The following is a 56,536-nucleotide window of genomic DNA, read 5'->3' on the forward strand; positions in this document are numbered from 1 at the left end:
AACCTTGGGCAGCCGCTCCCGCAGGGCCGTGGCCAGATACATCTGCGAGGACGCCATGCCGTGGCTGATCTGCTCGGCAGCGCCGACCTCGGCGGCGGCGGCATCCCAGTAATCGCAGGACCAGCGCGACCGGTTCACCGCATCGCGGCCGCGGGTGCGCCGCGCGACCAACTCACCGATCGCGGCCAACCGGCGCGCCGAGGCCGCAGCCTCCACCTGAGACCACCCGGCAATGGCCGCCACCAGCAGGTTGTCGTCGGCATCCTCCAACGACTCCGGCCCCGGCAACCCATTATCGAACATGTGTTCGATTGTACCCGAATCGGCCGACATGCGCAGCCGATCTCCGGGCGGCCCGCGCCCGAATTAGAACGTGTTTCAGAAAAGTGCTTCAGCTCGCGACCGATCCTTGTTAGCGTGCCTACGTGATCCTCGACAAATTCCGACTCGATGACTCGGTCGCGGTCGTCACCGGCGCCGGCCGGGGCCTGGGCGCGGCGATCGCGGTCGCCTTCGCCGAAGCCGGCGCCGACGTCGTCATCGCCGCGCGCACCCGAACCCAACTAGAGACCGTCGCCGAACAGATCGAGGGCGCCGGTCGTCGCGCCCATATCGTGGTCGCCGATCTGGCTCACCCCGAGGAGACGGCCAAGCTGGCCGCCGAGGCGGTCGACGCCTTCGGCAGGCTCGACATCGTCGTCAACAACGTCGGCGGCACCATGCCCAACATGCTGCTGACCACCTCGGCCAAAGACCTCAAGGACGCGTTGACCTTCAACGTCGTCACCGCGCACGCCCTGACCAGCGCCGCGGTGCCGCTGATGTTGGAGCACTCCGGCGGCGGCTCGATCATCAACATCACCTCGACGATGGGGCGGCTGGCCGGGCGCGGATTCGCCGCCTACGGCACCGCCAAGGCCGCCCTGGCCCACTACACCCGGCTGGCCGCCATGGATCTGTGCCCCCGTATCCGGGTCAACGGGATCGCCCCCGGGTCGATCCTGACCTCCGCGCTGGATGTGGTGGCGTCCAACGACGAACTGCGCGCACCGATGGAGAAGGTGACCCCGATGCGCCGGCTCGGCGAGCCGGACGACATCGCCGCGGCCGCAGTCTATTTGGCCTCCCCTGCCGGCAGTTACCTCACCGGCAAGGTGCTCGAAGTCGACGGGGGCATCACGTTCCCGAACCTTGATCTGCCCATCCCCGACCTGTAAAGGACACCATGGCCATTCGCGTCGCCCAGATCGGCACCGGCAACGTCGGCGTCCACGCGCTGAAAGCGCTGATCACCAACCCGGAATTCGAGCTGACCGGCGTGTGGGTCTCCTCGGATGCCAAGGCCGGCAAAGACGCCGGAGAACTGGCCGGTCTGGACACGCAGACCGGCATCGCAGCGACCACCGACCTCCAGCAGGTGCTCGATACCAAGCCGCAGTGCGTGGTCTACACCGCGCTGGCCGACAACCGGCTCGGCGAGGCGCTGGAAGACATGCGGCGCATTCTGGACGCCGGTATCAACATCGCCGGCAGCAGCGCGGTGTTCCTGCAGTACCCGTGGCAGGTGCTCCCACCGGAAATGCTGTCGCCGTTGGAGGATGCGGCGCAAAAGGGCAGTTCAACCCTATTTATCAATGGCATCGACCCGGGCTTCGCCAACGATCTGCTGCCGCTGGCATTGGCCGGCACCTGCCAGAGCGTCCAGCAGATCCGCTGCATGGAGATCGTCGACTACGCCACCTATGACAGCGCCGCGGTCATGTTCGACGTCATGGGATTCGGCAAGCCGATGGACGAGATCCCGATGCTGCTGCAGCCCGGCGTGCTGAGCCTGGCCTGGGGTTCGGTGGTGCGCCAGCTCGCGGCCGGATTGGGCATCGAGCTGGACGAGGTGGTGGAGATCTACGAGCGCGAGCCGGCTCCCGAGGACTTCGAGATCTCGGCGGGTCACATCGCCGAAGGCACCGCCGCCGCATTGCATTTCGAGGTGCGCGGCATGCTCGACGGCCAGGTTGCCGTGGTCCTCGAACACGTCACCCGGTTGCGCGACGACCTGTGTCCGGATTGGCCGCAACCGGCCCAGCCCGGCGGGTCCTACCGGGTCGAGGTGACCGGTGAACCGTCGTATGCGCTGGACCTGTGCCTGTCCAGCCCGAACGGCGACCACAATCACGCCGGGCTGGTCGCCACCGCGATGCGGGTGGTCAACGCCATTCCCGCGGTGGTGGCCGCCGAACCGGGCATCCGGACCACCCTGGATCTGCCGCTGGTCACCGGACGGGGGCTCTACGCTCGTCGGTGATGACGCGCACGGGCGAACCGGTACAGAGAAAACCGGGTTGGTATCTGCTCGGGCCTGCATTCGTCGCGGCCATCGCCTACGTCGATCCGGGCAATGTCGCGGCCAACGTCAGCGCCGGCGCGACGTTCGACTACCTGCTGGTCTGGGTGATCGTCGCCGCGAACGTGATGGCCGGCCTGGTGCAGTACCTCTCGGCCAAACTGGGCCTGGTGACCGGGCTGTCACTGCCCGAGGCGGTCGGCATGACAACCCGCCGACCCACCCGGATCGGCTATTGGTTGCAGGCCGAATTGGTCGCGATGGCAACCGATCTCGCCGAAGTGGTGGGCGGCGCCATCGCACTGAAACTGATCTTCGGCCTCCCGTTGATGCTGGGCGGGCTGATCACCGGGGCGGTGTCGATGGCCCTGCTGATCGTCGGTGACCGGCGCGGGCCGCGGGCCTTCGAGCAGGTCTCCACCGGGCTGCTGGCGATCATCGCGATCGGATTCCTGGCCAGCCTGGTGGTCGACCCGCCGCCGGTGACCGACGTCGCCGGCGGCCTGCTGCCACGCTTCGACGGCACCGAGAGCGTGCTGCTGACGACCGCGATCCTGGGCGCCACCGTCATGCCGCACGCGGTCTATCTGCACTCCGGCCTGGCCCGCGACCGGCACGGACGGGCCGAACCCGGCCGAGCGCGGCGACGCCTGCTGCGGGTGACCCGGTGGGATGTCGGCCTGGCGATGCTGGTGGCCGGCGCGGTGAACCTGGCCATGCTGGTGGTGGCGGCCGCGCACCTGTCCGGCCGGGACGGCACCGGTTCGATCGAGGGCGCGCACAACGCGATGCACGACGCGCTGGGGCCGACCATCGCACTGTTCTTCGCGGTGGGCCTGTTGGCCTCCGGCCTGGCCTCGACCTCGGTGGGCGCCTACGCCGGTGCGATGATCATGCAAGGCCTGCTGCGGGTGTCGGTGCCGTTGTTGTGGCGCCGGCTGATCACGCTGATCCCGGCGCTGGCGATCCTGGCGATCGGGACCGATCCCACCCGGGCACTGGTGCTCTCCCAGGTGGTGCTCTCGTTCGGCATCCCGTTCGCGCTGGTGCCGCTGATCCGGCTGACCGGTGATGCTGCGCTGATGGGCGCCGACGCCAACCGCCGGCTGACCTCGGTACTGGGCTGGACCGTCACGGTGGTGATCGGTCTGCTCAACGCGGCGCTGATCTACCTGACCGTGACCGGAACCGGCTGAGCGTCAGGAACTCAGGACGCTCTCGCGCGCCTTGGCCTTCTCCTCGTAGTGCGTGGCCCGCTCGTCGACCATCTTGAGGAACCCGTCGATCTGTTCGCGGGCCTGCTCACCCTCGGGGCCGAAGCCGTCGCGCTCGAAGACCTTCCAGAACCGCAGCACCGGCTGCACCACGTCGTCGTGGTGGATGCGCAGGTCGTAGATGCCGGCCTTGGCAATCAGCAGGGCGTTCTCCTGGAAGCCGGGCATGTTCATGCCGGGCATCGAGAAGCCGAGCACCTCGTCGCGGATGGCGCACATGGCCTCATCCGGCGCGATGTCCAGGGCCGCGTCCATCAGGTTGCGGTAGAACACCATGTGCAGGTTCTCGTCCAGCGCGACGCGGGCCAGCAACTGGTCGGCGATCGGGCAACCCGAGGCCTTGCCGGTGTTGCGGTGCGACACCCGGGTGGCGAGTTCCTGGAACGACACATAGGCCAACGCCTGCAGCGGAGTCTTGTCGCCGGAGTCGTACCCGGCGATGGTGTGCTGCATCCGCATGTTCTCGAGGTTCACCGGGTCGATGCCCCGGGTGACGACGAGGTAGTCGCGCAGCGCGATGCTGTGGCGGCCCTCTTCGGCGGTCCACTGCCCGACCCAGGAGCCCCAGGCGCCGTCCCGGCCGAAGCGGGTGGCGATCTCCCGGTGGTAGGACGGCAGGTTGTCCTCGGTCAGCAGGTTGACCAGCAGCGCGGCCTTGGCGACCGGGTCCAGCGGCGAGTCTTCGGGAACCCAGTCCTCGCCCCCGAGGAAGGCGAAGTCGCGCCCCTTGCTCCACGGCACATAGTCGTGGGGCAGCCATGGCTTGGCGGCCTTGAGGTGACGGTTGAGGTTTTGCTCGACAATCGGCTCCAGCTCGTGCAACAGCGCTGTCTGGGCGTTAGTCATGTTTGCTCCATCACGTTTTCGGCATATGGGCAGTCGCTTGGCCCCCCGACCAAACCTACGGTACCGTAGGTTTCTCCCCACGGTAGGCACGGGGCTCGGCCGCTGTCAACCGCAAGCGCTAGGTCGAGGTGCGGCTCTCGGACTGCCGTTTGAGCCCGTCGGCCTCCATATCGACATAGCGCCGGATACGTCCGCCGGCGAGCAACCGCGCCAGCCAGGCCATCGGACCGGTCAGCGTGAAGGTCAGCACCGCTTGGACGCCGGACTCGGCCGGAGCGATCTCGTGGTAGCCGGTGAACCGGATCCCGGCCGCCGATGCCATCCAGGTGAAGGACCGCTCGTCGGCCAGCTCGGTGACGGTCCAGACCATCGGCCGGCCGGTGGGTTGCCGGACACGCGCGGTGGACCCGACGCGCAGCGGGCCGGAGTCCAGGCGAGTGATCTCGCGCATCGACGGCGTCCAGTCCGGCCAGTGCTCGACGTCGGACAGGACCGCCCATACGTCGGCGGGGCGGGCGGCGATGGGATCGGTGCGGGTGTAGCGCACTGCCGTACTCCTTTCGCTCACCGGCACGCTACCCAGAATCGGTGAGCAATTGGCCGAGATGGCCCAGTGCCCGGGGGTATTCGGGTTCGGCCGGCGTGCCGTAACCCACTACGATCCCGTCGGCTTTCGGCGGCCCGTGCCAGAACGGCGCCAGACCGGTCAGGGCGATCTCTCGCTGCTGCGCGGCGGCCAGGAGGTCGGCCTCCGACCGGCCCTCTGGCAGCAAGAGCACCGCGTGCAGACCGGCTGCGATCCCCTGGAGGGGCACCCTTGGGGCCACGCGGGCGACCACGGCGGCCAGCGCGTCCCGGCGCTGTCGATAGCGTCGCCGCATCCGCCGGATATGACGGTCCAGCGCCCCGGATTCGATCAGTTCGGCCAGTGCCAGCTGGGCCAGGATGTCGGTGCCGCGGTCGGCGCGGCGCTTGGCCTCGACCACGGCGTCGACCAGATCGGCCGGCAGGGCCAACCAGCCCAGCCGCAGGCCGGGAGCCAGACTCTTGCTGGCGCTGCCGGCGTAGACGACCCGCTCGGGGGCAAGCCCCTGCAGCGCACCGACCGGATGGCGGTCGTAGCGGAACTCGCCGTCGTAGTCGTCCTCGATGATGTAGGCCCCGTGCGCGGCGGCAAGCCGGACGAATTCGGCGCGCCGGTCGGCCGACAGCGTGGCGCCCCACGGGGCCTGGTGGGCCGGGGTGAGCAGCACGGCGGCGATCGATGCGGCGGCGAATCCGGCCGGCCGTGCCCCATCGCTGTCGACGTCGAGGGAAACGATGTCGAGTCCGCTTGCGGTGATGGTCGCGCGGTGATCGGGCAGGCCGGGATTCTCGACCGCGATCGACCGCCCGCCGGCTCCGGCGAGCGCGTCGCACACCAGCCGTAATCCCTGGGTGAATCCGCTGCAGACGACGATCCGCTCGGGGGCGGTCAGCACCCCGCGGGCCCGGCCCAGGTAGCCGGCCAGCTCGGTGCGCAGGCGCGGTGCACCCCGCGGGTCGAGCGGTCCGAGCTCGGCATGCGGCGTGACGTGCAGGGCTCGCCGCAGCGCCCGCAGCCACTCGGCACGGGGAAACATGCTCAGGTCGGGGCGCCCGAGCCGGAAATCCGCCACCACCCGAGACGGGGCGGGCAGCGTCCCCGCCCCCGGCGATATCCCCGGGCCCCGCGCGACCTCGGTGACCGCCCCCTGCCGGCTCCGCAGGTAGCCCTCGGCGGCCAGTTGGGTGTACGCCTCGACGACCGTTCCGCGCGCCAGGCCGAGCTGGCCGGCCAGGGCTCGCGACGACGGTAGACGCTCACCCGGCGCCAGCCGGTTGTCCCGGATGGCCTCGCGCAGCGCGTGTTCCAGAGCGATGCGGCGGCCACGCCCGGGCGGAAGCTCCAGGTGCAGGTCCACCCCGGAACTGGTCCATGAATCCGGCACGGAATTGGACCTTACTCGCAGACCACTGGGGCCATAGCGTTGTCCGGGTGACCGCTCCTGCCCCGCTGACCGAACGGCGCCTGAATCGGACGGCGAGTTTGACCGCGCAGATCAACGCCGCCCAGCGAGCCGCGGAGTCCATGCGGCCACCGCAGCGGCGCCTGCTCGACGATCCCTGGTCCCGGCAGTTCGTCGGCCATCCCGCGCTGCGGGTGCTGCTGGCGAATCGGTGGCTTGCCGATGCGGCACTGCGGGCCTTCGACCGGCATTGGGGCGGGTTGCACGCACATATCGTGCTGCGGGCCCGCTTCGCCGACGACGTCTGCGCGGCCGCCCTGCGCGACGGGATCGACCAACTGGTGCTGCTCGGTGCCGGCTACGACCCGACCAGCCTGCGCCACGCGCGCGCCGCGCTGACGATCTTCGAAGTCGACGCGCCGACCACCCAGGCCGGCAAGCGGGCGACGACCGAGCGACTGCTCCCGGCACCGCGCGCCGGCCACATCGTCTGGGTGCCGTGCGATCTGGAACGGGACACGCTGCGAGATCGCCTGATGGCCAAGGGGTTCGACCCGCAACGACGCAGCCTCGTCATCTGGCTCGGGGTCAGCATGTACCTCACCGCCGACGCGATCGACGCGACCCTGGCCGACCTGGCGGCACTGTGCGCGCCGGGCAGCCGGCTCGTCGCCGATTTCGTCGAGCCCGCGGCCGTCACCGGGGACAGTCGGTGGGCCAGTGCACGACGGATCGCCCGAGTCGTCGCCCGGCGCGGCGAGCCCTACCGCAGCGGGTTCACCGCACCCGAGTTGTCCGCGCTGCTCGCCGAGTATGGCTTCCGCAGCCGCGACCAGGCCGGTGTCGCCGAACTGCTGAACCGCTACGACCCGGCTCATGCCAGCGGGCTGGCCGGCGATGACTGGCTGGGCATCGTCTGCGCCGAAAGGACGAACGGATGACCGAGGTCGCCACTTCCTTCGTCGAACGCTTCCAAGAGGTGTGGTCCGCTCCGAGCGTCGAGCACCTGGATGCGCTGACAAACCCCGACGTCTGCTACGTCCAGCCGTTGCTCCCCGACGTGCGGGGCCGGCAAGCCGCCACCGCCTACTGGGGGCGCGTTTTCACATTGATCCCGGATCTGCACATCGAGGTGGTCAACTCGGCGGTGTCGGCTGACGACATGGTCTACATCGAGTTCCGGATCATGGGCACGTTCGGCGGCCGGACCGTGACGTGGCCGGCCGTCGACCGCTACGAACTCGACGAGCTCGGCCGGGTGCGGCGCCGCATTCTGTATTGCGATTCGGCGCAGCTGGTGTCGGCCGTGTTGCGGCCGCGCGGACTGCTCGCGCTGTTGCGGGCCGGGTTTCGGCTGGGCATCGCGGCGGTGCGCTCGGGGTGGACCCGCCGGTGACCGGTGCCATCGGGCGGCGGCCCGTCGACGCCGCCGCGTTCGTCGAGTTCGTGCAGGACACGACCAACGATTACCGGCCCGAGGTGATCTATGAGCTCTATGCCGCTGACGCGCGGCTGGTGATGATCTCCGACGGTGCCCGCGAGGAATCGGTTGGCGTGCAGGCGATTCACACCGCGTGGGCGCGCTCGTGCGCGGTGTTCGAGGCGCGCCGGTTCCGGCTGTCCAAGCGATTGGTCGCCACCACCGAGGACACCATCGTCAACGAGTGGTGGGGCGGCCCGGATGGCCGGCGCGACGGTTGCGGTATCGAAATCTGGCGGTTCGACGCGCACACGAAGGTGCGCGACGTGCATATCTACAGCTTCTTGAACGTGCGCTCCGCCCGGCATCCGCTGCAGATCCTGCAACTGCTCCTGGGCTCACCCGGGATGGTGCTCGCATTCGGGCGTGCCTCGCTGCGCCGGCACACAAGTCGCTGAGCGACAGCGGATACGGTTATGCCCATGACCGATCTGTCAGGCAAAGTCGTATTGGTGACCGGCGCTTCGTCGGGCCTGGGGGCGGCGACGGCCCAGCTGTTCGCCCGGCGCGGAGCATCGGTGTTCGGGGTGGCCCGCGACGCCGAACGGCTGGCAACGGTGTTCGCCGACGTGCCCGGCGGGCAGTACGCCCCCACCGACATCAGCACGGCGGCGGCCTGCACGGCGGCGGTTGCGCAGTGCGTCGAGCAGTTCGGCCGACTCGATGTCCTGGTCAACGTCGCCGGCGCCCACCAGATGCGCCACACCCTGGCCGTCACCGACGACGAGTGGGCTCACGACCTGGCGGTCAACCTCAACGGGCCGTTCTTCCTGTGCCGCGCGGCGCTGCCGCACCTGCTGGAAACCGCCGGCAACATCGTCAACGTCGCCTCGATCGCCGGGGTGGAAGGCCAGGCGTACTCGGCCGGCTATTGCGCGGCCAAGCACGGCCTGGTCGGGCTCACCCGCGCAATGGCCGTCGAGTTCACCGCGGAGAAGCTGCGGGTCAACGCAGTGTGTCCGGGCGGGATGCTGACACCGCAGGTGACGAACTTTCAGCTGCCCGAAGGCGCCGACGTCGACCTGATCATGCGGGTGGCCTCGCCGCGCGGGATGAGCGCGCCCGAGGACGTCGCCCAGGTGATCGCCTTTCTGGCCAGCGACGCCGCGGCCGCGGTGCACGGCGCGGTGTATATGACCGACAACGGGAAGACGGCCGGGTAGCGCAGGGCTATGGAGCCGACACTGGGCCCCACGGCGACACGTCCCACCCTGCCGGAGGGTTACGGGTTGCCGACTTCGACCGAGGGCTTATTGAGCTGGCCGGAAGTCGAACAGCAACTGACTGCGTCGCAGCACTATTGGTTGACGACGGTGCGCCCGGACGGCACCCCGCACTCCGTACCGCGGTGGGGCGTGTGGCTTGACGGCCGGTTCTACTACGACGGTGCGCCAACCACCCGGCACGTTCGCAACCTCCAGGACAACCCGGCTTGCACCCTGACGCTGGAAAGCGGTACGCAGGTGGTGATCGTCGAGGGCGTCTCCACCGCGACGTCGGCAGACCCGGAGGACCTCGGTGCCCGATTGGCGACCGCGTTTGAGAAATACCACCCGCAGTACGCTCCGGGCCCCGATGCCTGGGCGGGACCCGACGGCGGCGGGTTGCGCATGATCGCCCCCCGACGGGCCCTGGCCTGGTTCGCCTTCCCCACCGACTGCACCCGGTTCGTCTTCTCCGCTCCCGCACCCTGACTGCGCCGGGCGCTCAGCGCAGCGGCAGGCCCGTCAGCGCCCGCGCGATGACCAGCCGCTGGATCTCACTGGTGCCCTCGAAGATGGTGAAGATCTTGGCGTCGCGGTGCATCCGCTCGACCGGGTAGTCGCGGGTGTAGCCGTTGCCGCCGAGGATCTGGATCGCCTCGTCGGTGACATAGACCGCGGTCTCGCTGGCGAACAGTTTGGCCATCGAGCCCTCGGCGTTGTCGAAGGCCTTGTTGTTGCGTCCCATCCAGCCGGCCCGCCAGACCATCAACCGTGCCGCGTCGATGCGGCTTTTCATGTCGGCGAGCTTGAACGCGACGGCTTGGAACTCACCGATCTTGCGGCCGAACTGCTCACGCTGGCAGGCGTATTCGAGGGCGTATTCGTAGGCGGCGCGCGCCACCCCGACGGCCATCGCGCCGACGGTCGGGCGGGTGCGTTCAAAGGTCTTCATCGCGGCCTGCCCGCCCGCAGACGCACCGGATTTGACGCGGGCGACGCGGTCCTCGAACTTCTCCCGACCGCCCAGGATCATGTCCTCGGGCAGGCGGACGTTGTCCAGCACGATCTCGGCGGTGTGCGAGGCCCGGATGCCGTGCTTCTTGAACTTCTGGCCCTGGGCCAGGCCGGCGGTACCGGGCGGGATGACGAACGTGGCCTGGCCGCGCGAGCCGAGCTCGGGATAGACCGACGCGACCACGATGTGCACATTGGCGATGCCGCCGTTGGTGGCCCAGGTCTTGGTGCCGTTGAGCACCCATTCGCGGGTGGCCTCGTCGTAGCGGGCGCGGGTCCGGATCGCGCCGACATCCGAGCCGGCGTCGGGTTCGGATGAGCAGAACGCGCCGACCTTGGGGTCGTCGGCGGTGCCGAACATCTCGGGCAGCCATTGGCCCAGCTGTTCGGGAGTTCCGTTGCCGGCCAGGGCGGCTGCCGCCAAACCGGTGCCGAGGATGGACAGCGCGATGCCGGCATCACCCCAGAACAGCTCCTCGAACACCGTCAGCATGCCGATCCCGCTCGGTTCGGCGGCCTGGGTGGCGAACAGCTCGGGTGAGTACAGGCCGACTTTGGCCGCCTCGGCGATGACCGGCCACGGCGTCTCCTCGCGTTCGTCCCATTCGGCGGCGGCCGGGCGGACGACCTCAGCGGCGAACTGATGCACCCAGTCGCGCACCTCGATCACGTCATCACTGAGCTCTATCGAGAACGCCATGGTTTCTCCTGGGAATCGGTGGGCGGCGGCCATTGCTCACAGCCGGTTCGATTGTGGCACCACGTCCCCACCGCGCCGGCGCCGGTGTAGCATTCCGATAGGCGATGAAGCTCGCCTTTGACCGCCGAACCCGGCTAATAGCTTCTACCCCGATTTGTTCGTGGTGGAAGGCGGTGCCGGATGGATTTCGGTGCGTTGCCCCCGGAAATCAATTCCGGGCGAATGTATCTCGGGCCCGGCTCGGCCCCACTGACAGTCGCCGCAGCGGCCTGGGATGCGCTTTCCAGCGAATTGACCACGGCCGCAAGCGGATATGCGTTTATTGTTTCCGATCTGGCCGCGAACTCCTGGCTGGGCCCGTCTTCGGCGGCCATGACGTCGGCGGTGACACCGTTCGTCGCATGGCTGAACGAAACGGCGGGTTAGGCCCAGATGGCTTGGGCGGCAAGGCCTCCGGCGTAGTAGGCGCCCAGCCCGCAGATCAGCGTGAGCACCAGGTTGGCCACCGCGTAGAGCCGGGCGCCGGCGCCGGCCAGCTGCAGCGTTTCGTAGGAGAAGGTCGAATAGGTGGTCAGCGCCCCGCACAAGCCGGTGCCGACCAGCAGGTGCATTCGCTCGTCACCGGCACTCACCGCGCCGGTGAGGGCCCCCAGGATCAGGCTGCCCAGCACATTGGCGACCAACGTGCCCCACGCAAACGTGGTGTTGTGCCGGGCCTGGACGAATCGATCGGTCAGGTACCGCAGTGGTGCCCCCACCGCGGCGCCGGCGATCACCAGCAACCAGTTCACTGGCCCTCGGCGGTTCGACCCACGTGCCGGACGACCTCGACCTCGTCGAGGAGGATCAATCCCTCGGTGACCAATTCGTCCAGTTCCGGTAGGAAGGCGCGGATCCGCTCGGCGGTGTCGACGATGATGACCGAGACCGGGAGGTCCTCCGACAGCGACAGCAGCCGGGTGGTGTGGATGGCCGAGGACGCACCGTAGCCCTCGATGCCGCGGAACACCGTGGCACCGGCCAGACCGGCGCGGCGCGCCCGGTGCACGATCTCACTGAAAAGCGGCTTGCGATGCCAGGTGTCGCTCTCTCCGACGAACACCGTCAGGCGCAGGGCTGGTCCGGTCAGCTGGGTCATGATGTCCTCCTGACGATCAGGCGTCGGATGAGGGCCGCGGCGGTCCAGGTGGTGACCAGCACCAGCACCGGCGTGGTGAGTAGATAGAGCAATGCTGTGGCCAGATGACCGGCGGCAGCGAGGGTGTCGACGTCGCCGGCGAACGTGGAGAACGTCGTGTAGCCGCCCAGCACGCCGGTGCCCAGCAGCGGGCGCAGCAGCCGGTGGCCGACCCACAGTTCGGTGATCGCCACCATCAACGCCCCCATCAGCGCGCAGCCGCTGACATTGACAACCATGGTGGCCCAAGGGAAACCGCCGGACGGGGTGGGCCAGGCCAGTTCGATGCCGTAGCGAGCACATGCCCCGATGGCGCCGCCGAGCGCGACGACCGCGACCACGGGCGCCTGCTCGCGCACCGCATGGGTCCGCCGGCGCCGAACGAACAGCTCAGGGCCGGCGGTCACGTCGGATCCGGATATCGGCATTGCGCAGAAAGTCTAGGCCGAACCGCCGTGTTCATGCGGCGGTCCCAGCTTCGCCTCTCCTCCGTCGAGCCTCGCTGAACCGCCGTGCTCATGCGGCGGTCCCAGCTTCGCCTCTCCTCCGTCGAGCCTCGCTGAACCGCCGTGCCCCGCGGCTTCGCGCTTGATCTGCTCGAATTGCGCACCCATGGCCTCGGCCAGCGCGGTGGCCGCCGACAGCGGCCGCACCATCACCATCAGGTCCTCGATCTTGCCGTCCGCGTCGAGATGCAGGAAGTCGCATCCGGTGAGCCGCCTACCGGCCACCGTGGCCTCGAACACCAGGGCATGGTCTTGCCCGGCAGGATCGGCGATCTCGCGGACGTAGCGGAAGTCCTCGAAGACCCGCATCACAGCGCGCAAGATCGCCGCGGTGATCGGCTTACCCAGGTAGGGGGCGAAGGCGACCGGGCTGGTGAACACGACATCGTCGGATAGCAGCGCCTCGATGGCCGCGGCGTCGCGGGCATCGACGGCTTGCCGGAAAGGGTGCATACGGCGCCTCCGGTGAGTTTTATACGGTGGCAAACACCCTAGCCGCGTCGACCTCCGGTGCGACCGCTTCCCGGGCTGGTCGCAGCGTTTCCACAATGGCCGTCGGCGGCTCGGTGTCGCCCTCCGGTGCCTCCGGGCGGGGCTTCTCGGCGGGCAACAGGCGCGGCGCCGCGGCGATCGCCAGCACCGCCGCGCCGGTCGATCCCAGGGCCTGCGCCCAGCCCAACGGGCCCACCGGAGCGCAGCCGAGCAGCTGGCTGACACCGGGGATGCTGATCGCCCCCGCGAACGCCGCGAACGAACCCGCGGCGGTGAGCCACACCAATGGGGCGTGCGAATCAACCAGCGTCTGAGCCAGTTCGGTGGAGACCAGCGTGATCAGCGCGACGGTCGCGGCGCGCTGCGGGCGTCCGGTCACCGAGGCCATCGCCCAGGCCGCACTGGCCGCGGCACCGGTGATCGCCCCCCGGACCACGACGGCACGCATCAGCTTGCGCTCGTCGATACCGTGCACCACGCGGCCCGCCGGGCCGGCTGGGGTGCTCACCGCGACGGCGGTCGCCGGCAGCGCGTCGGTCAGCATGTTCATCAGCAGCAGCTGGCGGTTGTTCAGCGGAGAGGTGCCGGCCAGTGCGGTGCCCACCACACCGAAGATCACCTCACCGACGTTGCCGCCGAGCAGGCCGGTCACCGCCAGCTGCACGCCCCGCCACAACCGGCGGCCCTCGTCGATGGCGTCCACCAGCGCACCGATGCGGCCGTCGGTCAACACGATGTCAGCGGTGGCGTGCGCCGAGTCGCTGCCGCGGGCGACGACGCCGAGTCCCACGCTGGCGGCCCGGATCGCCGCCGCGTCGTTGGCACCGTCGCCGACCATGGCACAGACCCGCCCACTGCGTTCGAGGGTCTGCACGACCTGCACCTTGTTCTCCGGGGACATCCGGGCGAAGATCACCCGCTCGGCCACCGCGCGTTCCTGCTCCTTGCGCGACAACGCATTCCATTCCGATCCGGTGATGACCTGATCGGCGGCGACCGGCATTCCCAGTTCCGCGGCGATCGCGGTGGCGGTGACGGGGTGATCACCGGTGATCAACCGAATACTCACGCCGCGCCCGGCCAGGTCGGCGAGCAGTTGCGGCGCCCCGGCGCGCGGGGTGTCGGAGATGCCCAGGAACCCGGTCAGGGTCAACCCGCTCCGGCACAGTTCGGTCAGGGCGTCGGGATCGTCGCGCAACGACCGCAGCTGTGCGGCGGTGAGCCGGCGCCGGGCCACCGCGAGCACCCGCAGCCCACCGGCGGCCAGTTCGGCGACCGGGTCGCCGGCATCCGGGCCAAGACCCGTGCAGGCTGCCAGCACCACCTCCGGGGCGCCCTTGACCACCAGTTCGGCGCCCGACACCGACGCCGAGAAGGCCCGGCCGGACCGGAACGGCAGGTGCGCGTCCGGGACGGACCACCGTGGGCCGGCGAGGCCGGCGGCCGCTTCGATGACGGCCTGGTCGGTGGCGTGGGCGTGCAGGGCGTCCTCGCCGGCCGGTGCGGCGTTGGCCGCGCAACGCAGCACGTCGTCGTCGGAGTGCCCCGACACCGGGTGCACCGCGGTGACCCGCAGCCGGTTCTCGCTCAGCGTTCCGGTCTTGTCGAAGCAGACCACCTCGACGCGACCGAGTGCCTCCACCGAGCGCGGAATGCGAACCAGCGCACCGGTATCGGTCAGGCGTTGCGCCGACGCGTGCTGGGCCAGGGTCGCCATCAACGGCATCCCCTCGGGCACCGCGGCCACCGCGACCGCGATCGCGTTGCCCAGGGCCAGGCGAAGGCCGCCGCCGCGCAGCATTCCCAGCACCCCCACCATCAGCCCGCCGGCCGCGCTGGCTGGGAAGGCGCGGCTCATGAGCCGACTGAGCTGGTGCTGCAGGCCCACCACGGGAAGCTGCCCGGAGGCCAGTTCGGCGGCACGGCGCGCCTGGGTGTCGGCGCCGACGGCGGTGACCACGGCGAGCGCGGTGCCCGCGATGACGGTCGTGCCGGCGTAGAGCATGCACCGCCGATCGGCGAGTTCGGCGCCCGGTGTCGCCGCGGTCTGCTTGTCCACCGACAGCGACTCGCCGGTGAGGGAGGATTCGTCGACCTCGAGGTCGGTCGCCTCGATCAGGCGGGCGTCGGCGGGCACGACCTCGTTGCTGCGGACCTCGATCAGGGTGCCGGGCAGCAACCGGTCCGCGTCGATCTCGCCGTAGGTCTTGGTGTCGCCGACGGCGACGGTGCGGGCGGGCGGGGTCTGTTGCGCCAGAAGCTTGTTCAGCCGGTTCTCGGCTTGTAGCTGTTGGGCGGCGGCGAGCATGCAGTTGCCGATCAGCACCGTGCTGACCATCAGCGCGTCGACCGGTGAACCGAGCATGGCGGTGGCCGCCGAGGACAAGGCCAGCACCGGCATCAGCGGATCCGACAGCTCGGCACGCACCGCCTTGACGAACTGCCAGGCGATGTGGGGCGGCTGCGCGGCGAGTTCGTCACCGGCCCCGGTGCGCTGGGGAGCGGACAGGATGTCGCGGACCTCGTCGATCGACATCGCGTGCCATTCATGGGTTTGCGCGGGTCGCGGAACGGGCGTTCGGGCCACGCCGCGGGCCAACAGGAATCCCGAAACCAGTCCGGCGGCCGCCCCCGCGGTGACCGGCCCCGGGCCTCTTCCGCCCCGGACTCCCGGAACCATGAGCACCGCACCGAGCGCGGTAGCGCCGTTGGACAACGAGATGCCACGCTGGGTGGCCGCACGCGCCGCCGGCAGCGCATGCAGCACCCGCCACGCGCCGGCCAGATCCGCCACCAGCAGGTCGGCGGCAAACGGCGGTGCGGCGGCGCTGGAATCGGGCAGGATGCCCACGCCGACATCGGCCGAGGCGAGGGCTTGCGCGCCGCCCGAGGACAGCACCGCAACGGTGCGGCCGGCCTGCTGCAGGCCGGCCAACGCCGCGGCGAGTGCCTCGTCGAATCCCCCGTCGCCGACGGGCGCCACGTCGTCGAACGCCGGCCGCAGCTCGCCCAGGTCGGCAATGTCGAGCGTGACCACCTCCGCCCCGGATGCCCGCGCCTCGGCGAGCAGCGCCGTCGCCAGCGGCTGGCGCACGGTGCCGCTGCAGAGCAGCCGGGGATCGATGAGCACGGCGTCGACCTGGTCGAGCCGGCGCAGGCCGTCCGGGCGCAACGGCAGCGCCGCGTGCTGTTCGACCAACGCCCGGCTCAGGGTCGCCGCGAACGATTCGGTGGTGGTGCGCAGCGCTTTCGGGCCGGCGACCACCGCCGCCGTCGCGGCCACGTTGAAGCTGCGGGAGAAAACGCCCGCCAGGCCGGCGCCGACCAGCTGCACGACCGCCATCCGGTTGCCGTGGCGGTCGGCGGCCCCCTCCGGCAGCGGAACCGGGCGCGACGGCAGATGGACCTCGGCCTGCGCGGCGTGCTCGGCCAGGTACGGCTCGTGGCGGCTCCAGGCCTGCGCCCCGGCGTGGCATTCGGCGGCTTTGATGCCCTGCAGCGCCAGATCCACCGCCAGCGTGGCCGGCGACAGGGTGGCGATCCGCGAGCCCACCGAGATCAATGACAGCACCGTGCCGGCCGGCCCCGCGCCGATCCGCTCGGCAAGGTTGCGGCGCAGCCACGGTTGATAGTTCGCCAACGCAGCTGCGGCGTCGACGGCGACCGGTGCCTGCGGTAGCCGCAGCGCCCACCCGGCCAGCGCGATCGCCAGCCCGGCGGCGTTGACGCCGACCATCACCCCCCGGGCGGCCAGCAGCAGCCCGTCGCCGGGCAAGGCGTGTGGTGGGGAGGCAGCCGGGGACGCGGCACCGCGATGGGTGCGTTCGGCGTCGTCGATCAGGCGGCACAGGTCGTTGAGCGAAAGCGCGTCGTCTTCGAGTTCCACCACCACCCGCGACAACGGGACGTTCAGCCGCGACGACACCACGCCGGGCTGGGCGCCGAGCGCGGCGATCACCTCGCGCCCGAGTTCTGCCCCGCCGGCGCCGGCCAGCCCGCGCACCTCGATCCATGCGCGGTCCGGACCGCGCCAGCAGCGTCGGGTCAGCGTCGCCGTCTCGCCGGACAACAGCCGGCCGGCTTCGCGGACGGTCGCGTCGACGAGGACGGAGGTCGCTTGCAGTCCGAGGGCGACCGGGCGGAGCAGTGACGACGTCCGGATCAATTCGACAGCAACCAATCGTGTGATCTGAGGGTGGGTCGGCGCCCAATTCTGGCGACACTTTGATGATTACGCAACTATGCGAATGTGTCGTTCGCCGAAGCCTGTCGTGGGCGTTGGGACAAAATGAATGCCGCGATGGCAAAACATGAAGAACGGCGACCCGAAACCATGACTTCACCCAGCCGAGCCGAGGGGCCGACCGAGCCCCAACTCGCTTCGGCGGCGAGCACGTTCGGACTGCTGAGCAGCCCCGCGCGCCTACACGTGTTGTGGCTGGCCGCCCAGGGCGACTACGACGTCACCACCCTGGCGGGGCGGGCCGGCATCAACGTCGCCACCATGAGCCAGCACCTGACCAAGCTGCGGCTGGCCGGACTGATCCGCGCCCGACGGGAAGGTCGCCACCACATCTACACCGTCGACGACCCGCACATCTTGACACTGCTGCAGCAGATCTTCGCCCACATCGGCCCGGACGGCAGCCTCGCTCCCGACCCGCCACGGGAGTCATAACCACCGGTGACCCAGGTCACGGACCAAAGTCCCCAGATGCGGTGATCGCCAACACAATTCACCGTTTAACAGCGGACGGTTGGCTAACGTTTGCGGCCATGAAAGACCCTGTACTGGTACTCCCGGCCGTCGCGGCGATCATCGGCCTGCTCATCTTCGGCTTCCTGGCCCTGGAGGTCGTCTTCCACTTGGCCTGACCGGGTCAGGCGCGCACTAACCTGCGCGCCACACCCGCACCGCCGCGACGATCATCGGGATCTGCAGCGGCAGACGCGCGATCATCGCAGCCCGCAGCGCAGGCTTAGCCCAGAACAACCGGACGCAGTTGACGTTCGCCGGGAACACCGCCAGGAACAAGACGGCCGCCGCGAGCCCCGCTCCCCGGCGGGTACGCGGCGACAACAGCAGCGCCCCGATCACCACTTCCGCCAGCCCGGACCCGTGGGTGTAGATCCGCCGGTTGCCCGGCAGTTCGGCCGGAATGATCGCGTCGAACGGCTTTGGCAAGACGAAATGCGCGGCACCCATGCCGAGCAGCATCCCGGCCAGTCCACGAGCAGGGGTCATGGTGCGATGGTATCCAGCGCCTCGCCGCCGAACAGCACCGCGGCCATCACGGTGTTGACTCGTAAGCGTTGCTCGGCGGTGTCATCGAAGTTAACCAGGCGTCCCAGATCGACGACGAGGGCGAGCGCGGCGTGGACCCGGAAGACCGCTTCGGTCTCGGCCGCCCCGATCTGACGGAGCAGGTGCGCCCATTCGTTGACGTTCTGCCGCTGCAACCCGCGCAGATGAACCCGGTCGGGTTCGGGCAGGTTGGCGAACTCGGCGAAATAGATGTTGATCAGGTCCGGCGCGGCGAACGACAGCGCGGTATAGCGTTCGGCGATGCGGGTGGCCGCCTCGCGTGGGTCGCTCGACTCGGCAAGAGCGTCGGTGATGATCAGTAACACCCGGTCACCGGCGCGCTGGAACGCGGCGGCGAGCAGCGCGGCCTTGCTCGGGTAGTAGCGGTACGCGCTGGAGCCGTTGAGGCCGGCGGCACTGCCGATCTCGTCGATACTGGCTTCATAGAAGCCGCGCTGCCCGAACACCCGAATGGCTTCGGCGAGCAACCGTTCCCGTTTGGAGGTACTCGGCAAGCCACGCTCGGTCTGCCGCCGCGCGGCCGGAGCCGGCGCCGGCGGCAACTCGGTGGTCAGCACCGACCAGCACAGTTCGGCGAGCAGCGAAGAAAGTGCCGAAGCGGCCAACCGGGTGCGGTGCGCCGAGATGCTGCCGATGACGCTCAGCGCCGCGGCCGCCAGCATCGCGGTGTCGGCCTCGGACAGGCCCGGCCGCAGCAGCGCCAACGGTTCGGCGACCGCGGCGTTCAGCGCGTCATAGCTGGCGCGGATGTGCTTGCGGTCCATCGGTTGCAGGTAGCGCCGCTCCCAGCGGTAGAACGCGCCCTCGCGTCGCATGCCGATGGTGGTCTCGATCAGCGCGTCGACGATCGCGCGCAACCGCTCCTGCGGCGGCCGGGCCGGGTCGTCGGCGCCGCGCGCTGCGGACACCAGCGTCTGCGCGGCGTATTCGGCGGTGGCGACCAGCAGCGCGTATTTGTTGGCGAAATGCCGGTAGAGGGCCGGCCCGGAGATGCCGACGTCGGCGGCGATCTCATCGACGCCGACCGCGTGATAGCCGCGGTCGCTGAAGGCGCGCGCCGCGGCCCGCACGATCTGGATCTTGCGGTCTTTGGGGCGACGCCGCACCGAGGTGGTGGTCGTGGATTCGCCGCCCAGACCCACTGACGACACTGTTCACCCCCCGTTGTTGACAGTTCGGACCGACGCCCATAAGTTAACCATAGTTTACATTTCACACCACTGAAGGAAGCGACGTGCGGGGCTGCCCATGACCGAGAACTCCCCCAAGCTCACCGCGGTCCGAGACGGTCGGGTGCTCCGGGTGACCCTGACCAATCCGGAGCGGCTCAACGCGATCGACTACGCCACCATGGCGCGCCTCGGCGACGTGTTCACCGAGGCCGCCGGCGATCCGGCGGTGCGGGCAATCGTGATCACCGGCGAAGGCAAGGCGTTCTGCACCGGCGCCGACCTGTCCGCCACGGCCGGCGGGGTCACCCCCGAAGAAGTGATGGATTGCGCCGGCCGGTTGGTCACGGCGATCGCTGAAACACCGGTGCCGGTCATCGCGCGGGTCAACGGTCCGGCTGCCGGTGTCGGAGTGGGTATCGCGCTGGCCGCCGACCTGGTCTACGCCGCCGAGAGCGCCTATTTCCTGCTGTCGTTCACCAACATCGGGCTGATGCCCGACGGCGGCACCACCGCCCTGATCGCCGCTGCCGCCGGGCGGGCCCTGGCCAACGAGATGGCTCTGCTCGGGGAGCGCCTGCCGGCCGCTGCCGCCCAAGATGCCGGTCTGGTCAACGCGGTGCTGACATCCGCAGAGCTGGACACCAAGGTCGAGGAGGCCGCCGCGAAGCTGGCCCACGGGCCGCGGCGCGCTCTCGAACTGACCAAACAAGCGCTCAACGCCACCAGCCTTGCCGCCCTCGGCGCCGCGCTGGCCCGCGAGAAGGCCGGTCAGGTGGAGTTGTTGGGCTCCCCGGACTTCATCGAAGGCGCCACGGCGATGCTGCAGAAACGCAAGGCGGTGTTCGCCGAATGACCACACAGCCGCTGCGTTCCCGACGCAACCACTGGGTGAACCAGGTGGCCATCCACGCCGAGATGCGCCCCGAGTCCGTGGCCTTCCGCTGCCGCGGCACCGAGACCACCTGGCGCCAACTGCATGACCGCTCGCAACGGCTCGCCGGGGCATTGTTCCGTCGCGGGATCTCCTTCGGCGACCGTGTTCTCATCGTGATGCTCAACCACACCGAGTACATCGAGTCCGTGCTGGCGATCAACGCCCTGGGCGCCATCGCGGTCCCGGTCAATTTCCGTCTCACCGACCCCGAGATCAGCTACCTGGTCTCCGACAGCGGCGCCAAAGGCGTCATCACCGACCAACTGCTCGCGCCGCTGATCGACGCCGTGCGCAAGAACACCGTCGGCCTCGAGGTGGCCGTCGTACTCGGCGACGACTACGAGTCGCTCATCACCGAACCGGGAGAACCGCACCCGCACGCCGACATCCCCGAAGACACCCCGGCGCTGATCATGTACACCTCGGGCACCACCGGTAGCCCCAAGGGCGCGATCCTCTCCCATTCGAACCTGCAGGCCCAATCGCTGACCTGCATCCAGGCCCTGCACACCAGCCCGGGCAGCATCTATTTCTGCGCCGCACCGATGTTCCATATCGCCGGCCTGGGCAGCATCGCGCCGAACCTGGTGATCGGCACCACGACGGTGATCCACCCGCTCGGGGCGTTCAACGCCGCCGACACCCTCGACGCCTGGGAACGCGAGCGAGCCACCTCGGTCTTCCTGGTTCCGGCGCAGTGGCAGCTGATCTGCGCGGACCCCACTGTGCGGCAACGGGATCTGGCCCTGGAGGTGATCAGCTGGGGTGCCGCGCCCGCATCGGACACCGTGCTGCGGGCGATGGCGGAGACCTTCCCGGATGCGCTCAACGTCGCGGTGTTCGGCCAGACCGAGATGTCACCGATCACTTGCGTACTCGACGGCACCGACGCCCTCCGCAAACTCGGCTCGGTGGGCAAGGTGATCCCGACCATCGCAGCACGGGTGGTCGACGACGACATGAACGACGTGCCGCCCGGCGAGATCGGCGAGATCGTCTACCGCGGACCGACTCTGATGCAGGGCTACTGGAACAAGCCGGAAGCCACCGCCGAGGCCTTCGCCGGCGACTGGTTCCACTCCGGTGATTTGGTGCGCGTCGACGACGAGGGCTTCGTCTATGTCGTCGACCGCAAGAAGGACATGGTCATCTCCGGCGGAGAGAACATCTACTGCGCCGAAGTGGAGAACGTGCTGTTCGAGCACCCGATGATCCGGGAGGCCGCGGTGATCGGGCGTGCCGACGAGAAGTGGGGCGAGGTCCCGGTCGCTATCGTGGCCGCGGCGCAGGCACTGACGCTGGGCGACCTGGAGCAGTTCCTCAATGAGCGGCTCGCCCGCTACAAGCACCCGAAGGAACTCGTGCTCGTCGACGAGTTGCCCCGCAACGCCAGTGGCAAAGTGGTCAAACCGCTGTTACGCAAGACCTACGGCTAGGAGTGACAGTGGATCTGGATTGGTCGGCTGACGAGGCAGCGTTCCGCGACGAGGTTCGCGGGTTCCTCTCCGAGCACCTGAGCTCGGATCTGCGCCGAGCCGGGCAGCTGATGACCAGCGTGTACGCCGATCACGAGGCGAGCATGCGCTGGCAGGCGATCCTGCATGAACGCGGTTGGGCCGCACCGGCGTGGCCGGTGGAATACGGCGGCTGCGATTGGACGCCGTTGCAGCACTACATCTTCAGCCGCGAATGCGCGCTGGCAGGCGCACCGCTGCTCTCCCCGATGGGCATCAAGATGGTGGCGCACGCGATCATCGGCTTCGGTACCGAGGAGCAGAAGAACTGGTTCCTGCCGCGGATCCTCACCGGCGAGGTGTTCTTCTGTCAGGGCTACTCCGAGCCGGAGTCCGGCTCGGATCTGGCGTCGCTGTCCATGGCGGCAGTCGATGACGGCGATGACCTGATCTGCACCGGCAGCAAGATCTGGACCACCCACGCCACGCAAGCCAACTGGATCTTCTGCCTGGTCCGCACGTCGCGCAGCGGCAAGAAGCAGGAAGGCATCACCTTCCTGCTGATCGACATGACCACCCCGGGTATCGAGGTCCGGCCGCTGGTCATGACCTCCGGCGAGGAGGTGCAGAACCAGGTGTTCTTCGACTCGGTGCGGGTGCCCAAGGCCAACGTGCTGGGCCGGATCGACGACGGGTGGACCGTCGCGAAATACCTGCTCAACTTCGAGCGGGGCGGCGCGATGGCCCCGATGCTGCAGGTGTGGGCCGATGCGGTCGCCGAACAGGCTGCCGGACAACCCGGCCCGGACGGCACCTCGCTGGCCGACGATCCGGTCTTCCGGCTGCGGCTGGCCGATGCCCGGGTCCGCACCGACATCTTGGAGATCTTGGAGTTCCGCACCATCGCCGCCCTGGCCAAGGGCCACAATCCCGGACCGGCGGCGTCGATGCTGAAGATCCTGGGCACCGAGCTGAGCCAGACGATCACCGAACTGGCGCTGGAGGCCGCCGGCCCGCGCGGCCGGATCTACCAGCCGCACGCGACCATGCCCGGCGGCCCGATCCCCGACTTCGTCCCGCCCGCCGACGGCTACCTCAGCGGCCAGCCGTGGCAGGCGGTGGCCCCGCTGCGCTACTTCAACGACCGCGCCGGCTCGATCTACGCCGGCAGCAACGAGATTCAACGCAACATTCTGGCCAAGGCAGCACTGGGGTTATAGATGGACTTCTCATTCACCGACGAACAGGAACTGCTGCGCGACACCGTCGGCAAGTTCCTCGCCGACCGCTACGACCTGGAGAAGAGTCGCGCGGCGGCCAAGACCGGAGCCGGCTGGCAGCCGAACATCTGGCGTGCCTTCGCCGATGACCTGGGCATCCTCGGGGCGACACTGCCCGAGAGCGCCGGCGGACTCGGCGGTGGCACAGGCGAGCTGATGATCATCACCGAAGCACTCGGACATGCGCTGGTCATCGAACCGTTCGTGGAAACCGTCGTGCTGGCCGGCGGGCTGCTGCAACGCGCCGGAGGACCCACCCGGCTCTTGGAGCGAATCGCGCTCGGGGACGCCATCATTGCCGTCGCCGCCGAGGAGCCGACCTCGGCGGGAACCTGGCATGACGTGGCCACCACCGCGCGCCGCGACGGCGCCCACTGGGTGCTCGACGGGGCCAAGATCACGGTGGCCGCAGCACCGATCGCCACCCACCTGGTGGTGACCGCGCGGACCTCGGGCGCCCAGCGCGACACCACCGGGATCTCGCTATTCCTGCTCGAATTCGATGCCGCCGCACCGCCGGCCGGACTTCGGGTGGAATCGTTGCGCACCATCGACGACCGCCGCGCCGCCGACCTGGTCCTCGATGGCCTTCGGCTGCCCGCCGATGCGCTGCTGGGCGACGAGGGCCAAGCGTGGCCGGCGCTGGAGCACACCGTCGACGAGGCCACCGCGGCGATCGTGTCCGAGGCGGTCGGCTGCCTGCGGCGGGTCCTGGCCGACACCGTCGCCTACACCAAGCAGCGTCAGCAGTTCGGTCAGCCCATCTCGGCGTTCCAGGTGCTGCAGCATCGGATGGTGGACATGTACCTGGAGGTCGAACAGGCCGTCGCCGCTCAGCACTTGGCGATCATGAAGCTCGATGCCGGCCCGGGAGAACGCGCCCGGGCGGTGTCGGCGGCCAAGGCGACGGTTGCTCGTGCCGCCCGGTTCATCGGGCAGAGCGCGGTGCAGCTGCACGGCGCGATGGGTATGACCGAGGAGCTGGCGATCGGGCACTACTTCAAACGGCTCACCGCGATCGAGTACCAGTTCGGTTCCCGCGACCGGCACCTGGCCCGGTACGCAGGCCTGACCTCAACCAGCCGGTAGCGCGGCCGCTGCCGGTAACGTCGAGGCATGGGCCTGGTCTTTTCCAGCGTTGTCGAGGCACCGCCGGCGGACGTCTTCGCATGGCACGAGAGGCCGGGTGCGTTCTCCCGGTTGAGCCCGCCGTGGCAGCCGATGCATCTGATCGCCGAAGCGGACTCGCTGCGCGACGGCACCGCCGAACTGGCGCTTCCCGGCGGACTGCGCTGGATCGCCGAACACCAGCCCGGCGGCTACGACCCGCCGCGGCGTTTTGTCGATGCGATCGGCGGCCGCGGCCTGGCGTCGCTGCCGGCCCGGACGGCGATGAGGTGGCGCCACAGCCACGAGTTCGACGATCTCGGCGACGGTAGAACACAGCTGACCGATCGCGTCGACACGCCGATACCCGAGTCGATGCTGCGGCCGATGTTCGTCTATCGGCACCGCCAGCTCGCCGATGACCTGGCCGCCCACCGGCGCGCCGCAGAACACGGCCTGAAGCCGATCACGGTGGCCATCAGCGGCGCATCGGGGCTCGTCGGTTCGGCCCTGGCCGCGTTCTTGAGCACCGGCGGCCATCGGGTGATCCGGCTGGTGCGGCGCGCCGCCGCCAATCCTGATGAGCGGCAGTGGAATCCCGACGACCCGAATCCTGACCTGCTGGCCGGCGTCGATGCGGTGATCCATCTGGCCGGCGCCTCGATCGCCGGGCGCTTCACCGCCCAGCACCGGCGTGCGATCCGGGACAGCAGAATCGAACCGACCCGCAGACTCGCCGAGTTGGTCGCCCGAAGCAGCGCTGGACCGAGCACTCTGGTCTGCGCATCAGCGGTCGGCTACTACGGCTACGACCGCGGCGCCGAGATCCTCACCGAGGACAGTCAACGCGGGGACGGGTTTCTCGCCGAGGTCGTCGCCGACTGGGAAGACGCCCTGGCGCCGGCAGAACAGGCCGAAAAGCGCGTCGTGCGGATCCGCACCGGCATCGTGCAATCACCGCGGGGCGGGACGCTGCGCCTGATGCGGCCGCTGTTCGCCGCCGGCCTGGGCGGCCGGCTCGGCGACGGTCGACAGTGGCTGCCATGGATCGGGATCGATGACCTGATCGACGTCTATCACCGCGCACTGTGGGACACCGGGCTTTCCGGGGCGGTCAATGCCGTCGCGCCGAACCCGGTGCGCAACCGCGACTACACCAAGACCCTCGGACGAGTGCTGCGCCGGCCGACGATCCTGCCGGTTCCGGCGCTGGGGCCACGATTGCTGCTCGGCGGTCAAGGGGCGCGTGAGCTTGCCCGCGCGAGCCAGCGAGTGCTGCCGGGCCGCCTACAGGATGTCGATCACCGCTTTCGCATGCCCGAACTCGAACAGGCGCTGCGGCACCTGCTGGGCCGGGCGGGCTAGGACGTGGGCGCGATCTCCAAGCCGATGTGAACCTTGTCGATCCCGCCGCGCACGAGCGAGTGCGGAACGAACCACCAGGCGTGCCACCAGTAGCGTTTGACGACCGCGTCGTAGACGCGCCTGGTCTCGCTCTTGGGCAGCACCCTGGCCACTGCCTCGACCGGCTCGCCCTTCGGCGCACCCAGCACGCCGCACTTCTGGATGGTCACCCGCGGCGTGTTGCGGATGCGCTTGGTCTTCCAGGATCCGTCATCGGTGATCACCAACAGCTTGTCGCCGTCCGGCGCGCCCCACACCGCGGTCGGTTTGGCCCTGCCGTCCTTGGTGAACGTGGTCAGCAGCAGATACTTTTCGCGATACACCTCAGCGAACGTCGGCATCGCGCCAGGATAGCGCCGCGGCTGCTACCCCGACGGCGCCAGCGGCAACCGCAGCGCGCCGGGGGCACTGTCGGGCACCGTCGGGTGGTGGGGAAACACCGGCGGGATGCGTCGGTAGGGCTCGCCCAGCGGCGGGCGCGGATCCGGCTCGCCGTTGTTGGGCCACAACGCCATGGCTCGTTCGGCTTGCGCGGTGATGGTGAACGACGGGTTGACGCCCAGGTTGGCGGTGATCGCCGAGCCGTCGACGACGTGCAGGCCCGGGTGACCGTAGGCCCGCTGATAGGGGTCGATCACACCGTCCTGCGCGGAGTCACCGATCGGGCAGCCGCCGATGAAATGCGCGGTCAACGGAATATTGAGGGCGTCCAGATAGGTGCCCCCGGCGAACCCGCCGACCTTCTCGGCCATCCGGCGGGCGACGTCGTGAGCGATCGGGATCCAGTCGGGATTCGGTTCCCCCGCACCCTGTTTCGTGGTCATGCGGGTGCCGAACAGACCACGCTTGCGGTAGGTGGTCAACGAGTTGTCCAGTGACTGCATCACCAGGATGATGATCGAATGCTCGGAGGCGCCACGTGGGAACAGGCTGCGCAGCAGCAACCCAGGGTGCCGCACGATCATCAGCAGCAATCGGGCGAAACGCCATGGGCCGCCGTCGATCAGGTGGGTGCCCATCATCGAGAGCAGGTTGGATCCCTTGCCGTAACGGCACACCTCGACGTGGGTATTGGCCTCGGGGTGAATCGAGGAGGTGATCGCCACGCCCTGGGCGAAATCGTCGCGATCGGGCGCCAGCACCACCGGCACCTCTTCGGAGTTGGTGCGGGTCAGCTCGCCGAGCCGCGGGGAGAGCTGCGGCAGTGACCCGGTGTCGCGCAGCTTGTGCAGCAACCGCTGGGTGCCCAGCGAGGCCGCGGCGAACACCACTTGGTGGGCGGTGAAGTCGCGCTTGTGCTTGCGCAGCCACCGGCCGGTGCGCACCGTGCTGACGACGTAACCGTCGCCGTGCGGCCGCACATCGGTGACCATGGTCAGCGGATGGATCTGCGCGCCGGCGTGTTCGGCCAGATACAGGTAGTTGGTCTCGGTGGTGTTCTTGGCGTTGTGCGGGCAGCCGGTGAAGCATTGCGCGCAGCCGATGCAGCCGGCGCGGGCCGGGCCGGCACCGCCGAAGAACGGGTCGTCGACGGTTTTGCCGGGCTCGTCGCCGAAGAACACCCCGACGTTGGTCGGGTGGTAGGTGTCTTCCACCCCCAGGTCGCGGGCCACCGCCAACAGCACCTCGTCGGCCGGGGTGATGTGCGGGGTGGGCGTCACCCCGAGCATGCGGCGGGCCTGCTCGTAGTACGGCGCGAGTTCGGCTTTCCAGTCGGTGATGTGCGCCCACTGCGGGTCGGTGTAGAACCGCTCCAATGGCTCGTAGAGGGTGTTGCCGTAGATCAGCGATCCGCCGCCGACCCCGACCGCGCTGGCGATGAACGTCTTGCCCAGCACGGTGAGGCGCTGCGGGCCGAAGCAACCCAGTTTCGGCGCCCACATGGCCTTGCGGACATGCCAGTTGTTGGGCGGGAAATCGGTGGGCGCCCAGCGCCGGCCCATGTCCAACACGCCGACCCGGTAACCCTTCTCGGTCAGGCGCAGCGCCGCCACGCTTCCACCGAAACCGGAGCCGATCACCACCACGTCGTAGTCGTATGTCATGCGCGGTCCTCTGTGGCGTGGCTGCGGGCAGGGATGAGCAAGAGCAGCGACACCACCAGCAGCAAGCTGAGACTGACCGCGTTGAGTACCGCGTCACGCCGGCCGTACATGTGCAGCATGCCGAGGTGGTAGATCAGGTGCAGCACATTGAAGACCGACCAGCTGATCGCCGTGATCACGACGACGGCGCGGTTGCGCAGGTAGTACAGCGCCAGGGCGCTGAGCGCCGCGAAACCCCAGAAGAGGGAGCCGACGTCCTTGACGAAATGCTCGTTGTACGGGCCGAGCACCGGTAACCAGGTCATGCCCATTCCGGGAAACGTGCTGTACCAATTCAGCGGCGCGAAGTATGCCCACGCCCCCAGGCTGAGCGCGACGATCGTCAGCAAGATCAGGCATACGCGATGCACGATGAGGTTCATACCGTGCATCATGTCTTGCCCGCTCCGCCGGTAACGGCGATATTCAGGGGATTCGCCTGGAGGATGCCATGACCGACCGCTTTGCCATCCCGCCCGCCGACGTGCTGCGGGCGCGCGAGAAGCTCGTCCTCGACCACTTCCACGACGAGGTCCGCCAGGATTGGGACGACGTGCTGGCCACGTTTCCGCACCCGCATTACGAGATCATTCCTACTCTGACCGTGCACGACGGTGACGCCGACGTCCGCGCTTACTACCGCGACACCCGCGTCGCCTTCCCCGATCAGGACCACGAGATCATCGCGCTGCGGCACAGCGCCGATGCGGTGATCGTCGAGTTCTGGCTGCTCGGAACACATTTGGGTCCACTGGGGGGTATTCCGGCCACCGGATCGCGGCACCGCACCCGGATGACGGCCTACTTCGTCTTCGACGAGAACGAGACCCTGGTCGCCGAGCGGATCTATTTCGACACTTTGTCGATGCTCAAGCAGCTCATCGGCGGGCTCAACCTGCGCGACCCGCGTAACTGGCCGCTGGTGCTTCGCGGGGTACGCGGGCTGCTCAAGTTGACCGGCGAGCCCGATCCGCTGCTGGTGAACACGCCGGCCGTCGGGTTGTCACCGCCCTGAGTGTGTTCGACGCGACCGGCGAGCGGGGCCGCCGTCTGGACGTGCTCCAGCAGTGCCGGACGGGTGCTAACGGCCGGCCATGATCAGCGAAGCTGATACTAAGAAATTTCTAAGCGTTGATCGACGTGGGCGGCAACCACGGCGCGTTCGAACCAACCAGGCAGAGCATCCCCTAGCAGCGGCGAGGCCCTAGAAGCGCGACAAGTTCCACTTCCGGAAAAACGTTGACATCTCCGTAAATTAGGCAAAGACTTACGTAATGCTTTGATTCTCGAACCTGCTCCACATTGAAAACCCACCACTGTTCGCGTTGCTTTAAGGAGATCGACCATGGCTCAGCACCCCAGCACGCGGCAGAGCAAGACACGTCAGACCCCGACACGCCGCCGTCGTCGCCGCGCAGCCGGTCTCGGGACGACGGCCAGTGCCTTCCTGGCGTTCGGATTGACCCCGCTGGCCCTGGCGCCGACCGCGAGCGCCGACTTCTTCGGGTTGGACTGGCTTGACGACCTCTTCGAACCCAGCGCCGCGGTGAGCGCCGCCGACCCGACCGGGGATTCTGGCTGGGACGCTTTGATGAACGCTCTTGGCTTCGGCTCTACCGGCTCGTCAGGCGTGGACACCGCTGCTCTTGCACTGCCGGGTGTCGCTGCCGCAGGCGATCCGAACGCTATCGCTACGGCGTTCCAGAACGACTTCTACCTGCCGCTGCACTCGGCCCTCGAGGCCTACATAAACAGCCCGCTCGGCCAGGCGATCAATCCTGTTATCAATCAGCTGTTTGCGCCGCTGATCCTGCCGGGCTTCTGCGGCCTGATCTGTGACGGCGCCGACGGGACGATGGCCAACCCTGCCGGTCAGGGTGGGGGGTTGTTCTTCGGCGACGCCGGTGACGGCTACGACGCCAGCAACGACCCGGGGATGGCCGGCGGTAACGGCGGAGTTGCCGGCGGGATCGGCAACGGCGGCGACGGCGGAGCGGGCGGACTCGGCGCCGACGGCGGCAACGGCGGCGCCGGCGGCGAGTGGATGGGCAACGGCGGCAACGGCGGAGCCGGTGGAGCCGGCGGCCTGATCAATGACACAGTCGTCGATGGTGGCAACGGCGGTATCGGCGGCAGCGCCGGCCATGTCCAAGACTTTTTCGGTATAGGTGCGGTTGGGAACGGCGGCAACGGCGGCGACGGCGGAGCGGGCTACACCGGCGCCAACGGCTCGGCGGGGACAGCAGCCACCGGTCCCGCAAGCAACGGCGGCAACGGCGGCAACGGCCAGACCGGCGGCAACGCCGGCAACGGCGGCAACGGCGGCGCCGGTTCGCTGTGGCTCGGCAACGGCGGCAACGGCGGCAACGGCGGGGTCGGCGGCAACGGCGGTAACGGCGGGGTCGGCGGTGCCGGAACGGACTCGCTCTCTGCGGACGCCCTGGGCGGCTCCGGCGGCGCCGGCGGTACCGGTGCTGACGGCGGTAACGGCGGCAACGCGGGTAAGGGGGGCACCGGCGCGGCCGTCTTCGGCAGTGACGGCAGAACCGGTTCTAACGGCGACGGCGGCGCTGGCGGCATCGGCGCCGATGGCGGCCGCGCAGGTGCCGGCGCCAGCGGAGCCGATGGCGCCAATGGCACTACGCCCGGCGAAAGTGGCGCCGACGGCACCGACGGCACCGGCGGTGGTTTCGGCGGTAACGGCGGCGGGGGCGGTAACGGTGGTGCCGGTGGCACGACCGCAGGCGTCGCCGCCGGTAACCATGGCGCCGGCGGGGCCGGCGGCGACGGTGGGACCGGTGGCAACGCCGGCCACGGCGGCAACGGCGGCAACGGTTCCGACGGAGGCACCAACGATGCGGCCGGAAACGGCGGCAACGGCGGGGACAGCGGGTTTAGCGGGTACGGCGGACTCGCCGGGGCCGGCGGATCCGGCCCTGACGGCACCAGCGCCGCGAATGGCGTGAACGGTGCTGAGGGCACCCCTGGTGACGGCGGGGCCGGCGGCAACGGCGGAAACGGTGTCACCCTTGCCGACGGCACCGGGCAAGTCGGCGGCGACGGCGGCGACGGCGGCGACGGCGACTACTACGGCAACGGCGGCGCGGGCGGTAAGGGCGGCGACGGCGCGGCCGGTGCCAGCGACATCAGTGGCAGCGGTAACGGCGGCGATGGCGGCCAAGGCGGTAACGGCGGTTACGGCGGTTTCGGCGGATTCAGCGGCGGCGCCGGAGGCGATGCCGGTGCCGGCGGTGCAGGGGGTAACGCCACCGGCGCCGGCGCGAGCGCCGGTACTGCTGCTCAGGGCGGTTTTGGTGGCGGCGGCGGCGACCATTACTTGAACACCGTTGGCAGCCACGATGGCATCGGTGGTAACGGCGGCCGCGGTGGTAGCGGCGGCAACGGTTCCGATGGAGCCACCCCGACTGCCGGTGCTGCCGGCGGTCTCGGTGGATTTGGCAGTACCGGCGGCGTCGGCGGCGTCGGCGGCAACGGAGGCACCGACGGCAGCGCCGGTAGCGTCGGCGGCGCCGGCGGCACCGGAGGCACCGGAGGCACCACCAACGACGCCACCGCCGGCGGTGGCGGCGGCGGCGGTGGTGGGGGTGGCGGCGGCGGTGCGGCCCAAGACGGCGGTATAGGCGGGGCAGGCGGTGTAGGCGGCAACTCGGGCAACGGCAGCACCGGCGGGAACCCCCCGCCCGGCAGTGCCTTCGGCGGCAGTGGCGGCGGCGGAGGCTACGGCGGGCAGGGTGGCACCGGCATCGGCGCCGGCGGCGTGGGCGGCGCCGGCGGGGCCGGCGGGGCCGGCGGCAACGGCTCTGCGGGCAGCTTGGGCGGCTCTGGTGGTCAGGGCGGCTACGGCGGCGACAACTACTACACGACCGGCAGTGACGGTGGGGCCGGCGGCGCCGGCGGCGACGGCACCGACGGCGGCTACGGCGGCATCGGCGGCTTTGGCGGCTCAGGCGGCGGCAGCAACGACGGCGACGGCGCTGGCGGTGACGGTGGGGCCGGCGGGGCCGGCGGTCTGGGCACCACTGGCGGCGAGGGGGGATACGGGGGTGACGGAGGTACCGGCGCCACCGGTGGTCAGGGGGCTACCGGCGGAGATGGTGCGGCCGGCGGGACCGGAGGCGTCGGGATGACTGGCGGCACCGGCGGTAACGGCGGCATCGGCGGTAACGGCGGCTTCGTCGGCGAGGGCGGCAACGCTGCCGGCGGCGTCGGCGGCGTTGGTGGCACCGGCAGTAACGGCCAAACCGGCGGCGATGGCACCGACGGCGGTAGCGGAGGTGAGGACGGCACTCCCGGCACTCCGGGCCAACCCGGCACCGACAACGGTTAAGGCGCCCGCCGGGACAGACCGATCCACGCGAGTTCTCAGTCGACTACCACCACGATCTTCCCGCCGGCCTCTCCTGCTTCCATAACCCGATGGGCGTCGCGGATCTGGTCGAAGGTGAACACGTGTGAAGGCGCGGCCGCCAGTCGACCGTCGCGCACCTTGTCGGCGATGTCCTGCAGCGGAACATCCGACAACGCAAACCCGGGGCTGCCGAACACGAAGCTTCCGAAGAAGCTGAGGTTGACGCCGCTGGCCATCTGCAACAGCGGGTTGAAGTCGGCGATCGGGTCCAGTCCGCCGAGCCAGCCGGCCAGGCAAGCCGTACCGCCCCGACGCAGCATGTCCAAGGAATCAAGAATCGTGCTGTTGCCCACGAGGTCCAGAACGGCGTCCACCTGCTTGGCTTCGAGAAGGCATGCACCCAGATCAGGGGTCTCCAGCTCGGCACGCTCAGCGCCGAGCGACGTCAGCAATTCAAACCGTTCCCGGTTGCGCGTGGTTGCTATTACGTGCGCTTTCGCCTCCACGGCCAGTTTCACTGCCGCCTGACCGAAAGACGATGTCGCTCCTCGGATCACGATCGTCTGCCCGGCGGCCAGGCCAAGGTTGCGGAATAGGCAGGTCCATGCGGTGGCGTAGGTTTCCGGAAGTGCGGCCAGCTGATCCCACGGCAAGTCCGATTCGATCAGCGCGACGTTTTCGGCGCGCACCCGGGTGAATTGCGCGTAGCTGCCGTTGATGGTGCGACCGAGCCCACCCATCAGTGCCGCGACCTTGGCGCCGACCCGGAATTCTCCCCCGGGGCAGGCATCGACAATGCCGACGCATTCGATGCCGCTGACTTCGGCGGCCTCGGCCCATTCACCCCGGCGCATGTGCATCTCGGCGTGGTTGATTCCGAATCCCTTGACCCTGATCACCACCTCACCCTGCTTGGGTCGCGGCTTGGGAATCTCGGTGTAGGCCAAAGACTCCAGTCCCCCGAAGCCGTCGAGAACAATTGCGCGCATAGTCGGGCCGCCCGGGGTTTCGCGCACCACCGCGGGGCGAGTCGGGATCGTGGACGTGGTAACCATGATGCGATCTCCTCTGAATATTGTTGTTAGGGACTATTTTTCGGAAAGCCGGGCCAGTTGCCGAGCCATTCCGGTCATGCCCGTCACCGGCCGTTGACCCGGTACAAGAAGTCCTTGATCAACTCCGCGACTTCCTCGGCGGCGGTCTCCAGCAGGAAGTGGCCGCCGTCGAGCAGATGGATTTCGGCATCGCGCGCGTCCCGGTCGAATGCCCGGGCACCGTCCGGGCCGAAGATCGGGTCCCCTTGGCCCCAGACGGCCAGCACCGGGACTCCACTGGTGCGCAGGTACTCGTGCAGTGCGGGGTACATCGGCGCATTGGTGGCGTAGTCCCGGAACAGGGCGAGCTGAATCTCGTCATTGCCCGGCCGCGACAACAGTGCGCTGTCCAGGGTCCACACGTCGGGGCTGACCAGGGACTCATCCGGCGCCCCGGTCAGGTACTGCCATTTGATCGACTCGACGTCGAGCGCCGTGCGGATGGCCGCCTCGGTCTCGGCAGTCTGCTCACGCTGGTAGTCCCAGACGGTCTTCCAGAAGCTCTCGACGAATCCCTCGTCATAGCCGTTGCCGCTCTGCGTGACGATCGCGCTGATGGTGTCGGGCCGGCTCAACGCCAGTCGCCACCCGATCGGCGCGCCGTAGTCCTGGACGTAGATCGCGTAGCGAGCCACCCCGAGTTGGCCCAAGAGCCCTTGAGTGAGCTGGGCGAGATTGTCGAAGGTGTAGTCGAACTCGGTCACCAGCGGCATGTCCGAGTAGCCGAAGCCGAGGTGGTCGGGGGCGATGACGTGATAGTCCTCGCCCAGGCGAGCGAGGAGGTCCCGGAACATGTAAGAGCTTGTCGGGAAGCCGTGCAGCAGCACGATCGCCGGCGCATCGGCGCTACCCGCCTCCCGGTAGAACAACCGGTGCCCGTCGACGGTCGCGTAGTGGTGTCGCACCGTGGAAACCATATCTAACCCCTTAAACCGATTTTGTAAGTTAGGGAGAGTCAAGCACCTCGGGTGTAACCTGTCAATACACGTTTGGGGGTTACATGGATATCGTTGCGGCCGGGCCCGCCGACGAGGCGCTGCTGTTGGAGTTGCTCAACTCCACCCCCGTCATCGACGGCGTGGCCCGCGACGAACTCGAGGATCCGGCCAGGGCCCAAGCCTGGCTGGACTCCCACGGCGTCGGCCCGGCAACCGAGCAGCAGCTACGCGAACTCCTCGACCTACGGGCTGCCCTGCAAGACGTGGTTCGCGGCGACCGGTCGCCGCAGGAATTACAGCCGTTCCTGGACGACGTCGGGCTGTCCCCCGCTCTCGACGAGCACGGCCTCACCTGGACGCTGACCACGCACGGAACGTCACCGGCCGCCGCACGGGCAATACTGGCCTGGGACGCGTTACGGATCTCCAGTGCCGGGCGCCTTCGCCCCTGCGCGAATCCCGAATGCCGGCTGTTTCTGATCGATCGCAGCAAGCCCAACACCGCACGGTGGTGCTCGATGGCCATCTGCGGCAACCGCATGAAAGCGCGCCGGCACTACCAGCGCACCAAAGGCACCACCAGCAAGTGAAGCCGCCACGACGAACGCCCCGTCTCGCACCGGGTGTCTCGCAACGATCCACTAGAGTTCTCGACACCGCTTCCGATAGGTCGCAGATCCCCGCCCCCGTAGCTCAGGGGATAGAGCACGGCTCTCCTAAAGCCGGTGTCGGCAGTTCGAATCTGCCCGGGGGCACCACTACTTCCAGAAGGCGTTCATGGGTGAGGCGTACATGTCGTTTTCGGTGAGCGGGGCCAGTGTTCCCGGCGCGGTGCGCAGGGCGTCTTCGATGGTGGCCATCAGGCTGTATTGGTTGTAGTAGTCGTCGGTGGTGAAGTTGCCGGATTGCATCCCCCCGGCCGTCACGGCGCCCGCGCTCGGGATGACGATCATCGGAACGTGATTGCCTTGGTTGCCGAAGCCCAGTGACAGATTGTTGTTGTCCTCGTCGGTGGTGAGGATGATGACGTCGCGCTGCGTCGGGTCAGTCCACGTCGCGGAGTTCTCGATGGTGGAGACCTCTTGCTGGACGAACTGGTCACCGGCCGCGACGTTGTACTGATGGTCGGTCAACTGGGTGGCGATGAACTGCAGAACGCCACTGAACGTATCGACCGGGCCTTCCATGTTGTTGTCCTCGTTGGCGGCGATCCAGGTGAATCCCGGGAAGGTGCTCGGGTGAGCGAGATCGGTGGCCAACTGCGTCAGCGGAAGGAGGTGCTCTTCCAGGTAATCGGGGGTGTTGCCGTAGACGTAGCTGAATTGGGTAAAGGGCAATTCGTCGGCGGCGTAGTCACCCGATGACACGATGGCACCTGGGGACGGCATGCTCTGCGCGTAGCCGGCCCACGAAATGCCCGCCTGATCCATTTCCTGCATGAGGTTCGGTGCGTCGATGGAGTTCGGGGCGGAGTTGTAGTCGATGCCGAAGTCCGATCCGCCCAGGACCCGGACGTAGTTGGGATCACTGGGGTGGCTCAGCGCGTAGTAGTTGTTCGCAGATCCGTAGGTGTTGATCAAGCTGTTGATGTACGGCGCGTTGGGGCTGCCGACAAGGTCGTCGAAGCCCTTGTTCTCCATGTAGATCACGAACACGTGATCCAGGTGGCCGACATCGGATTCCGGCGGGAGCAGCGGCGCCGGGGCGAGGCTTGGATCGCCGACGGTGAACGACTCGTTGTCGGCGTAGGCGCCGTTGTAGGCGCCGAGGTACTGGTTTGTGTCGGTGAAGGTCGTGGTCACCTGCGCGGAGGTGGTGCCCTCGGGAACCGTCCCGGTGATCTCGCGTTGCTCAAACCCGGTGAACCCCAGGCGATCCCATACCGTGACCGGGTTGAGCGAGCCGGTGCCAAGCACGTGCCCGTTGGCGTCGAGGAAGCTGACCTGCACGGTGGCATAAGACGGGTTCCAGGTTTGGCCGCCGAGATCTGCGCTTAGCGTGTACGGCGTTCCGGCCGCACCGGTGAGGTCGACTGTTTGGCTGATGGTGGACGTGGCCACCGGTCCGCCGCCGGCGAAATTGTCGCCGCCGCCCGGGGGCGCGATCTGCGGAAAGCCGAACAACCCCGTCGCCGTGGGTAACGGCGACGAGAGTGGCGACGGGTAACCGACCGGGGTGCCGTAGGCGATCACGGTCGGGGTGCCGGTCTCGGTCCAGCCCGGGATGGTGACCCCGCTGTAGCCCGACCCGGAGGGGTCGGCTATTTCGAAGCCGGGATTGACCAACAGGTTCTGACTCATCAACTGCGCGTCGGCGCCGACAGCGCCAACCGGATCGAGGCTGGTGAGCCAGGTGACGAGCTCGGTGTCCAGTTGCGACCCTAAGGCGCCGCTTACCCAGTCTTGCTCCAGGAAACCGGTGATCGACGTGAGGACCTGATCGATGAACAGGTCGAACTCATCGGCATGAGCTTCGGGCGTGGCCAGCTGCCCGAGTGCCACCGTCGCAAACGCGCTGACGGCGCCGGTCATCCCGAGCGCACGCCGGCGGTGTCGTCCCCTCGACTTCCGTGCAGTCGGGTCCCCTACCCTGAGACGTGGACGAGTCATGGCCTAACCTTCCCCAGGCAAAGGCGATAAGACGGCTTAAGTTAGCAAGCGGAAAAGCCGATTGATAACCGAAAAGATTCAATTCACAGCACCCTGACAGGGGCTGTTGTCCGATCAGCCGCCGAACAGGTCCGCCAGACTGAAGCTCGGGGTGTTCGCGATCAGGTCCGCCATGTTCGCCCACTGCTGGGCCGCCTGCGCACTCAGTTCGGTCGGCCAGTCGTCGTTGCCGCTCAAGATCACCGTCGCCAGGTCGTCACGGGCGTTGAGCAGCCCGGCCAGGATGCTGGTGTTCGGATTGAACAGCGCGTCGTCGATAGCGGTGAGCAGCATCTGCGGCATGACCACCGACATGGCGGTCTGGGCCAGCGCCAGCGTGATCGGCAAGGTGATGTCGCTCGTCAGGACCGGCAGGGCGTTCCACACCGAGGTCAGGCTTTCCATCGGGTGGTCCAAGACGCTGCGCATGACGACATCCCAGTCCGGGCTCAGCGCGTCAGTGAACCGCAGCTCGATCGGGGTGAAGGGCTGGCTGCCGAACACCGACTCGAAGTCGTCCCTGCCCATCAGGGCCGATAGTGCGTTCAGCTCCAGATGCTGCAGCACCCAGGCCGGCTGCGCGTGGATCCGGGAGACGTCCATCGCGTAGTCGTAGGAGAACACTCGCCGGGCCATGTCGGCAGCGAACTCCTCAGGGCTGACGGTCGGAGTGTCGCTGGGGAGGATGCTGTTGCCCAAGTCATCGAGGTTCACCACTTGCGTCTCCACCCCCAGGCCGAGCGCGTCGGCACGGTCGGTGACGTTCTCGAAGCGTGCGAAGATCTCACCCGTGGTGAGGCCGCCGGTGTCGAGCCAGTTGGCCACACCCGGATTCGTCGCGCTGATGACGTAATAGGTGTAGCCGTCGTCGGCGTGGTAGGTCGTGGTGTTGTTGAGGGTGGTCTGGGCCATCACGTAGGGCAGCGCGCCGCCGTAGACGTTCATCAACTCGATGCCGCTGTAGGCCGCCTCGACCGTCGGCACCTTCAGGATCAGGGCCTCACCGGGATCCAGCTCCCAGTTGCCGCCGGTGACGACCGCGGACTCCAGACCCACTCCGTAGCTGGTCTCGGGTGCCAACGTCATCATCGTGTTGGCGGGCACCTCCATACCCACCGATGCCCCACCTTCGATGCTGCGCTGGTTGAACGGCACGACGATCTGGGCGAAGGCGCTGAACAGCATGTTCAACACGTCGTCGACGGAACCGATGTGGGCCGGCTCGGTCGGCACGTCGGTGCCGCCGCCGTCGGTGGGGAAGAATCCACCGGCCGGGATGGAGAAGAACGGCGGGCAGTCGGCCACACATTGCAGGCTGATGTTGGCCGGACCTTTGGCCCAGTCGCCCGTCATGTCGCGGATCAGCAGGGACGCGGCGCCGCCGACGGTGGCGTCAGTGGAATCCAGGAAGTTGACCGCACCTGCCGGCGCTTCCGGTCCGATGTAGATGGTGAAGTTGCCGTTGGCGTCGACCACCAGGCCGTGGTTGAGTTCCAGGTCCTCGATGGTGTGTGCCGTGGCACCGGTGACGGCCATGGTGCTGATCGACATGTGCTCGGTCGCCCCTCCGAGGGTTCCGGTGAGCACGTAGGTCGCGCCCGGAGCCAGCCCCGCGGTGACGTGGTAGTTGATGTCGGGGGTGAAGTAGTCGAAGTATTGGCGGGAGTCGGCGACGTTCCCGGCAACCACTTCGGGCGATTGGAAGAACACTCCGTTGAACAGCTCGGTGACCCGCGACAATCCGGTGGTGAGTAGCTGGTAGTTGGTGTTCTGCAGCATCGACATCAGCGTGTCGGCGTCGCCGGGCGAGGCATAGGGCAGTGACAGGTCGAAGGCCTGCGCCTGCTTCATGGCGTCGAGCAGGGCATCGAGGGCCTGCTGATACCCGGCGGTCAACGTCACCGCGGGTGCGAAGCTGCCGCCGGTGGCCAATGGGGCGCCGACCAGCATCGACAGGGCGGTACCGGCCGCTGCTGCGACCATCCCATACCGCCGGGCCCGCCTCCGCGGAGAGCGTTTCGATTCGGCGCTTCCGGTCAGATCCACGACCGCTCCCCCCACGTCGGTTAACCGTTTACTCGACTGATTGACAGCAAAATCTAATTTTGGACCATACGTCCGGACAAGACGGGGTGCAATAGGCCCCGCGCAGTCGCCGGTATCCGTGTCGCAGACCCCTACGGCCCGCATCGGCCGGCGCCGGCGGGTAGGTTGCGCTGCATGTCGAAGCGATGGGTTTCTGCGTTCGGCCTGACGGCGGCGGTGCTCGCACTCGCCGGATGCGGACTGACGGTGACAAAGGCCGGACCGGACCCGCTGGCACACCAGGCGCCCCGCAGCACCCCGAACGGCACGGTGCTGGTGTCACCGGACAACTTCGTGCGGGCCGTGACCGATCAGGAATTCACCAACGTCGTCAACGAGAACGGCTTCGGTCGCTTCTTCCACATGCGCGATGTCACCCCGATCGACCGTCAATTGGTGGTGCGGTCCAACCGCGACACCTTGTATTCGGCCGGGGTGTTCGACCTGCAGGCCGCTCCGGTGACGATCACACTGCCCGATCCGGGTGAGCGGTACATGTCGGCGCAGGTGATCAACCAGGACGAATACGTCACCGACATGTTCTACGGCGGCGGTGAGCACACCCTCGACCAACAGCAGGTCGGCACCCGCTACGTCATGGTCGTCGTCCGTATCCTGGCCGACCCCAAGGATCCGGCGGATCTGGGTGCGGCCCGCCGGCTGCAGGACCACGTCACGGTGACCCAGGAGGACTCCGGCAGCTTCGATGTGCCGCGGTGGGATCCGGTCAGCCAGAAGAAGGTCGGCGACGCGCTGCTGGTGTTGGCCGAGACCATCCCCGACACCCGGGGCATGTTCGGCACCCTGGCCGACACCGACCCGGTGCGGCACCTGATCGGAGCCGCCGCGGCCTGGGGCGGCAACCCCGAAAAGGATGCGCTGTACCTCAACGTCATCCCGGCCCGCAACGACGGCAACACGGTGCACCGGCTCACCGTCGAAAACGTTCCGGTGAAAGCCTTCTGGTCGATCAGCGTCTACAACAAGAACGGCTACTTCACCGAGAACCCGCAGCAGGCCTACTCGGTCAATGACATCACCGCCGTGAAGGCGCAAGATGGATCGGTGACCGTGCAGTTCGGCGGGTGCTCGCCCAACGTCATCAACTGCCTGCCGATCACACCGGGATGGAACTATCTGGTGCGGCTCTACCAGCCGCGGCAGGAGATTCTGTCCGGCAAGTGGGTTTTCCCGGCGGCGCAACCGGTTGAGACGGCCGGCGTCGACACCCGGCCACCGCCCTCGCCCACGGCAACCCCGGCACGTCCGCCACGCTGACGACCGATGGCGCCCCATATCTACTTCGCGTACGGGTCCAACCTGTGCGTGCAGCAGATGGCGCGCCGCTGTCCCGAGGCGTCGGATCCCCGCCCGGCGACGCTGGCCGACCACGACTGGCTGATCAATCAGCGCGGCGTCGCCACCGTCGAGCCGTTCCCGGGTTCGCGGGTGCACGGCGTGCTATGGCGGGTATCCGACCGTGACCTGGCCGCGTTGGACAGCGCCGAGGGTGTCCCGGTGCGCTACCGCCGCGACCGGCTTACGGTGCACACCATCGACGGGCCGGCGCGGGCCTGGGTGTACATCGACCATCGGGTGCAGCCCGGCGCACCGCGGGACGGCTACTTGGAGCGCATCATCGGCGCGGCCGTCCAGCACCGGCTGCCCCCGGCGTGGATCGAGTTTCTGCGCCGCTGGGATCCGCTCCAGTGGCCGCTGCGCACCTCGCCCGCCAATGACGCGGCGCCGCAGTCGCTTTCGGAACTGCTGTCCGACTCCGGGGTCGTCGAAGAGAGCCGGCTGCGGTCGCGGTTCGGTTTCCTGGCCATTCACGGCGGCGGCCTGGAGCAGATGACCGATGTGATCGCCGAACGCGCCGCCGAAGCCGCCGACGCGTCGGTGTATCTGGTGCGGCATCCCGAGGGGTATGCGCGACACCTGCCCTCGACGCGCTACCTCGCCGCGGAGTCCGCACGGCTTGCCGCATTTCTCGCGCATGTCGACATCGTGGTTTCGCTGCACGGATATGGCCGGATCGGACGCAGTACCCACCTGCTGGCGGGCGGGCGCAACCGCGGGCTGGCTGCGCACGTCGCCCGATGCCTCGAGCTGCCGGGCTATCAGGTCATCACCGATCTCAACGCGATACCGGCGCGATTGCGGGGCTTGCACCCGGCGAACCCGGTGAATCAGGTCCGGGGCGGCGGCACCCAGCTGGAGCTGTCGCCTCGGGTGCGAGGCATCAGCCCGCGCAGCCAGCCGCCCGGCGAGGACGGCCTGTCGCCGGTCACCGCGGCGCTAGTGCGCGGTCTGGCCGCCGCGGCCCGCTCCTGGAATGTGTAGGAGGTAGTTGGTGGACAAGCAGTTTCGCTTCGGCGTGGGCCTTCACGCGGTCCGGTCCGCGAGCGCGCTCGCCGAGGCCGCACGACGGCTGGAGGGCTCCGGCTTCGACGTGCTCCACGTGCCCGATCATCTCGGTGCCCCGGCGCCCTTCCCCGCGCTGGTCGCGGCCGCGGCGGCCACCACGACGATCCGGCTGGGCACCTATGTGCTCAACGCCTGCTTCTACAAGGCGGCGCTGCTGACCCGCGACATCGCCGACACCGACCTGCTCTCCGGTGGCCGGCTGGAGATCGGCCTCGGTGCCGGCTACGTTCGCGCGGAGTTCGAAGCCGCCGAGTTGCCGTACCCCAGCGCCGGCCGGCGCATCGAGTACCTGGAGCACCTGACGAGCTATGTGGCGACGCATCAGCCGCGGGTGCCGATCCTGATCGCCGGCAGCGGTGATCGGCTGCTCACCGTGGCGGCCCGGCACGCCGGGATCATCGGCCTGACCGGCGCGCGGGTGGCCGGCGCGGCCGACGCACTGGCAGAACGGATCTCCTTTGTCCGCGCGGCCGCCGGTGATCGGTTCGAGGATCTGGAACTGAACCTGGCGATCACGGCGGTGCCGACCGATGCCTCCGGGCTGCCCGACCTGTCGCTGACCCGCCAGTTCGCCCCGACCCTGTCAGACCAGGAGTTGCTGACCATGCCCGCCGTGTTGTCCGGGTCACCGCACGAGATGGCGGACACGTTGCGGGAATACCGCCGCAGGTACGGGTTGAGCTATTTCACCGTCCAGCAGAACCACGCCGAAGCCTTCGCGAAGGTCATCGCCGCGCTGCGCTGACCAACGCCCACAGCGAGCAGACCAGGGCGCCGACCACGCTGACCGCCCCGATGTACAGCCCGTATCCGGCGGTGATCGGCGCCACGACATTCAGCCGGTAGTACCCGACGCCCAGTCCAGCGATGCCCAGTGAGATCACCAGCGCGGCAACGGATGCCACCGTGCTGAAGAGTCCCCGGCCCATCATCGCACCGGCCACCAGCAGTACGGCCGCCAACAGCACGATCAGCTGGCCGACGCCGAACCGGGGTGGCAACGCGATGCTGCCGGCACTGCCACCGATCGCGCTGGCACGCCCCCCGCCGTTGGCCGAGGTGACCAGCCACGGCAACCACGCACTGACCGACAGGATCACGGCGAACAGCGCGATGAGCCAACCGGGACGCGAGCGAGTCATGTTGTGACACTAACTCGCATCGACGAGCTCACCGCGGCGCGGCATCACCAGCGTCCGGGTCAGGCCGAGCCGGGCCAGGAAGTCGTCGTCGTGACTGACCACGATGAACGCCCCGCGGTAGCCGGCCAGCGCGTCGACCAGCTGGTCCACGCTGGCCAGATCGAGGTTGTTGGTGGGTTCGTCCAGCAGCAACAGCTGCGGCACCGGGTCGGCGAGCAGCAGCTGGGCCAGTGCGACCCGGAACCGCTCACCGCCGGACAGGGTGCCGATCGGCCGCGCCACACAATCGGCGTCCAGCAGGAACCGGGCCAGTTGGGCGCGTACCGCCCGCGGCTCGCTGCCCGATATCACCGAGACGGCGTCGAACGCGGACGCCGTGTCATCCAGGTGATCCAGCCGCTGCGGGAGGTAGCCGACCCGGTCGGTGCGCAGGCTTCCACCCGCACCGGCCAGCAGCGCTTCGAGCAGTGAGGTCTTGCCGACCCCGTTGGGGCCGTCCAGGGCAATCCGTTCCGGGCCCTGCACGATGATCGGCCCGCCGCTGCCCGGCAGTTCGGCCAGCCGGCGGCTCGACGCCACGTCCGGGTCGGGCAACTCGACGCGGATGTGTTCGTCGTGGCGAACCCGGGCGGACGCGGCATGCAGGTCGGCTTGGGCGTCGCGCAACCGGCCGTCCAGGTCGCTGCGCAGCCGGCCGGCCGAAACCTGTGCGTTGGAGGCGTTCTGGTTCATCACGATCTTCGCGGCGCGCTTGTTCTCCTGGGCCGTCCGGGCCGCCCTGCTGCGACGGGCGAGCTTGGTCTCGGCTTCGATGCGCTGGCGCTTTTCCACTTTGACCGCCTGCTCGGCGGTGCGGGCCGCGGTCCGGGCGGCGGCCTGCTCCGAGTCAAGGTGCGCCCGCCACGCGCGGTAGGGCCCACCGAAGGTGGTGAGCCGCCCACCGTAAAGCTCTGCGGTACAGCCCATCTGCTCCAACAGCGCGGTGTCATGACTGGCTACGATGAGCGCCCCCGGCCATGCTGCGACCAGCCGCGCCAGCGCGGCGCGCGCGGCGCGATCCAGGTTGTTGGTCGGCTCGTCGAGCAGGGTGATCGGGGCGGCCGCCAGCCGCAGACCGGTCAGCGCCACCAGCATCGCCTCCCCACCGGACAGTTCGCCGATCCGGCGGTCGAGGTCACCCGATCCGAAACCGATGTCGCGCAATGCCGCATCGGCGTGGGCTTCGATATCCCAATCGTCGCCGACGACCTCGAAATGGACGGCCGCGGCGTCACCGCTTTCGATCGCCCGAAGCGCGGCGAGTCGATCAGCGACACCGAGCAATTCGGCGATCGAGACATCGACATCGAGGGGACACCGCTGCGGCAGGTAGGCGACCTCGCCAGCCGTGGTGACGCTTCCGGCGGTGGGGGTGAGTTCCCCGGCGATCAGCCGCAGCAGGGTGGACTTGCCGGCTCCGTTGGCACCGACCAGGCCGGTGCGGCCGGCACCGAACGAACCGCTGACGCCGGCCAGCGCGGTGCTGCCGTCAGGCCAGTCGAAGCCGACATCGGTCAGGGTGACTACGGAATCGAAATCAGAGAAGGACATGGGGTCTCCGGGAAAGTCAGCAGGGGCGCTGACAACCGGGACGCGACTACGGCGATTTGTCGGTGATCAGCGCGCGGACAACGGCGCGAGACCGGCGATGCCTGTCATTCCATACCTCCTGTGAAACCGACGCCCGCCACCTTAGTTGCGGGATATCGGGGCGTGCAACCCAATTAAGCCGGAGCGAAAACCGTGACGAACTTGCGCAGCGACTCATTGATGTCGCTCTTCAGCGCGCCAGCCACCAGCATGCCGATCGGTCCGAACAGCGCCGGGCCGCCCAGATGAACGTCGAAGCTGACCTTCGAGCCGTCGCCGGCCGGGGTGACTTTGGCGAGCAGCTTGATCTTGACGCCGCCCTTGCCGTCGCCGTTGAGGGTCATCCCGGTCGGGGGCTTGTAGTTCACGATCGTCCACTTGATCCGGTTGGGCATGCCCTTGACCTCGACGATCGACTCGAGCGTGGTGCCCTTCTCCAGGGTTTCGGGCAGCACACTGCGCCACACCCGGTGGATGGTCAGCCACTCTTTGTAGCGCGACAGATCCGACGCGTGATTCCACGCCTCCTCGGGAGGCAGTGGGACGTCGATGGATCCGGAGAGCTTGGCCATGTGATTTTCTTCTCCTCAATATCCCCGTTATCGGTGGGTCATTGTGGTCGTTGCCGGCTCCCGCCACAACTTGGGCCGCTCACCGAGCATCACGCCGCGGGCCCACCACATCGCCTCGATAGCGGCGGCGCCCAGGGCCCCTACTCCCAGCGCCAGCGACGTCAGCGCGACGTTGGAGGGGTCCAGCAGGAACTTCTCCCGCGCCAACGGGATCGCGAAGATGCCCACATAGGCCAGGCCGCAGCAGATCACCAGCGTCAGCCGCCACCACTGATAGGGCCGCGCCACGACGGCCAGCACCCAGCCCGCGGTGATCAGCAGGGTGATCAGCGCGGTGGTGGACGCCTGGATCTGTTGCACCGGGGTGGCTTCGCTGCCGCGGTAGGCCAGCAGGTAGGAGCTGAAGGTGGCGATGCCTACGACCAGGCCGGCCGGCAGTGCCCCGCTCATCACCCGCCGCACGAAACCCGGTTGCGCCCGTTCGTTGTTCGGCGCCAGCGACAGGACGAACGCCGGGATGCCGATGGTGAACCAGGCGGCGATCGTGACGTGGATCGGCTGGAACGGATACAGCAGCGGCTTGGTGCCGAACAGCGCCGAAGCCAGCCCGACCAGGCCGACCAGCAGGGCGAGCAGCACCGAATACACCGTCTTGGTCAAGAACAGGTTCGCCACCCGTTCGATGTTGCCGATCACCCGGCGTCCCTCGCCCACCACATAGGGCAGGGTGGCGAACTTGTTGTCCAGCAACACGATCTGCGCCACCGAGCGCGCCGCGGAGCTTCCGGCGCCCATCGCCACGCCGATGTCGGCGTCCTTGAGCGCCAGCACGTCGTTGACACCGTCGCCGGTCATGGCCACCGTGTGGTCGCGTGACTGCAGCGCGCGCACCATGGCCCGCTTCTGATCGGGGCGTACCCGCCCGAAGACGGTGTGTTCCTCCAATGCGCCGGCCAGCCGGTCCGGTTCGGACGGCAGCTGCCGGGCGTCCATCGCACCGCCGGACAGCCCCAGCTCGTCGGCCACCGCACCCACCGAGACCGCGTTGTCGCCGGAGATCACCTTCACCGAGACTTGCTGTTCGGCAAAATAGTTCAACGTATCGCGGGCATCGGGCCGCACCTTCTGCTCCAGCACCACCAACGCCACCGGGGTGACCTGCCCGGGCGCGTCCGGGTGATCGACGGGCCGGTCGCTGACGCCCAGCAGCAGCACCCGCAGGCCGCGCGCGCCGATCCGTTCGGCCTGTTCGGCGGCCTCCGACGACGGTTCGAGCAGTACGTCGGGGGCGCCGATCAGCCAGTCGCCGTGCTCAGAGAACGAGACGCCACTCCACTTGGTGGCCGACTTGAACGGCGCGCAGCCGCTCGGCGTCCAGCTCGGCGATGTCGGGAACGCCTCGGCGATGGCCTGGATGCTGGCGTTGGGCCGGGTATCCTCGGCGGCCAGCGCGGCCAGCGCCTCGTGTACCGGAAGCCCTTTAGCGCCGGGAAGTTCGGCGACCTCGGCCACCCGCATGCCGTTCTCGGTGAGGGTGCCGGTCTTGTCGGCGCAGACCACGTCGACGCGGGCCAGCCCCTCGATCGCGGGCAGTTCCTGCACCAGGCACTGCCGCCGCCCGAGGCGCACCACTCCGACCGCGAACGCCAGCGACGTCATCAGCACCAGACCCTCGGGAACCATCGGCACCAGCGCCCCGACCATCGCCAGCACCGATGCCCGCCAGCCCACATCGGTGGTGAACAGCTGGGTGTAGATGATCAGCAGCCCGGCCGGGATCAACAGGTAGGTGATGAATTTCAGGATCTGGTTGATGCCGTTGCGCAGTTCGGATTTCACCAGGGTGAACTTGGTGGCCTCCTCGGCCAGTTTGGCCGCGTAGGCCTCGCTGCCGACCCGGGCGGCCCGGTAGGCGCCGCTGCCGGAGATCACGAAACTGCCCGACATCACCTGATCGCCGATGCTCTTGCCGACCGGGTCGGCTTCACCGGTCAGCAGGGACTCGTCGACCTCCAGATCGGACACCTCGACGACCTCGCCGTCGACGACGATCTGGTCGCCGGGTCCGAGTTCGATGACGTCGCCGAGCACCACCTCGCGGGCCGGGAGCTCCGCGGTCCCGGATTGTCTGCGCACCAACGGTTTCGCCTGGCCGACGATGGCCAGTTTGTCCAGCGTCTGCTTGGCCCGGATCTCCTGCACCATGCCGATGACGCTGTTGAAGACGATGAGCAGCCCGAACAGTCCGTTGATCAGCGATCCAGTGGTCGCCACGATGGCCAGCAGCACGCCCAGGATCGCGTTGATCCGGGTGAACACGTTGGCCCGGATGATCTCGCGCACACTGCGTGCGGCACGCACCGGGATGTCGTTGGTCTGGCCCTGCGCAACCCGTTGGGCGACTTCGTCGTCGGTGAGCCCGACGGCGCCCCGGGTGACGGTCAAATCCGCCACCACGGCGTGACATCGCCGGCAGAGGGCCGGATCCGCTCGCCGGGACGCGGGACGGCCACCGGGACACCGGCGGTCTGCGCGGCGGCCAGTAACCGCTCCACCGGCTCATCCCATCGGTGCGGCGCCAGCCGGAACGTGCACCAGTGAATCGGCACCAGCGTGCCGCCGTTGACGTCCAGATGGGCCCGGACCGCCTCCTCGGGGTTCATGTGGACGTCCGGCCAGGCGGTGTTGTAGGCGCCGATCGGCATCAGGGTCACATCGAACGGACCGTGCTCGGCGCCGATCCGAGCGAAGCTGCCGGTGTATCCGGAGTCGCCGCCGAAGTACACCCGGTGGCCCGGTCCGGCGATCACCCACGACGCCCACAGGGTCATGTTGCGGGTCAGGAGCCGGCCGGAGAAGTGCCGGGCCGGGGTGCAGGTCAACGTGAGTTCGCCGAGCGCGACGTGCTCGTCCCAGTCGAGTTCGATGACCCGGTCGGAGGGAATGCCCCACGCCCGCAAGTGCGCACCCACCCCCAGCGGGACCACGAACGGCGCCCGCTGGCTGCGGACCAGCGCGGTGATCGTGTCGATGTCGAGATGGTCGTAGTGGTCATGGCTGACCACGATCGCGTCCACCGCGGGCAGCGCCGCCAGCTCGACCGGCGGCGGGTGCAGCCGCCGGGGACCGACGGCGTCCGACGGCGAGCAGCGTTCGCTGAACACCGGGTCGGTCAGGACGCGGTAGCCGTCGACGTCGATCAGCGCCGTGGCATGGCCCAGCCAGGTGATCGACAGCGGTTCGGCGGCGCCGAAATCAGGGTCCACCAACGGGACGGGTGCCGCGGGCCGCGCCGCGCCGCGATCGGCGAACAGCTCCCGCAGCATCAGGCGCTGCTGTTCGCGGTCCATGTTGACGACCGCGACCGGCTCGATGTTGTGGAAGACCCCGTCGCGGTAGTTCGGCGACCGGGCGGCCACCGCGTCAATGACGTGCGGTGCCGCACCGAGGGCGCCGGGTGTGCCGCGCAGCGCGCGAAGCGTCCAGCTACCGGCGGCCAGGGACGCCGTGCCCACCGCCAGCCGAAGTGCTCCGCGCAACATCACCGCGCCTCCCGCTAGGCGCCCTGGAACTTCGGCGGCCGCTTCTCGATGCGCGCCATCTGGGCTTCGATGACATCCTGGCTGGCCCAGGCCCGGTCGAACAATTCCTTGTGCACCGGCTCCTGCTCCTGGTAGGCGCCGTCGTCGTTGAGCACCCGTTTGGCGTGCTGCAGCGCCAGCGGCGCCAGCCCGGCGATCTCGTGCGCCCAGGCCTGCGCGTCGGCCACCGTGCCGATCCGGTTGACCATGCCGGTCAGCAGCGCTGTCTCGGCGGTCAGCTTCTCGGCGGTCAGCAGCATCGCGCGGGCCCGTCCGTAACCGGCCAGGGTGGAGAGCCGGCGGATGCTCCAGTTGTCCAGCGCCAGGCCGTAGCGGGCCACCGGGAACTGGAAATACGCCTCGGGGGTGGCCACCCGCAGATCGCAGACCATCGCCAGTTGCAGGCCGGCGCCGATCGCGGCCCCGTTGATCGCGCCGATCACCGGCACCTGCACGTCGCCGATGGCCGTGTGCAGGGCGCGCAGCTTGTCGGGGTAGTCGGCGGCGAACGCGTCGCCGGACAAATCGGCGCCGGCGCAGAACACGGTGCCCTGCCCGGTCAGCACGATCGCCCGGACGTCGTGGTCGGCGGCATCCACGATCGCCTCGCGCAGTTCGGTGACGAGCTGGGAGTTCAGCGCGTTGCGTCGCTCGGGTCGCTGCAACTCGATAGTGGTGACGGCTTCGTCGCGGGTAATACCGATCATGACGCACCAGCCTATTAGCCTGCTGTTGTGAGCCGGACCGGGGCCGACGAACTGCGCGAGGCGGTATTGGACGGCGGCTCGTTCATCAGCTGGGATGACGAGCCGCTGACCCTGCCGATCAGCGACTCCTACGCCGTCGAACTGGCCGCCGCCCGGGCCGCCACCGGCCGCGACGAGGCCGTCATCACCGGCGAGGGCCGGATCAAGGGGCGACGGGTCGCGGTGATCGCCAGCGACTTCGACTTCCTGGCCGGCTCGATCGGGGTGGCCGCTGCCGAGCGGATCACCTCGGCGATCCAGCGCGCCACCGCCGAAGGATTGCCGCTGCTGGCGTCACCGAGCTCGGGCGGAACCCGGATGCAGGAGGGCACCGTCGCGTTCCTGCAGATGGTGAAGATCGCCGCAGCCGTCGAGCTGCACAAACGCGCCCACCTGCCCTACCTGGTCTACCTGCGCCACCCGACCACCGGCGGGGTGTTCGCCTCCTGGGGTTCCCTCGGCCACATCACGCTGGCCGAACCCGGGGCGCTGGTGGGCTTTCTGGGACCGCGGGTCTATGAGCAGCTCTACGATGCACCGTTCCCGCCGGGCATTCAGACCGCCGAGAATCTGCAGGCCCACGGCGTGATCGACGGCGTGATCCCGCTGAAGTGGCTGCGGCGCACCTGTGCGCGGGCGCTCAAGGTGATCCTCGACGGCCCCGGTCCCGCCCCGGCGCGACCGGCTCCCGAACCAATTCCCGACGTCCCGGCGTGGAACTCGGTGTGCGCGTCGCGGCGCCCGGACCGGCCGGGGTGCGGGTTTCTGCTGCGGCACGGCGCGACTGAGCGGGTCTTCCTGTCGGGCACCGGAAGCGCCGAACGCGGCGCCACCATGCTGCTGGCGCTGGCCCGTTTCGGTGGCCAGCCGGCGGTGGTCCTGGGCCAGCTACGCGGGCCGGATCGCCTGACCGATCCGGTGGCGCTGCGCGACGCCCGCCGCGGCATGGCGTTGGCCGCCGGCCTGCGGCTGCCGCTGGTGCTGGCCATCGACACCCCGGGGCCGGCGCTGTCGGTGGAGGCCGAACAGGGTGGGCTGGCCGGACAGATCGCGGCCTGCCTGGCCGAGCTGGTCACCCTGGAGGTGCCGACGGTGTCGGTGCTGCTCGGCCAGGGCAGCGGCGGGCCCGCGCTGGCGATGGTGCCGGCGGATCGGGTGCTGGCGGCGCAGCACGGCTGGCTGGCGCCGCTGCCCCCGGAGGGGGCCAGCGCCATCGTGTTCCGCGACACCGACCACGCCCCGGAGCTGTCGGACGCCCAAGGCATCCGGTCGGCGGACCTGAAGGCGCACGGGATCGTCGACGTGATCGTGCCCGAGCATCCCGACGCCGCCGCCGAGCCGATCGACTTCGCCAAGCGGATGTCGGCGGCCATCGCGGCCGAGTTGCACGCGCTGCGTGAGGTTCCCCAAGAGCAGCGCCTGGCCGCCCGACTGCAGCGCTACCGCCGGATCGGGCTCTAAGCCAAGGACCGCTGCCAGGCCTCGTGCAGCGCGGCGTAATGCCCCTCGGCGCGGATCAGCTCGGCCGGTGGCCCGTCTTCGACGATGGCCCCGCCCTCGATCACCAGCACCCGGTCGGCGATCTCGACCGTCGAGAGCCGGTGGGCGATCACCAGCGCGGTCCGGTCGGCCAGCACGCTGCGCAGCGCCCGCTGCACCATCCGCTCGCCGGGGATGTCCAGCGCCGACGTCGCCTCGTCGAGGATCAGCACCGCCGGGTCGGCGAGGAACGCGCGGGCGAAGGCCACCAGTTGACGCTGTCCCGCCGAGAGCCGGCCGCCGCGTTTGGCCACGTCGGTCTCATAGCGCTCGGGCAAGTCGGCGATGAACGCCTCGGCGCCCACGCTCGCCGCGGCGGCGGCCACCTCGGCGTCGGTCGCCTCGGGACGGCCGAAGCGGATGTTGTCGGCCAACGTCCCGGAGAACAGGAAATTCTCCTGGGTGACCATCACCACGTGCCGGCGCAGCTCGGCCTGGGTGAGGTGCCGCAGGTCGACGCCGTCGAGTGTCACCGCTCCCGACGTCGGGTCGTAGAACCGGCCGATCAGCTTGGCGATGGTCGTCTTGCCGGCGCCGGTGCTGCCGACCAGCGCCACGGTCTGGCCGGCCGGGATGTGCAGCGACAGCCCGGTCAGCACCGGGGCGTCGGTCCGGTAGCCGAAACACACGTCGCGCAAGGCGATCTCGCCGCGGGCCTCGCCGAGGGCGGCCGGGGTGTCCGGGTCGGCGACCGCGGGTTTTTCGGCGAGCACCCCGGCCAGCTTCTCCAGCGCCGAGGTCGCCGACTGGAAGGTGTTGAGGAACTGGGTGATCTCCTGCATCGGTTCGAAGAACATCCGCAGGTAGAGCAGGAACGCGGTGAACGTCCCGATCGTCATGTGCCCGTGCAGGACCCGCCAGCCCCCATAGAGCAGCACCACGCCGGTGGTGAGGTTGCCGACCAGTTTGACGCCGGGGCTGAAGACGGCGACCAGTTTGAACGCCTTCTCGTTGACGGCGCGGTAGCGGTCGGCGACGCCCGCGAAGATCTCCTCGTTGCGGGCTTCGCGGCGGTAGGCCTGCACCGCCTTGATCCCGGTCATCGTCTCGACGAACTCGACGATCACCCGCGCGGCGTGTTCCCGCACCGCGGTGTAGGTCTTCGACGACTCGGTCCGGAACCAGCGCAGCAACGCCGCCAGCACCGGGAAGGCGGCCAGGCACATCAGGCCCAGCCGCCAGTCCAGCACGACCAGCAGCACCGCGGTGCCGACCAGCGTGAGGGCAGCGCTGACCAGGCTGTCGAACCCGGACAGCAGCATCTCCTGGATCGCGTCGATGTCGTTGGTCAGCCGGCTGACCACCCGGCCCGAGGTGTAGCGGTCGTGAAAGCCGATATCCAGGCGCTGGAAGTGCCGAAACACCCGCCGCCGCAACTCCAGCAGCACCCGCTGGCCGATCCGTCCCGACCACTGCAAAAACAGCAGCCGGCTGCCGGCCTGGGTGAGCACCACGGTCCCCAGCGCAATGATGATCACCGTCAGCACCCGCATCGAGCCGTCGCTTATCGGCGGGATGCCGCGGTCGATACCGCGCTGGGCCAGCACCGGAACCGCAAGGCGGGCAGCGTTTTCCACCACCACGATCAACGCCAGCAGTACCACCGCGACGCGGTAGGGACGCAGCAGCGACCACAGCAGGGCGCGCGCCGGTGTCACTGGCGCGCCCAGTCGACGAGGTGTTCGGCGCCGTCGTCGAGCTCGTCGTCGGCGGCCAGCAGGTAGCGGTAGCGCGGCACCGCGGCCAGCAGCTCGGCGTGGGTACCGACCGCGACGACGGCCCCGTCGGCAAGCAACGCCACCCGGTCGGCCAGCGCCACGGTCGAAGCCCGGTTGGCCACCACGATCCCGGTGATCGCCCCCTCGCGCAGTACCCGGCGCAGCGCATCGGTGACGTCAGCTTCGGTGTGCACGTCCAGCGCCGACAGGGTGTCGTCGAGCACCAGGATCGTCGGTGCGGCCACCAGGGCCCGGGCCAGCGACAGCCGTTGACGCTGCCCACCCGACAGGCTCATCCCCTGTTCGCCGATGCGGGTGTCGAGCCCGGACGGCAGGTCGTACACGAAACCGGCCGAGGCCACCTCGAGGGCGCGGGCCAGCTCCGCATCGCTCGCCTCGGGCCGGCCCAGCCGCAGATTCTCGGCCACCGACATCGAGAACAGCGTCGGATCGTCGAACGCGGTGATCACCGCCGAACGCAGCGCCGCCAGCGTCAGCGAGCGGATGTCGCGTCCGCCGATGAGGATCTGCCCCTCGGATGCGTCGTAGAGCCGCGACAGCAGCATCGCCAGCACCGACTTTCCGGATCCGGTGGCGCCCACCACCGCCACGGTCTCACCGGGTTCGACGGTGAGGTTGACGCCGCGCAGCACCCAGGGGCCGTTGAAGCGGAATCCGACGTCGCGCAACTCCAGTCGCCCCGACGGCGGCACCGGATCGTGGCCGTCGGTGATCTCGACGGGCGCATCGAAGATCTCGGTGATCCGGTCGGCGGCGGTCATCGCCTCCTGGGTCGCCGACAGCAAAAAGCCCAGCGAGGACACCGGCCAGACCAGCGACAACATCAAGGTGATGAACGCGACCAGGGTGCCCATCGTGACCAGGTGGTTGCCGGCCGCGTACGCGCCGATCGCCAGCACCACGATCAGCGTGAGGTTGGGGATCACCTCCAGCAGCGTCCAGAACCGCGACGACACCACCACCTTGTCGATACCCAGGTCGCGCAGGGTCTTGGCTTGGGTGTCGAACTGGGCGAACACGTAGTCCTCGCGACCGAACGCCTTGATGGTGCGCAGGCCGCCCGCGGACTCTTCGACGGCGGTGGCGACCTGGCCTGCCTGGTCCTGCGCGCGGCGCGACAGCCGGGTGTACTGGCGCCGGAAGTGCTGCACCGCCAGCGTCACCGGCACCATCGACACGGCCGCCACCACGCCCAGCGGCCAGTACAGCAGCAGCAGGATGGTGGTCACCGCCACGATCTGCAAGGTGTTGAGCAGCAGGAACACCACCACGAACGACAAGAACCGGCGGATGGTGGCCAGGTCGTTCATGATCCGCGACAGCAACTGCCCGGACTGCCAGCGCCCGTGAAACGTCATCGGCAGTATCTGCAGCCGGGCGTAGAGATCCTTGCGGAGGTCGGCTTCGACGCCCATGGTGGCGTGCGCGACCAGCCAGCGCCGCACCAGCCACAGCAGCGCCTCACCGACGCCGAGCGCGGCGGCCGCCGTCCCCAGCACGAACAGGCCGGGCTGGTCTCGGTGGGCCACCGGCCCGTCGATGACCGCTTTGGTCATCAGCGGGATCGCCACGGTGGCGCCCAAGCTGGCCAGGGCGACGGTGATCATGGTGAGCCACCGCGCCCGGTAAGGCCGCAGGTACGGCAGCAGGCTGCGCAGCGCCGAGGCGGGATTCACGCACTCGACCCTAGAACCGTTAGGCCGCCCCGAGGAGCATCCCGCGCTCAGCGGCGACATTCAGGCAAAATGGCGGCCATGAACAACCCCGCCAACGCCGCAGCCTCCCCCCGGGTACTGGTCGTCGACGACGACTCCGATGTGCTCGCCTCGCTGGAACGCGGACTGCGCCTGTCCGGTTTCGAGGTGGCGACCGCGGCCGACGGCGCCGAAGCGTTGCGCAGCGCCAAGGAGGCCCGCCCGGACGCGATCGTGCTCGACATCAACATGCCGGTGCTGGACGGCGTCAGCGTGGTGACCGCCCTGCGGGCGATGGGCGACGACGTGCCGGTCTGCGTGCTGTCGGCCCGCAGTTCGGTCGACGACCGGGTCGCGGGCCTGGAGGCCGGCGCCGACGACTACCTGGTCAAGCCGTTCGTGCTGGCCGAACTGGTGGCCCGGGTGCGGGCGATGCTGCGGCGGCGCGGGTCGTCGGCCAGCTCGTCGTCGGAGACCATCACCGTCGGCCCACTGGAGGTCGACATCCCGGGCCGGCGCGCCCGGGTCAAGGGCGTCGACGTGGACCTGACCAAGCGGGAGTTCGACCTGCTGGCGGTGCTCGCCGAGCACAAGACCGCGGTGTTGTCCCGCGCCCAGCTGCTCGAGCTGGTCTGGGGTTATGACTTCGCCGCCGACACCAACGTCGTCGACGTGTTCATCGGCTACCTGCGGCGCAAGCTGGAAGCCGGTGGCGCGCCCCGGCTGCTGCACACCGTGCGCGGAGTCGGATTCGTTCTGCGCACGCAGTGAGGACCACGATGAACGTCATGAACGCGCTGCGGCGCCTCTTCGCCCGCACGCCGTCGCTGCGAACCCGGGTGGTGCTGGCGACCGCCATCGGCACCGCGATTGTGACGGTCATCATCGGCGCCATCGTGTGGGTCGGGGTCACCAACGACCGCAAGTATTGGCTGGACCGCCGGCTCGACGAGGCGGCCGGTCTGACGGTCCCACTCATCGGTCTGGGCGAGCTGCCCCGATCGGCCGGTGCCACCGACGCTGTGATCACCCTGCGCCGGGCAGGTGAGGTGACGTCGAACTCCGCGGTGGTGCTGCCGCAGCTCGAGCCCGGCTACGCCGACACCGAGATCGACGGGGTGCGCTACCGGGTCCGCACCGTCGACATTCCCGGGCCGGGGCCGCGGTCGCTGGCGGTCGGCGCCACCTACGACGCCACCGTCGCCGACACCAACAACCTGCACCGGCGGGTGCTGTTGCTGTGTACGTTCGCGATCGGCGCGGCCGCGGTGCTGGGCTGGCTGCTGGCCGCGTTCGCGGTGCGGCCGCTGCGTCGGCTGGCCCAGCAGGCCCGCTCCATCGACGCCGGCGACGAGCGACCGGAGATCGAGGTGCGCGGCGCCAGTGAAGCCGTCGAGATCGCCTTGGCGATGCGCGGCATGCTGCAGCGGATCTGGAAAGAGCAGGACCGCACCAAAGAGGCGCTGGCGTCGGCGCGCGACTTCGCCGCGGTGTCCTCCCACGAGCTGCGCACCCCGCTGACCGCGATGCGCACCAATCTCGAGGTGCTGACCACCCTGGACCTGCCTGATGATCAGCGCAAGGAAGTCCTCAACGACGTCGTGCGTACCCAGACCCGGATCGAGGCCACGCTGTCGGCGCTGGAGCGGCTGGCCCAGGGCGAGCTGTCCACGGCCGACGACCAGGTGCCGGTGGACATCACCGAGCTGCTCGACCGGGCAGCGCACGACGCGATGCGGGTCTTCCCCGACCTGAACGTCTCGCTGGTGCCATCGCCGACCTGCATCATCGTCGGGCTGCCGGCCGGACTGCGGCTGGCGGTGGACAACGCGATCGCCAACGCGGTCAAGCACGGCGGCGCCACCCAGGTGCAGTTGTCGGCGGTCACCTCCCGCGCGGGCGTGGAGATCGCCATCGACGACAACGGCACCGGGCTTCCCGAGGAGGAGCGCCAGGTGGTGTTCGAACGGTTCTCCCGCGGGTCGACGGCATCGCATTCGGGCTCGGGTCTCGGGCTGGCCCTGGTGGCTCAGCAAGCCGGATTGCACGGCGGCACGGCAACGCTGGAAGACAGCCCGATGGGCGGGGCGCGGTTGATGTTGCGACTGCCGCCGCCGCGCTGAGCTCAGTTAGCCGATCGCCAGCTCGTTGGCGATGCCGGCTCGCGGCCAGGCGTCCTTTGCCGCGTCGGCGACGGCGGCCGCTTCGGCCGCCTTCGCTGCGGTCCCGGTCAGCGTCACGGTGTCGCCGCTGACGCTCAACGCGAAATCGGCGATCGCGGCCGCCGCTTCGAAGACCGGAGCCGATCCGGAGAAGTCCGGTGTCGTGACGCGCGGCGCCACGTCGAGCCGGTCGATGACGGTGACGTCGTCAATCGAGGTGATTACCGCGTCCAGCAGCGCCCGTCGGGCCGCCGGATCGGACACCGTCCCGGCCACGGTGATCTCGTTGCCGTGCCGGACCACCGAGACCGGCACCGCAGCGCCGGGATCGGTGCCGGGCGGCGAATCTTGTTGCCGCTCACAGCCGGGCGCGCCCAGCAGCACCGC

At 69.0% G+C, this 56,536-nt stretch carries 50 protein-coding genes, 1 tRNA gene, 2 pseudogenes and 1 riboswitch (1 of these 54 cut by a window edge); of the genes and pseudogenes, 25 read left to right on the plus strand and 28 right to left on the minus strand.

The window, feature by feature from the left end; genetic code table 11:
* A partial coding sequence (locus AC5Y31_RS11235) for a DUF222 domain-containing protein (RefSeq protein ID WP_499980378.1) occupies nt 1-303 on the minus strand: 303 nt, incomplete at its 3' end.
* A gap of 122 nt (nt 304-425) precedes the next feature.
* Between AC5Y31_RS11235 and AC5Y31_RS11240 the strand changes: the two genes are divergently transcribed.
* Genes AC5Y31_RS11240 through AC5Y31_RS11250 form a run of 3 tightly spaced genes read left to right on the plus strand, consistent with a single transcriptional unit; the run spans nt 426 to nt 3,537 of the window.
* A complete protein-coding gene (locus AC5Y31_RS11240) occupies nt 426-1,217 on the plus strand; it encodes an SDR family oxidoreductase (RefSeq protein WP_499980382.1) in 792 nt (263 codons plus the stop codon).
* A gap of 8 nt (nt 1,218-1,225) precedes the next feature.
* The gene (locus AC5Y31_RS11245; RefSeq protein ID WP_499980384.1) at nt 1,226-2,302 is read left to right on the plus strand and encodes an NAD(P)H-dependent amine dehydrogenase family protein; all 1,077 of its coding nucleotides are present in this window, start codon (nt 1,226-1,228) and stop codon (nt 2,300-2,302) included.
* The gene (locus AC5Y31_RS11250; RefSeq protein ID WP_499980386.1) at nt 2,302-3,537 is read left to right on the plus strand and encodes an Nramp family divalent metal transporter; all 1,236 of its coding nucleotides are present in this window, start codon (nt 2,302-2,304) and stop codon (nt 3,535-3,537) included. The genes AC5Y31_RS11245 and AC5Y31_RS11250 overlap by 1 nt, the downstream gene beginning before the upstream one ends.
* Before the next feature lie 3 nt (nt 3,538-3,540).
* Here AC5Y31_RS11250 and AC5Y31_RS11255 read toward each other — a convergent pair whose 3' ends face one another.
* The 3 genes from AC5Y31_RS11255 to pdxR all read right to left on the minus strand — a co-directional run bounded on the left by AC5Y31_RS11255 (nt 3,541) and on the right by pdxR (nt 6,404).
* Nucleotides 3,541-4,461: an acyl-ACP desaturase gene (locus AC5Y31_RS11255; RefSeq protein WP_499980388.1), complete on the minus strand. Its 921-nt coding sequence runs from the start codon at nt 4,459-4,461 to the stop codon at nt 3,541-3,543.
* Between the two features lie 118 nt (nt 4,462-4,579).
* Complete coding sequence (locus AC5Y31_RS11260; protein WP_499980390.1) at nt 4,580-5,008, minus strand: SRPBCC family protein; 429 nt, start codon at nt 5,006-5,008, stop codon at nt 4,580-4,582.
* 28 nt (nt 5,009-5,036) lie between these two features.
* Nucleotides 5,037-6,404, minus strand: coding sequence for a MocR-like pyridoxine biosynthesis transcription factor PdxR (gene pdxR / locus AC5Y31_RS11265; RefSeq protein ID WP_499980781.1), 1,368 nt, complete (start codon nt 6,402-6,404; stop codon nt 5,037-5,039).
* 92 nt (nt 6,405-6,496) lie between these two features.
* On the opposite strand from pdxR, the gene AC5Y31_RS11270 reads away from it, so the two are divergent.
* Genes AC5Y31_RS11270 through AC5Y31_RS11290 form a run of 5 tightly spaced genes read left to right on the plus strand, consistent with a single transcriptional unit; the run spans nt 6,497 to nt 9,623 of the window.
* Nucleotides 6,497-7,390: a class I SAM-dependent methyltransferase gene (locus tag AC5Y31_RS11270; protein WP_499980783.1), complete on the plus strand. Its 894-nt coding sequence runs from the start codon at nt 6,497-6,499 to the stop codon at nt 7,388-7,390.
* The gene (locus AC5Y31_RS11275) at nt 7,387-7,845 is read left to right on the plus strand and encodes a nuclear transport factor 2 family protein (protein WP_499980392.1); all 459 of its coding nucleotides are present in this window, start codon (nt 7,387-7,389) and stop codon (nt 7,843-7,845) included. The genes AC5Y31_RS11270 and AC5Y31_RS11275 overlap by 4 nt, the downstream gene beginning before the upstream one ends.
* Nucleotides 7,830-8,327 carry a hypothetical protein gene (locus tag AC5Y31_RS11280; protein WP_499980397.1) on the plus strand — a complete coding sequence of 166 codons (498 nt, stop codon included), beginning with the start codon at nt 7,830-7,832 and terminating at the stop codon, nt 8,325-8,327. Before AC5Y31_RS11275 ends, AC5Y31_RS11280 begins: the two co-directional genes overlap by 16 nt.
* Nucleotides 8,328-8,351: 24 nt before the next feature.
* A complete protein-coding gene (locus tag AC5Y31_RS11285) occupies nt 8,352-9,092 on the plus strand; it encodes an SDR family NAD(P)-dependent oxidoreductase (RefSeq protein WP_499980401.1) in 741 nt (246 codons plus the stop codon).
* Between the two features lie 9 nt (nt 9,093-9,101).
* Complete coding sequence (locus tag AC5Y31_RS11290) at nt 9,102-9,623, plus strand: pyridoxamine 5'-phosphate oxidase family protein (RefSeq protein ID WP_499980403.1); 522 nt, start codon at nt 9,102-9,104, stop codon at nt 9,621-9,623.
* Nucleotides 9,624-9,636: 13 nt separating this feature from the next.
* On the opposite strand, the gene AC5Y31_RS11295 is transcribed toward AC5Y31_RS11290, so the two are convergent.
* The gene (locus tag AC5Y31_RS11295) at nt 9,637-10,848 is read right to left on the minus strand and encodes an acyl-CoA dehydrogenase family protein (protein ID WP_499980404.1); all 1,212 of its coding nucleotides are present in this window, start codon (nt 10,846-10,848) and stop codon (nt 9,637-9,639) included.
* 91 nt (nt 10,849-10,939) lie between these two features.
* Nucleotides 10,940-11,002: riboswitch (Fluoride riboswitch) on the plus strand.
* A gap of 26 nt (nt 11,003-11,028) precedes the next feature.
* Between AC5Y31_RS11295 and AC5Y31_RS11300 the strand changes: the two are divergent.
* A pseudogene (locus tag AC5Y31_RS11300) lies at nt 11,029-11,271 on the plus strand (PPE family protein); the annotation flags it as partial.
* Here AC5Y31_RS11300 and AC5Y31_RS11305 read toward each other — a convergent pair.
* The 5 genes and pseudogenes from AC5Y31_RS11305 to AC5Y31_RS11325 all read right to left on the minus strand — a co-directional run bounded on the left by AC5Y31_RS11305 (nt 11,271) and on the right by AC5Y31_RS11325 (nt 17,203).
* The gene (locus AC5Y31_RS11305) at nt 11,271-11,639 is read right to left on the minus strand and encodes a fluoride efflux transporter FluC (RefSeq protein ID WP_499980405.1); all 369 of its coding nucleotides are present in this window, start codon (nt 11,637-11,639) and stop codon (nt 11,271-11,273) included. The pseudogene AC5Y31_RS11300 and the gene AC5Y31_RS11305 overlap by 1 nt on opposite strands.
* On the minus strand, nt 11,636-11,986 hold the full coding sequence (locus AC5Y31_RS11310; RefSeq protein ID WP_301631259.1) for a DUF190 domain-containing protein: 351 nt from the start codon (nt 11,984-11,986) through the stop codon (nt 11,636-11,638). Before AC5Y31_RS11310 ends, AC5Y31_RS11305 begins: the two co-directional genes overlap by 4 nt.
* Nucleotides 11,983-12,453, minus strand: coding sequence for a fluoride efflux transporter FluC (locus AC5Y31_RS11315; protein WP_499980408.1), 471 nt, complete (start codon nt 12,451-12,453; stop codon nt 11,983-11,985). Before AC5Y31_RS11315 ends, AC5Y31_RS11310 begins: the two co-directional genes overlap by 4 nt.
* Nucleotides 12,454-12,603: 150 nt before the next feature.
* Nucleotides 12,604-12,984 (minus strand): annotated as a pseudogene (locus tag AC5Y31_RS11320) (nuclear transport factor 2 family protein); the annotation flags it as partial.
* Nucleotides 12,985-13,003: 19 nt separating this feature from the next.
* Nucleotides 13,004-17,203: an HAD-IC family P-type ATPase gene (locus AC5Y31_RS11325; protein WP_499980410.1), complete on the minus strand. Its 4,200-nt coding sequence runs from the start codon at nt 17,201-17,203 to the stop codon at nt 13,004-13,006.
* Between the two features lie 153 nt (nt 17,204-17,356).
* Here AC5Y31_RS11325 and AC5Y31_RS11330 point away from each other — a divergent pair, with 153 nt between their 5' ends.
* Complete coding sequence (locus AC5Y31_RS11330) at nt 17,357-17,701, plus strand: ArsR/SmtB family transcription factor (protein WP_064855043.1); 345 nt, start codon at nt 17,357-17,359, stop codon at nt 17,699-17,701.
* Nucleotides 17,702-17,914: 213 nt separating this feature from the next.
* Here AC5Y31_RS11330 and AC5Y31_RS11335 read toward each other — a convergent pair whose 3' ends face one another.
* Nucleotides 17,915-18,268 carry a DoxX family protein gene (locus AC5Y31_RS11335; protein WP_499980413.1) on the minus strand — a complete coding sequence of 118 codons (354 nt, stop codon included), beginning with the start codon at nt 18,266-18,268 and terminating at the stop codon, nt 17,915-17,917.
* On the minus strand, nt 18,265-19,500 hold the full coding sequence (locus AC5Y31_RS11340) for a TetR/AcrR family transcriptional regulator (protein ID WP_499980414.1): 1,236 nt from the start codon (nt 19,498-19,500) through the stop codon (nt 18,265-18,267). The genes AC5Y31_RS11335 and AC5Y31_RS11340 overlap by 4 nt, the downstream gene beginning before the upstream one ends.
* Before the next feature lie 97 nt (nt 19,501-19,597).
* Here AC5Y31_RS11340 and AC5Y31_RS11345 point away from each other — a divergent pair, with 97 nt between their 5' ends.
* The 5 genes from AC5Y31_RS11345 to AC5Y31_RS11365 are packed head-to-tail and all read left to right on the plus strand — an operon-like array spanning nt 19,598 to nt 25,661.
* Nucleotides 19,598-20,374, plus strand: a complete 777-nt coding sequence (locus tag AC5Y31_RS11345) for an enoyl-CoA hydratase (protein ID WP_499980415.1) — start codon at nt 19,598-19,600, stop codon at nt 20,372-20,374.
* On the plus strand, nt 20,371-21,891 hold the full coding sequence (gene fadD5, locus AC5Y31_RS11350; RefSeq protein WP_499980416.1) for a fatty-acid--CoA ligase FadD5: 1,521 nt from the start codon (nt 20,371-20,373) through the stop codon (nt 21,889-21,891). The genes AC5Y31_RS11345 and fadD5 overlap by 4 nt, the downstream gene beginning before the upstream one ends.
* 8 nt (nt 21,892-21,899) lie before the next feature.
* Nucleotides 21,900-23,129 carry an acyl-CoA dehydrogenase family protein gene (locus AC5Y31_RS11355; protein ID WP_499980418.1) on the plus strand — a complete coding sequence of 410 codons (1,230 nt, stop codon included), beginning with the start codon at nt 21,900-21,902 and terminating at the stop codon, nt 23,127-23,129.
* A complete protein-coding gene (locus AC5Y31_RS11360) occupies nt 23,130-24,278 on the plus strand; it encodes an acyl-CoA dehydrogenase family protein (protein ID WP_499980419.1) in 1,149 nt (382 codons plus the stop codon). It abuts the gene before it with no gap.
* 27 nt (nt 24,279-24,305) lie between these two features.
* Nucleotides 24,306-25,661 carry a TIGR01777 family oxidoreductase gene (locus tag AC5Y31_RS11365; protein ID WP_499980421.1) on the plus strand — a complete coding sequence of 452 codons (1,356 nt, stop codon included), beginning with the start codon at nt 24,306-24,308 and terminating at the stop codon, nt 25,659-25,661.
* Here AC5Y31_RS11365 and AC5Y31_RS11370 read toward each other — a convergent pair.
* The 3 genes from AC5Y31_RS11370 to AC5Y31_RS11380 are packed head-to-tail and all read right to left on the minus strand — an operon-like array spanning nt 25,658 to nt 28,167.
* The gene (locus tag AC5Y31_RS11370) at nt 25,658-26,041 is read right to left on the minus strand and encodes a PPOX class F420-dependent oxidoreductase (RefSeq protein ID WP_065025051.1); all 384 of its coding nucleotides are present in this window, start codon (nt 26,039-26,041) and stop codon (nt 25,658-25,660) included. The two genes, AC5Y31_RS11365 and AC5Y31_RS11370, sit on opposite strands and share 4 nt — an antisense overlap.
* A 24-nt stretch (nt 26,042-26,065) precedes the next feature.
* Complete coding sequence (locus AC5Y31_RS11375) at nt 26,066-27,745, minus strand: GMC oxidoreductase (protein ID WP_499980424.1); 1,680 nt, start codon at nt 27,743-27,745, stop codon at nt 26,066-26,068.
* Nucleotides 27,742-28,167: a hypothetical protein gene (locus tag AC5Y31_RS11380; RefSeq protein WP_499980429.1), complete on the minus strand. Its 426-nt coding sequence runs from the start codon at nt 28,165-28,167 to the stop codon at nt 27,742-27,744. The genes AC5Y31_RS11375 and AC5Y31_RS11380 overlap by 4 nt, the downstream gene beginning before the upstream one ends.
* 68 nt (nt 28,168-28,235) lie before the next feature.
* Here AC5Y31_RS11380 and AC5Y31_RS11385 point away from each other — a divergent pair, with 68 nt between their 5' ends.
* Both AC5Y31_RS11385 and AC5Y31_RS11390 read left to right on the plus strand, forming a co-directional pair.
* Nucleotides 28,236-28,799 (plus strand): ester cyclase, encoded by a 564-nt coding sequence (locus AC5Y31_RS11385; protein WP_499980431.1) that lies wholly within the window; start codon nt 28,236-28,238, stop codon nt 28,797-28,799.
* A gap of 330 nt (nt 28,800-29,129) precedes the next feature.
* Nucleotides 29,130-32,132 (plus strand): PGRS repeat-containing protein, encoded by a 3,003-nt coding sequence (locus AC5Y31_RS11390; protein ID WP_499980433.1) that lies wholly within the window; start codon nt 29,130-29,132, stop codon nt 32,130-32,132.
* 35 nt (nt 32,133-32,167) lie between these two features.
* On the opposite strand, the gene AC5Y31_RS11395 is transcribed toward AC5Y31_RS11390, so the two are convergent.
* Nucleotides 32,168-33,211 (minus strand): zinc-binding alcohol dehydrogenase family protein, encoded by a 1,044-nt coding sequence (locus AC5Y31_RS11395; protein ID WP_499980784.1) that lies wholly within the window; start codon nt 33,209-33,211, stop codon nt 32,168-32,170.
* An 80-nt stretch (nt 33,212-33,291) separates the two neighbouring features.
* Nucleotides 33,292-34,164: an alpha/beta fold hydrolase gene (locus AC5Y31_RS11400; RefSeq protein WP_499980436.1), complete on the minus strand. Its 873-nt coding sequence runs from the start codon at nt 34,162-34,164 to the stop codon at nt 33,292-33,294.
* Nucleotides 34,165-34,247: 83 nt separating this feature from the next.
* Between AC5Y31_RS11400 and AC5Y31_RS11405 the strand changes: the two genes are divergently transcribed.
* Complete coding sequence (locus AC5Y31_RS11405; protein ID WP_499980440.1) at nt 34,248-34,775, plus strand: CGNR zinc finger domain-containing protein; 528 nt, start codon at nt 34,248-34,250, stop codon at nt 34,773-34,775.
* Between the two features lie 92 nt (nt 34,776-34,867).
* Nucleotides 34,868-34,943, plus strand: a tRNA-Arg gene (locus tag AC5Y31_RS11410).
* On the opposite strand, the gene AC5Y31_RS11415 is transcribed toward AC5Y31_RS11410, so the two are convergent.
* Nucleotides 34,944-36,716 carry an alkaline phosphatase family protein gene (locus tag AC5Y31_RS11415; RefSeq protein ID WP_499980441.1) on the minus strand — a complete coding sequence of 591 codons (1,773 nt, stop codon included), beginning with the start codon at nt 36,714-36,716 and terminating at the stop codon, nt 34,944-34,946.
* Between the two features lie 192 nt (nt 36,717-36,908).
* On the minus strand, nt 36,909-38,816 hold the full coding sequence (locus tag AC5Y31_RS11420) for a hypothetical protein (protein WP_499980443.1): 1,908 nt from the start codon (nt 38,814-38,816) through the stop codon (nt 36,909-36,911).
* A gap of 378 nt (nt 38,817-39,194) precedes the next feature.
* Here AC5Y31_RS11420 and AC5Y31_RS11425 point away from each other — a divergent pair, with 378 nt between their 5' ends.
* From AC5Y31_RS11425 to AC5Y31_RS11435, 3 genes are read left to right on the plus strand one after another with little or no spacing between them, the layout of a single operon-like run.
* A complete protein-coding gene (locus tag AC5Y31_RS11425; protein WP_499980785.1) occupies nt 39,195-40,196 on the plus strand; it encodes a DUF1214 domain-containing protein in 1,002 nt (333 codons plus the stop codon).
* Nucleotides 40,197-40,202: 6 nt separating this feature from the next.
* A complete protein-coding gene (locus AC5Y31_RS11430) occupies nt 40,203-41,261 on the plus strand; it encodes a poly-gamma-glutamate hydrolase family protein (RefSeq protein WP_499980444.1) in 1,059 nt (352 codons plus the stop codon).
* 10 nt (nt 41,262-41,271) lie between these two features.
* Nucleotides 41,272-42,090 carry a TIGR03621 family F420-dependent LLM class oxidoreductase gene (locus tag AC5Y31_RS11435; protein WP_499980446.1) on the plus strand — a complete coding sequence of 273 codons (819 nt, stop codon included), beginning with the start codon at nt 41,272-41,274 and terminating at the stop codon, nt 42,088-42,090.
* Here the strand turns inward: AC5Y31_RS11435 and AC5Y31_RS11440 are convergent.
* From AC5Y31_RS11440 to AC5Y31_RS11465, 6 genes are all read right to left on the minus strand, one after another.
* Nucleotides 42,071-42,487, minus strand: coding sequence for a hypothetical protein (locus tag AC5Y31_RS11440; RefSeq protein WP_499980447.1), 417 nt, complete (start codon nt 42,485-42,487; stop codon nt 42,071-42,073). The two genes, AC5Y31_RS11435 and AC5Y31_RS11440, sit on opposite strands and share 20 nt — an antisense overlap.
* A gap of 9 nt (nt 42,488-42,496) precedes the next feature.
* Nucleotides 42,497-44,077: an ATP-binding cassette domain-containing protein gene (locus AC5Y31_RS11445; RefSeq protein WP_499980449.1), complete on the minus strand. Its 1,581-nt coding sequence runs from the start codon at nt 44,075-44,077 to the stop codon at nt 42,497-42,499.
* Between the two features lie 173 nt (nt 44,078-44,250).
* Nucleotides 44,251-44,688, minus strand: coding sequence for a type II toxin-antitoxin system Rv0910 family toxin (locus AC5Y31_RS11450; protein ID WP_065022991.1), 438 nt, complete (start codon nt 44,686-44,688; stop codon nt 44,251-44,253).
* A gap of 27 nt (nt 44,689-44,715) precedes the next feature.
* The gene (locus AC5Y31_RS11455; RefSeq protein WP_499980450.1) at nt 44,716-47,133 is read right to left on the minus strand and encodes an HAD-IC family P-type ATPase; all 2,418 of its coding nucleotides are present in this window, start codon (nt 47,131-47,133) and stop codon (nt 44,716-44,718) included.
* Entirely contained in the window at nt 47,130-48,230 is a 1,101-nt protein-coding gene (locus AC5Y31_RS11460; RefSeq protein WP_499980451.1) for an MBL fold metallo-hydrolase, read from the minus strand. Before AC5Y31_RS11460 ends, AC5Y31_RS11455 begins: the two co-directional genes overlap by 4 nt.
* Before the next feature lie 14 nt (nt 48,231-48,244).
* Nucleotides 48,245-48,976 (minus strand): enoyl-CoA hydratase, encoded by a 732-nt coding sequence (locus AC5Y31_RS11465; RefSeq protein WP_301631285.1) that lies wholly within the window; start codon nt 48,974-48,976, stop codon nt 48,245-48,247.
* Between the two features lie 27 nt (nt 48,977-49,003).
* Between AC5Y31_RS11465 and AC5Y31_RS11470 the strand changes: the two genes are divergently transcribed.
* On the plus strand, nt 49,004-50,476 hold the full coding sequence (locus AC5Y31_RS11470; RefSeq protein WP_499980453.1) for a carboxyl transferase domain-containing protein: 1,473 nt from the start codon (nt 49,004-49,006) through the stop codon (nt 50,474-50,476).
* On the opposite strand, the gene AC5Y31_RS11475 is transcribed toward AC5Y31_RS11470, so the two are convergent.
* Complete coding sequence (locus AC5Y31_RS11475; protein WP_499980454.1) at nt 50,473-52,212, minus strand: ABC transporter ATP-binding protein; 1,740 nt, start codon at nt 52,210-52,212, stop codon at nt 50,473-50,475. The genes AC5Y31_RS11470 and AC5Y31_RS11475 overlap by 4 nt on opposite strands.
* Entirely contained in the window at nt 52,209-53,900 is a 1,692-nt protein-coding gene (locus tag AC5Y31_RS11480) for an ABC transporter ATP-binding protein (RefSeq protein ID WP_499980787.1), read from the minus strand. The genes AC5Y31_RS11475 and AC5Y31_RS11480 overlap by 4 nt, the downstream gene beginning before the upstream one ends.
* 147 nt (nt 53,901-54,047) lie before the next feature.
* Between AC5Y31_RS11480 and prrA the strand changes: the two genes are divergently transcribed.
* Complete coding sequence (gene prrA / locus AC5Y31_RS11485) at nt 54,048-54,758, plus strand: two-component system response regulator PrrA (protein WP_064856775.1); 711 nt, start codon at nt 54,048-54,050, stop codon at nt 54,756-54,758.
* Nucleotides 54,759-54,775: 17 nt separating this feature from the next.
* Entirely contained in the window at nt 54,776-56,110 is a 1,335-nt protein-coding gene (locus AC5Y31_RS11490; protein WP_064856776.1) for a HAMP domain-containing sensor histidine kinase, read from the plus strand.
* A gap of 6 nt (nt 56,111-56,116) precedes the next feature.
* On the opposite strand, the gene arfA is transcribed toward AC5Y31_RS11490, so the two are convergent.
* A protein-coding gene (arfA, locus tag AC5Y31_RS11495; RefSeq protein WP_499980458.1) for a channel-forming protein ArfA/OmpATb crosses the window boundary here: on the minus strand, nt 56,117-56,536 show its 3' portion. Its footprint extends 33 nt past the window's final position; only the last 420 of its 453 coding nucleotides appear in the window; its start codon lies beyond the right edge, outside the window; the stop codon is at nt 56,117-56,119.

It is taken from the genome of Mycobacterium sp. NGS18, from assembly GCF_059813185.1.

Bases quoted from the DNA above. Each gene is read 5' to 3' on its own strand.
- AC5Y31_RS11255 (WP_499980388.1), bottom strand. From the start codon at position 4,461: ATGACTAACGCCCAGACAGCGCTGTTGCACGAGCTGGAGCCGATTGTC.
- fadD5 (WP_499980416.1), top strand. From the start codon at position 20,371: ATGACCACACAGCCGCTGCGTTCCCGACGCAACCACTGGGTGAACCAG.
- prrA (WP_064856775.1), top strand. From the start codon at position 54,048: ATGAACAACCCCGCCAACGCCGCAGCCTCCCCCCGGGTACTGGTCGTC.
- AC5Y31_RS11245 (WP_499980384.1), top strand. From the start codon at position 1,226: ATGGCCATTCGCGTCGCCCAGATCGGCACCGGCAACGTCGGCGTCCAC.
- AC5Y31_RS11315 (WP_499980408.1), bottom strand. From the start codon at position 12,453: ATGCCGATATCCGGATCCGACGTGACCGCCGGCCCTGAGCTGTTCGTT.
- AC5Y31_RS11365 (WP_499980421.1), top strand. From the start codon at position 24,306: ATGGGCCTGGTCTTTTCCAGCGTTGTCGAGGCACCGCCGGCGGACGTC.
- AC5Y31_RS11290 (WP_499980403.1), top strand. From the start codon at position 9,102: ATGGAGCCGACACTGGGCCCCACGGCGACACGTCCCACCCTGCCGGAG.
- AC5Y31_RS11490 (WP_064856776.1), top strand. From the start codon at position 54,776: ATGAACGCGCTGCGGCGCCTCTTCGCCCGCACGCCGTCGCTGCGAACC.
- AC5Y31_RS11430 (WP_499980444.1), top strand. From the start codon at position 40,203: ATGGCGCCCCATATCTACTTCGCGTACGGGTCCAACCTGTGCGTGCAG.
- AC5Y31_RS11400 (WP_499980436.1), bottom strand. From the start codon at position 34,164: ATGGTTTCCACGGTGCGACACCACTACGCGACCGTCGACGGGCACCGG.
- AC5Y31_RS11285 (WP_499980401.1), top strand. From the start codon at position 8,352: ATGACCGATCTGTCAGGCAAAGTCGTATTGGTGACCGGCGCTTCGTCG.
- AC5Y31_RS11250 (WP_499980386.1), top strand. From the start codon at position 2,302: ATGACGCGCACGGGCGAACCGGTACAGAGAAAACCGGGTTGGTATCTG.
- AC5Y31_RS11440 (WP_499980447.1), bottom strand. From the start codon at position 42,487: ATGACTCGCTCGCGTCCCGGTTGGCTCATCGCGCTGTTCGCCGTGATC.
- AC5Y31_RS11460 (WP_499980451.1), bottom strand. From the start codon at position 48,230: ATGTTGCGCGGAGCACTTCGGCTGGCGGTGGGCACGGCGTCCCTGGCC.
- AC5Y31_RS11415 (WP_499980441.1), bottom strand. From the start codon at position 36,716: ATGACCGGCGCCGTCAGCGCGTTTGCGACGGTGGCACTCGGGCAGCTG.
- AC5Y31_RS11445 (WP_499980449.1), bottom strand. From the start codon at position 44,077: ATGTCCTTCTCTGATTTCGATTCCGTAGTCACCCTGACCGATGTCGGC.
- AC5Y31_RS11465 (WP_301631285.1), bottom strand. From the start codon at position 48,976: ATGATCGGTATTACCCGCGACGAAGCCGTCACCACTATCGAGTTGCAG.
- AC5Y31_RS11345 (WP_499980415.1), top strand. From the start codon at position 19,598: ATGACCGAGAACTCCCCCAAGCTCACCGCGGTCCGAGACGGTCGGGTG.
- AC5Y31_RS11450 (WP_065022991.1), bottom strand. From the start codon at position 44,688: ATGGCCAAGCTCTCCGGATCCATCGACGTCCCACTGCCTCCCGAGGAG.
- AC5Y31_RS11380 (WP_499980429.1), bottom strand. From the start codon at position 28,167: ATGAACCTCATCGTGCATCGCGTATGCCTGATCTTGCTGACGATCGTC.
- AC5Y31_RS11275 (WP_499980392.1), top strand. From the start codon at position 7,387: ATGACCGAGGTCGCCACTTCCTTCGTCGAACGCTTCCAAGAGGTGTGG.
- AC5Y31_RS11295 (WP_499980404.1), bottom strand. From the start codon at position 10,848: ATGGCGTTCTCGATAGAGCTCAGTGATGACGTGATCGAGGTGCGCGAC.
- AC5Y31_RS11420 (WP_499980443.1), bottom strand. From the start codon at position 38,816: ATGGTCGCAGCAGCGGCCGGTACCGCCCTGTCGATGCTGGTCGGCGCC.
- AC5Y31_RS11330 (WP_064855043.1), top strand. From the start codon at position 17,357: ATGACTTCACCCAGCCGAGCCGAGGGGCCGACCGAGCCCCAACTCGCT.
- AC5Y31_RS11385 (WP_499980431.1), top strand. From the start codon at position 28,236: ATGACCGACCGCTTTGCCATCCCGCCCGCCGACGTGCTGCGGGCGCGC.
- AC5Y31_RS11360 (WP_499980419.1), top strand. From the start codon at position 23,130: ATGGACTTCTCATTCACCGACGAACAGGAACTGCTGCGCGACACCGTC.
- AC5Y31_RS11310 (WP_301631259.1), bottom strand. From the start codon at position 11,986: ATGACCCAGCTGACCGGACCAGCCCTGCGCCTGACGGTGTTCGTCGGA.
- AC5Y31_RS11480 (WP_499980787.1), bottom strand. From the start codon at position 53,900: ATGATCACCGTCGCCCTGGCCAGCTTGGGCGCCACCGTGGCGATCCCG.
- AC5Y31_RS11370 (WP_065025051.1), bottom strand. From the start codon at position 26,041: ATGCCGACGTTCGCTGAGGTGTATCGCGAAAAGTATCTGCTGCTGACC.
- AC5Y31_RS11375 (WP_499980424.1), bottom strand. From the start codon at position 27,745: ATGACATACGACTACGACGTGGTGGTGATCGGCTCCGGTTTCGGTGGA.
- AC5Y31_RS11390 (WP_499980433.1), top strand. From the start codon at position 29,130: ATGGCTCAGCACCCCAGCACGCGGCAGAGCAAGACACGTCAGACCCCG.
- AC5Y31_RS11335 (WP_499980413.1), bottom strand. From the start codon at position 18,268: ATGACCCCTGCTCGTGGACTGGCCGGGATGCTGCTCGGCATGGGTGCC.
- AC5Y31_RS11405 (WP_499980440.1), top strand. From the start codon at position 34,248: ATGGATATCGTTGCGGCCGGGCCCGCCGACGAGGCGCTGCTGTTGGAG.